Raw genomic sequence first — 50,075 nt, forward strand, 5'->3', positions numbered from 1 at the left:
TCCACAGGTAGGACTCGAACCTACGACCGATCGGTTAACAGCCGATAGCTCTACCACTGAGCTACTGTGGAATAATATTTATCAGACTTCTTACATTGTAATCGACATTATATGTAATGTCAATAAGTTTTTGTAATTTCTTTGCCGTTTATTTGAGACGGCTTTATTAATTTACCATAATGAATCTATTTTAGTCAAGCATCTTCTACATTTTTTTTAATTTACCTTTACACTTCCCACAAACATATTTAACTGTGTTCACTTTTCTTTTTCGAACATATTTTTGATCACACTGCATACATACATATATGTGCTCTTTTTTCTTTCCATCACTTTCTTTTTTCAATGCCTGACAAAATCGAGGTGCGTCTACTTCTTTCATTAACCTTTTAAAGTCTTGATCTCCATGCTTATACCCTTTCCCCTCAATATGCAAATGATAGTGACAGAGCTCATGTTTAATAATTTCTACTATTTCTTGTGTGCCATATTGTTCAAAGTATTTGTAGTTTACTTCTATATTAGATGTACGTAACAAATACCTTCCGCCTGTCGTACGTAACCGAGAATTAAAAGTGGCTTCATGACGAAATGGTTTGTGAAACAGCTTCAATGAAATTTCTTCTACAAGTATTTGTAAATCCTTATCATTCATCTTATATACTCCTCTACTGTATGAAATCACCTGACTAGCTCTTTGGGCATACACTTCATTACATACTCACTATTCACCTTATCATAAATGAAAAGGAGTGATTGCCCTTATGCCAATGTGGCTACAAAAACAAATGAGGCGCGCTTATTCTGAAAAAGACCGTGCACAAATAAAATTGCTCAACCAATGTTGGTTTTTTTATCAAAAAAATAATTCCGCTTCTTAAATCACTTCTTTTTACAAATAAAATTGCCTTTTCAGAAAATCTGAAAAGGCAATTTTATTATTGATGGGGCGGAATCATCGTCAGTGCAACTCTTCCTTTTTTCATATCTACGTCTTCTACCCACACATTCACCAAATCTCCTACTGAAACGACATCGAGGGGATGCTTAACGTACCGATTCGTTAATTTAGAAATATGGACTAGACCGTCTTGCTTAACTCCTATATCGATGAACGCTCCGAAGTCTACGACGTTTCGCACCGTTCCTTCAAGCTGAATACCTTTTGCTAGATCCTCTAGCTTCAAAATATCCTGACGGAGCAAAGGTTTTGGCAGTTCATCACGAGGATCTCTTTCCGGTCTTACGAGCGCTTCTATAATGTCTTTTAAAGTAAGCTCCCCTATACTTAGTTCTTCTGATATTTCGGGTAAAGAAATATGTTTTAATGCTTCTTTTACTTTCTCCGTTCCAAGTTCAGTCTCTTTCACTTCCGCTTTCTTTAAAAGCTTTTTAACGTCTCCATATGTTTCAGGATGGATACCCGTTCTGTCTAAAGGTTCTTCACCTTCTATAATACGTAAAAACCCAATACACTGCTCATATGTTTTAGCCCCTAGACGCGGAATTTTCTTCAACTGTTTTCGGTTAGAGAATTTTCCGTTTTCATCCCGATATTTTACAATGTTTTGAGCAACTGTCTTATTTAGACCAGCAACGTATTGTAGAAGCGAAGCAGAAGCCGTGTTTGCATTCACTCCTACTTGGTTTACTACTGTCTCTACAATAAAAGTCAGTGAATCATTTAATTGCTTTTGAGACACATCATGCTGATATTGCCCTACCCCTACCGACTTAGGATCGATTTTCACAAGCTCAGCCAGCGGATCTTGCAGCCTTCTGGCAATCGATACAGCGCTTCGCTCTTCTACTTGAAAATCAGGGAATTCTTCTCTAGCAACATCAGAAGCCGAATATACGCTTGCTCCCGCTTCATTCACAATCAAATAATAAACTGGGTTTTCAATTTCTTTAAGAACATCCGCTACAAATTGCTCCGTTTCGCGAGATGCCGTTCCATTTCCAATTGCCACTACTTCAATAGGGTATTCAGCGAACATTTTCTTTAATTTATTTTGTGCTTCAGCTGCTTTTCTCACAGGAGGATGTGGATAAATAACATCAATTTTTAATACCTTGCCTGTTTCATCTACTACAGCTAATTTGCAGCCTGTTCGAAAAGCTGGATCTACTCCTAATACCACTTTCCCTTTCAATGGAGGTTGGAGAAGAAGTTTTCGTAAGTTTTCAGAAAAGATGTGAATGGCTCTTTCTTCCGCTTTTTCTGATAGGTCTTTACGAATTTCGCGTTCAATAGATGGTTCTATTAAGCGTTTATAAGCATCTTCTATAGCTGAGATGATATAACCTTCAGCTGAAGAATCCCTTTTCTTGATTACTTCTTTATGTAAATATGAAAGAATACGATCTGTAGGCGCGTCAATACTCACTTTTAAAATACCGTCTTTTTCTCCTCTATTCATAGCTAAAATACGGTGAGGAACGATTCGCTTTACCGCTTCTGTATATTCATAGTACATTTCATAGATATTTTTTTCATCTTTTTCCGGATCTTTGACTGAAGTAACAATTATGCCATCTTTTACAGTGGTCGTACGAATCCATTGACGGTAAGATGCTTCGTCAGAAATTTGTTCCGCTACAATGTCTAGGGCTCCCTGAATAGCTTCGTCAGAAGATTGAACTCCTGCTTCTTCATTTATGTATGTTTGCGCTTCAATGTTTACGTCAGAATTCGGGAAACTTAGTAGCCACTGTGCTAATGGTTCAAGACCTTTTTCTTTTGCTACAGTTGCTTTTGTACGTCGTTTTTGCTTAAAAGGGCGGTATAAATCTTCTACTTGCTGCAATTTCTTCGCTTGATGAATTTGAGCAGCCAGTTCCTCAGTTAATTTCCCTTGCTCTTCAATTAATCGGTGAACTTCCTCTTTACGCTCCTCTAAATTCATTAAGTAGTTCCAGGAATCTAAAATATTCCGGATTTGGACTTCATCCAAAGCACCAGTTTGTTCTTTTCTATATCGAGCAATAAAGGGAACTGTATTACCATCTTCTACTAAAGCAATTACGTTTTGTACTTGCTTGTGTGAAATCTCTACCTCTTTACTTACACGTTGAACAATTTGATTATCTAATTTCGTTGCAACAGACACAGCTTATCCTCCTACCTAAATGAAACTTTGTCTCTATTGTAACAAAACTCACATGCAATAACACATGTGAGCTAAAAAGAAAGGCTATGCAGTTGGAAGATGACCAGCGATATACGTAATATCGTCATTATGAGATCGAATTGCTGCCTGTAGGCGTGTCGACAATTGATCGACATTCATCGAGTTAGCAAAAACAGATTTAATCTCTTTTAATTCTAAGCCATCTGTATGAATCAAAAATTTAGAACCGGAGTCATATGGGAAGGTTTGTGTGCGGAACTTTTGAATTTTCCCTGATAAAAAACCTTGAATTGGCAGAGGGTACGTTAATTTCCCCTCCGGAGAATACAGATAAAAGCGGATATTACCTACATTTGTGTAATGAAATTCGTTATGTTTTTTATCAATTTTCAAAATAGCTACTGCTGCGCCTCTTGTATGTCGAGTAGCCTTGTTGCACTTAGAAATGATCTCATCTACATCTAGATGATGATGAGCTTTCGCTACATCCGTAACAGCTACAGAAGCGGCTCTGGCTTGTTCACCGCTTCCTAATCCATCTGCCACTGCACATAGAAAATAATCATCCGTTTCTTTGACATAGTAACTATCTCCACAACACACGTTCCCTTGCTTTGGCTCTTGATATATATGAGTTTGAATCGACTTTGTATTCGGGTCTACTGTCATCACGACATATACTCCGAATCGTTAGAATCTGAGCGAGCTGCAGTCCTTAGCTTATCAAGAGCTCTTCTTTGCAGTCGAGATACATGCATTTGAGAAATCCCTAATTTCTCACCGGCATCTTTTTGACTCAGATTTTCAATAAATGTATAGCGAATTACTTCTTTTTCTCTATCGCTTAATACATGAAGAATCTTTTCTAACACTAAGCGCTGATCAGTTTTCTCATAACCCGACTCTTGTTCACCTACTAAATCAAGGATTGTAACAGTACTTCCATCAGAGTCTGCTTCAATAGAATGATCAACAGACAACGCTTGATAACTTTGCCCCATCTCCATCGTTTCTAAAATTTCTTCCTCTGTCACTCCGATATGATCAGCAATTTCTTTTACTTGAGGAGATCGCTGTAAACGGGTTGTTAGCTCTTCGACAGCTGCTTTAATTTTAGGACCTAATTCTTTGATGCGGCGCGGTACGTGAACACTCCACGTTTTATCGCGTAAAAATCGCTTAATCTCTCCAATGATTGTAGGAACAGCAAACGATTCAAAACTTCTTCCAAATGAAGCATCATACCTTCTAATAGCTCCCAACAGTCCTAGCATCCCTACCTGCACAATATCTTCATGTAAGCTTCTGCCTTTTGAATAACGACGTGCAATAGATTCAACAAGGTTCTTGTAATGTACTACTAGATCACTTTGTGCTTCTTCATCCTGCGTTTTTTGAAAGCGCTCAATTCGTTCCTGAACCTGTTCTTTAGTTAATTTCATAGGTTGAGACTGTGTTTTCATCACTCTCCACCTGCTCTCTTTGCACATACTTAGTCATCATTAGCGTTACACCTTTTGAATTGACCATTTTCACTTCGTCCATTAGTGTTTCAATTAAATATAAACCAAGTCCACCTTCAGGAAGAAATTCAACTTCTTTTGATGTTTCATAAGGTCCTATATGTTCCTTAAGCTCTTCAAAATTAAAGCTTTCACCTTTATCGACCACCATGATTTCTAAACGGTCATCAAATAAACCAAAACCTACTCTCACTTCACCATTTTCTTCATTCTTGTAAGCATGCTGTACGGCATTTGTACATGCCTCACTCACAGCAATTTTCATATCTTCAATTTCATCATAAGAAAAACCCATCCGATTCGCTACACCAGACAGCGTCAGTCGAATAATCGCTACGTAGTCTGGCTTAGCAGGAATCTTCATCTCAACAAAGTCATAAGGCTGTTTCATTTTACGCCACCTTCTACTTGTGAATTCACGTTTAAAATGTCTGTGAGGCCCGTAATATCAAATAAGCGCTTGATGCGCTCTGATACACCAACAAATTTCAAAGAGCCGTTATTTTTCTTATTGGCTTTTAACAATGCAATAAATACACCTAGTCCTGTACTATCCATGTATGATACATCGGTTAAATCGACTATAATTTCCGGTTCAGTATGTTCAGTAATTTCCATGAACTTTTCTTTTAGCTTAGGTGCTGTATATGCGTCAATCTCTCCAGCCAGCTTAATACGATATGCTTGACCGTCCTTTTGTATATCTATTTTTAAATTCATCGTATTAGTAGACCCCCTCTAATTTTGTGCTATCTTTTCTGTACCCTTATTTAGAATACTTAAACTAAACTCTTCAAAATAATCAATGTAAAGTCATCTCTCAATTGAAAATGCTGTAATTTTTCCAGCTCTTTATATACAGATTCTACAATTTCTTGAGGAGACAAATGCATGTATTTTCGAATTAATTTTATGATGTCCAATCTTTCGATAAATCCTTCTTCAGTTCTGCATTCTGTTACACCATCTGTTAACAGAACAATCATATCACCTTTTGAAAGCTGCTGCTCGTACTGAAGATATTTCACATGGCGATCGACTCCTAGCACGAGTCCTTTTGCTTCCAAATCTTCAAATGAATCAGCTTTGGCATCATAATAAAAGCCTGGCTCATGCCCTGCAGATGCATAATCAAATAAGTTTGTCTCGGGATTATAACTTCCGTAGAACATCGTAATAAACATACTTGGATCTACGTTTCTCTCTACAATATTATTCAAGTTCTCCAATACGTAACTTGGATTTTTTCTTGAGTCCGGTAAGCTGTCCATTGCATACTTGATCATAGACATACACATTGCAGCTGGAATTCCTTTTCCGATCACATCGGCAATGGCAATACTTAACCCACCGTGCTCTTCTTCTACAAAGTGAAAATAATCTCCGTTCATCTGTTTAGCAGGTACGCTAATCGCGCCAATTTCTAAAGTTGAACTAGCCGGAACCTTTGTCCCTAACAGCGTCTGCTGGACGTTAGCGGCAACTTCGATTTCAGAACGAAGTTCCCGCTGCTTATTTTTTAATGTTTGATGCTCACGAAGAGCAAGACCGTAGCTAATCATTACCTCAAGTAAAAAGTCCAGAGAATGCAGCACTTTTTCTGGAATATCAGAATAAATTTCTTCAATCACTTCTTTATGAATGCTCACAATATCTTCTGGCGATATTTCATTCTCTAAAGATTTTCTACTTAGTTTTTGTCCTTGATACAAAATTTGTTCATTTTGTGTTTGGATATAGTTCCCCAAAATATCTTTGTATAAATCTCTCATCTCTTTATCAAAAGACATTATCTATTTCCTCCTACCGGAGCCACTTAACTGCTTTAATCTCAGTACCTTCTCCGACATTTGTTTCGATGTCAAACTCATCCATCAATCGTTTTACCCCAGGAAGCCCAGCTCCTAGTCCACCCGATGTTGAGTATCCATCTTCCATTACTTTGCGAACGTCGGGGATACCTGGCCCTTCATCTGTTGCTACGACAAGAAGACCGTTTTTTCCTCCACGATTTAATTTCTCAATATAGATTTGACCCTTACCCGCATATAGGTAAATATTACGAGCTAATTCAGAAATGGCGGTTGTAATACGAGCTTGGTCAACTGTTCCAAACCCTAGCTCTTTCGACACATTTCTACCTAATTGGCGTGCCGCTACGATGTCCCATTCTGTTACGATTTTTACGCTGGATTGGAATTCCATATACTAATCCCCCAATTCCGATTGGAGTTTCTCAAGACCTTTTTCTAAATCGAGTGCAGTAAGAACATCGTTTAGGCCAATCCCTAACTCAACAAGTGTAATAGCTACTGCAGGCTGGATACCTGTTAATACTACTCTGGCCCCCATCAAATTAGACATGCTAACCACGTCACCTAACACTTTTGCGATGAATGAATCGATCATATCAATTGAAGTTAAATCGATTACCACTCCTTTTGCTCCAGTTTGATGAATTTTACTTAGCAAATCTTCTTGGAATTGAATAGCCGTTTGATCATCCAGCTCCCATTGAATGGATACCAATAAGTAGTCGTACAATTTCAAAATGGGTATTCTCACGTTTATTCCTCCGATTCTATATCAACTATTTTCCGCTCAGTCATTTCTAACGCAAACTCTACACCTTTTTTTAATGAGTTTTTCGTAATAATTTCATTTAAGTTAATACCTAAGTTCACAATAGTCTGAGCAATTTCCGGACGAATTCCTACTAACAAACACTTGGCTCCAACCAAACGTACGGCTTCAGCAGCTTGAATGATATGATGGGCAACCATCGTATCCACTACTGGTACTCCGGTAATATCTATTAATACGACCTCTGATCGGTGCTTTACGACACCTTGCAGTAAGTTTTCCATAATTTTCTTTGCACGATCGGTGTCAATTGTTCCCACAAGCGGCATTACCGTAATTTTATCAAATACCGGTATTAATGGAGCAGACAATTCTTGAAGTGCAACTTTTTGCAACATAACTGTATTTTCCCACGAGTTGGAGTATTGTTCTACTATTTTGTTATAAATAGGGCTTAACCACTTGTCAAACCGATAGAATAATTCAGAATGAGTTTGATCAGCCTTTACATGTTCACTGTTTACATACCCTTCAACCACTACATGACCCAAGTTACGTACACCCTGTGTCAAATAAGCAAGAGGCCATCCTAAACTCACAACTCGTCCTACTACTTCCTCTAGTTCCTCTGCAAAATTTTCCTGATCACGGAATGCTTTTGCCAAAAGTAAATTTACAAAATCAGAGCTTACATTTACGTACACTTGCTCGGATACAATGTTTTTAATCCGCTCTGTTTCCACATCATTCATTAACACTAGCCATCGATCAAAAATTTCTGATTTATGATTTTGTATATAATTGAATAAATCTTGATTCATGAGGTCCTCCTTGTGAGTCAATACACTCATTTATATCTATATATATATTATCATTTTTAAAACGTTTCTTATTACAATATACGTTTACTGATTATTCCTAGTCAAATTAAAAAAGTTGCTCATAAAGGAGCAACTTAGCATAAATGGAAGTATAATTCTAAAAGTCGATAAGTCCTACACTGATTTGCAAGGCTTCATCCACTCTGTCCATCATTTCATCATCTAAATGGGTAATCTTGTCTGTTAGCCTCTGTTTATCAATAGTACGAATTTGTTCTAGTAAAATAACTGAATCTCGCTCAAATCCATAGCGCTTTGCATCAATTTCAACATGCGTAGGTAACTTTGCCTTTTGAATTTGAGCAGTGATCGCAGCTACAATAACAGTTGGGCTAAAACGATTGCCTATATCATTTTGAATGACAAGTACAGGGCGAACGCCTCCTTGTTCTGAGCCAACAACAGGAGATAGGTCAGCAAAATAAACGTCGCCACGTTTGACTACCAAGTCATTACCCCCCGCTTACTAAACGATCCACAGTATGATCAGCTTCATACTCTGCTAGAAAAGCCTCGGAAGCAATATTTAAGTTTATCTTTGCCATCTCCATATATCCACGTCTCATTGATTCGCGAATATGGCGTTTTTTTCGCTCACGAAGGTACAATTTTGTTGCTTGGTGAATAAAATCACTTCGGTTGCCATTTTCTTGTTTAACCATAAGATCGAGCTCCGATACTAAATTTTTCGGTAATCTTACTAGGATTTCTGTAGTTGCGCTCGCTTCAGACACAAACATACACCTCCAACATCAATACACACACCAATAGTCTCATCTTTCCTTATCATAACATTGATTAGCTTTAATGGAAAGTTAATTCTGTCAATTTCTACACTATTATCGTCAATTGATACCCTCTTTTATGCATGGAAGTTATTATTTTATTGTCTTTTGTTCGCAGGCTTTTTATGTTGACTCAGGAAGATGTATATTCAGCGCAAGATATAATTATTAACATGAATGTGCTGAGAATCTCTTGTATAAACCCTCGGAACCCTTGCTGCAATCATGCAAGGGATTTCATAATTAATTGTTTCAAGATGCTTTGCTACTTCATCAATTGTAATTTCAGCACCTTGTTGTTTTCCAATAAATGTTACTTTTGTACCCATTTTATACATTTTAGGCAATTTAATCATCAATTGATCCATGCATATCCTACCAACAATTGGCACTTTAACTCCATCTACTAACACTTCAAAATTACTTAATTTGCGAATCCAGCCGTCTGCGTATCCTACTGGAATAGTAGCAATCCATTCATCTTCTTTAGCTTCATAAGTAGCTCCGTAACTGATATGACTCCCTTTTTTGACTTTTTTAACATGCACAATACGGCTGTGCAGCGAAAAAGCTTGTTTTAACGGAATTGGCAAGACTTCTTTTAATTCCTCTGAAGGACTCAAGCCATACATAGAGATACCTAAGCGTACGCCATTAAAGATATCGCTCGGACGACGAAGCAAAGCTGCGCTATTTGCACAGTGAATCATCGGAGGTGTAAAATTATGTTCTTTCACAATTCGAACCATTTCTTCAAAGAATGTGTATTGTTCTTCAAAATAAGACGAATTTAGCTCGTCTGCTGTTGCAAAGTGTGTAAACACTCCATCCAGCGCGAATCCTGAATGAGAAGTGATGATATTCATCGTTTCGTGTAATTCTTCTTTTGTTCTAATTCCTAAGCGACCCATGCCTGTATCTATTTTTAAATGCATATGCAACTGACTGTTTGCACCTAGAATGGACGCCGCTTCTTCAATCCAAGCTTTGCTATAAGCAGTGACCGTTACATCCCACTTCAATGCAGTTTGAATGTGTAAGGGAGGCACGGCTCCTAATACTAAAATGGATTCCTTTATTCCTTTTTTTCGAAGAGCAATAGCTTCATCCAAAAAAGCTACAGCTAGCATATCAGCGCCAGCTTGAAGCGCAATCTCTGCTACTTCTTTATCTCCATGCCCGTACGCATTCGCTTTTACTACGGCCATTAACGTTTTATGCCCCGGTATCAGTTCTCTTACATGATTCACATTTTGAAAAATGGCTTCTACATCAATTTCTGCCCATGTTTCTCTATAAAATGCATCCATTACTACGACACTTCCTTTTTTCAGAACCATTCTAAACGTACTTTCCTCTGTTAGTATAATACATCTATAGCCAAACTTCATCTCGATCTTTATTCAAATTAAGCAAGAACAAGCCTACATATATGCAGGCTTGTAAGCTTCTCTTATTTTCCCATCTGACTTTGCACAGATCTAGCAACTGTACTCAATTCATCTGGTGTCAGCTGATCAGAAGCCAGCATAAAGTCTACTCCATTATATGTCCAAGATAGACTTTTATCCGTTAAAGCTCCCACAGTAAAACCTAAATCAAATGGCTCTCCGGCAGTAACTGTAGATGTTGCTGTTTTAGCTACTTGCGCTTTTTCTTGTACAAGCGTAAACGGCTTTTCTCCTTTGTACATTAAAACGACTCTCTCACCATTTTCCGTCTCGATTTTCTTTTCCTTGGACAGCTTTGTACCTTTTGGAACGTCCTTAGGATAAAGAACGCTAAATGATTTGTGCTGAGCTAATGTCGGAATGTCAATCTTTGCACTTGTCATGTTTCTTTTTGTATCAAAAGCCCCTTTATCAAACTTAGAATCGAATTTCACCTTAGAGAAATCAACTTTTATTAACACTTTATTATCCGTATCCATAATTTTAACCGACACAGGCGCTAAGTCACTTTTGTTCAGCGTAATTTCTTGTTTAGGAAGCATTGTGCTATTTTGATAGTTCGTTTTTGTTTCAAAAATATAATGTTTATCCGTTGACTTAAAACTTGCCTTTTCATCCTTCACAATATCTTGGACAAGGGATTCATACAAATAAGCTTGACTGCTATTTTGCGGCCAGTCACTTTGAAAACGAAAGCTTTTATTTAAGGCAGGCGTTAAAACAAAAACCCCTTCATCATTACGCAAAATCATTTGGCTTTGATCTTTCTTTGTATTTTTCAAATTCACTCGATAGTACATAGGCTTACTATGCCAAATCTCTACATCGTATACTTGAGCATCTTTCCCTGTATTCAATGTCATCTTAGCATCTGATTTATACCCCGCCATTTCTTGTACCTTGGCTTCCAATGCATCTGTTACATCCTGCTGACTTTTTTCACCGCATGCTGATAAGGCTAAGAGAAAAAAGGCGCAAACAAATAAGCCAATCCATTTTTTATGCATTTCCCCAACTCCTTTGTTTCGTATATTCACAGCTAAACGGAGAAGCAAGAACATATCTTGTATCCCCTATCCACACTATGAATATATGAACAAGAAATAGTGAATATGCAGACTAGCTTGACAAGCGTTCAATAATTACTTGAGCAATCGCATAGTGCGCACTGTGGGAAATAGATACGTGTACAGACGCTTCCAGTGGTTGTTTTGTAACAATGTGGGGTTTCCCTCTTTCATCATTCACGATTTCGATATCTTGGAAGCTAAAATCTTTCCCTATTCCTGTTCCAAGAGCTTTCGAATATGCTTCCTTCACAGCAAATCTTCCTGCTAAAAATTCGACCTTACGTCGGCTTGATAGCTTTTCATAGCGTTCTCTTTCATTTTTTGTTAAAATCCGAGTAATAAAAGCGCTTTGACGCTGCACCATTTTTTCAATCCGCTCTAACTCTGTAATATCAATTCCAGTTCCTATAATCATTTTCATTTAATCCTCTCTTACAGAATAGTATATAAAAATGCCTTTATAAAAAGGAGTGACAAATATGTTCGTACGCACAGAAAATGCAGCTGAATTTAAACGTTTTTATCCTGTTACCTTCACACTTATCTGCATCCACATTGCGCTATGGTTACTTGCCGCTCTTCCCTCACACCTTGCAGAATCTTTTATACATCAGCTTATTGGTGTGAATAGTTTAATTTCCCAAGGAGACTACTGGCGGCTTTTCACACCTATCTTTTTACATCTAAGCTTTTCACATCTTCTTTTCAACTCATTTTCCTTGTTCTTGTTAGGACCAGGCGCTGAGCGTATTCTTTCTTCTTATAAGTTTCTTCTATTCTACCTTACGTGTGGATTGCTTGGAAATATCGTTACATTTCTAATCCAATCTTCTTTTTACAGCCATGTGGGTGCATCCGGTGCCATTTTCGGACTGCTGGGATTTTACCTCTATCTTGTCATAAAACAAAAGCATATGCTTTCTAAAAGCAACCAGCAAATCATTGTCGTCTTTTTAATTATTGGATTACTTTCAGGTCTGCTAACGCCAGGAACCAACAATACAGCTCATTTCGCTGGAGGTATTGCTGGATTTCTTCTCGCTTTTCTTACGTTCAAACAGAAAAACAAGCCACAGATATAAGGCCTGCTTTAGGATTTAATATAAAAAGTGGATGAGTTAATAAATTCCACATCTTCATAAGTCTTCAAATCTCTTACTAACTGAAAGAGCGCTTCATCTTTTTTCTTAGCTTCAATCATGCAATCAATTTGCGGTATCGTTCCATTTACTTCTTTTAAAAAGCTGTAAAACCCATTAACATCGATATAATCTGCATGGGCTCTAAATTCTTTATCACTTTTAGGACTAGATATATGCATTTTTAGAGGGAGTGTTTCATGTTCCCATGTTCTAATGATACGGTCCCAATGCTCTTGCCATGAAGTTTCATCGTTGTTCGCCTGATGATGATGAAGATCAAAAATGATTGGGACATTTAGTTTTTCACATAAATACAAGACGTCTTTTATATGAAAGGTTGTATCGTCGTTTTCCAACATAATCATTTGCTGAAGGGATTGAGGTACAAGCCCCCAATTATGAATAAACTGCTCCAGTGCTTTTTCTTTATCATTATAAGCTCCTCCAACATGTAAAACACAGCGATTTTGAAGCGGAATATCCATTCCTTTCAGCAACTTTTGATGCATGCGAAGAGTTTGGATAGAATGCTTAAAAACCTCTTTATCCGTTGAGTTTAAAACAACAAAATGATCCGGGTGAAAATCTACTCGCATTGGATGTTCCTTCAAAAATACAGAAATACGCTGAAGAGCATCTTTTAAAGGAGCTATGTAGTTCCACTCTTTTAGTGCCTCATGGTTAGCTAATGGAATTAACTTAGAACTGAATCGAAAAAACTCAATTTCACTCCACGCATTATGTTTTAATAACCGTAAGCAGTTTTCTAAGTTGGATATTGCAATACGTTCGAGCTTGCGAATGGCCGCTTCATGGTCTTTCACACGCTGAAATTGTGCAAAAGTCATTGTTTGAGAAGGAGAACTATTTTCCAAATGAACGCTCATCGCCACATAACCTAACCGAACAATGGTCGACATTAGTGAACACCCCATTTTATTTTACTCATAGTGTGCACCAATAAAATAGCAATTAACACATAAAAAAAACGAGCCTGTTAAGGCTCGTTTTTATTTTACGCTTTGCTGCGAGAATCTTTACGATTACTGCTGCTATTGCGATTTCTATTATCACTGCCGTTGCTTCCACCGCGACGCTTGTCACCAAAACGCTTTGAGTTTCCACGACGATTTTGCTGTGAGTAGTTTTTAGAGTTAGAACGTGAACGACCTCCGCCATTTCCACGTTTGTTTTTATCACCTTTTGCAATTACCGGTGGTTCAGCAGTTAATTGAATTGGTGATTCATTTGGTTCTTTTGTAAATAATTTGATTGCCGCTGCCACTAATGAAACTGAATCGTGCTCTTCAAGTAACTCTTCTGCCAACTGTTTGTAGTAAGATAAGTTGCCTTGTGTCACAGATTCCGTTAATTTGTCAGCTGCAATACGCTGTTGACCTTCCATTGCTTCATCAAGCGTTGGAGCAGTCATACGCTCCATTTTACGTTTTGTTGTACGCTCAATATTGTGTAACTGTCCAGTTTCTCTTGGCGTTACAAATGTCATAGCAGCACCCATTTTACCAGCACGTCCTGTACGTCCGATACGGTGTACATAGCTCTCCGGATCTTGAGGGATATCAAAGTTGTATACATGAGTAACACCAGAAATATCAAGTCCGCGTGCAGCTACGTCTGTCGCAACTAATACATCAATAGAACCTTCTTTAAATTGACGTAGTACAGATAGACGTTTCGATTGTGTCAAGTCACCATGGATACCTTGTGCAGAATAACCACGCATATTTAATGCTTCTGATAACTCATCAACACGGCGCTTTGTACGACCAAAGATGATAGCTAATTCAGGTGATTGCATATCTAAAAGACGAGTAAGGATATCAAATTTACGCTTTTCTTGTACTTCTAAATAATACTGCGTAATGTTTGGCATCGTTACTTCTTTTGCTTTTACTTTTACCACTTTTGGTTCGTTCATGAATTTTTCAGCAATGCGACGGATTGGAGTAGGCATTGTTGCTGAGAATAAAAGTGTTTGGTGGTTCTCAGGTACGTTTGATAAGATTTTTTCAATGTCTTCGATGAATCCCATGTTTAACATTTCATCTGCTTCATCTAAAATAACTGTATGAACGTCTTGTAGACGAAGTGTACGACGATTAATATGATCTAGCATACGTCCTGGTGTCCCTACGATGATATGAGGGTGCTTTTTCAATGCACGAATTTGACGACTGATATCTTGACCACCATAAATTGATAGCACGCGTACGCGCTTTGTTTGACCAATTTTGTAAAGTTCTTCAGATACCTGTACAGCAAGTTCACGAGTAGGAGCAATAATTAACCCTTGAATTGCATCTACGTTTACATCAACTTTTTCAATAAGAGGAATACCAAATGCCGCTGTTTTCCCTGTTCCTGTTTGTGCTTGTCCGATCAAATCGTGACCTTCTAGTGCTAATGGGATAGTTTCTGATTGAATTGGTGTTGCTTCTTCAAAACCCATTTTACTCACAGCTTTGTTAAGCTGTTGACTTAATCCTAAATCTTGAAATAATGCCAAGTTTTTCAAACTCCTTTTATATTTAGACTATCTATATTTTACAAAAAAAAGCATTCTCCGAGGAAACGGAAAATGCTCTAAACGACTACTTCAATAAATTCAACGTTTAGAGTATAAGCGCCTCAAGACACTCAGACTACATCATAACACTATGGCTTTCCGTTTGCAATAGAGCTTACTTATACTCTTTTTAATATCACGGTAATTTATGCATCATTTTTGAGATAACTTCCTCAAGCTTCATCCCTCGAGATGCTTTCACTAAAACCACATCTTCTCTTGTTGTAATCGCTGTTAATTTTTCAACAAGCTCATCTTTCTCCTCAAAGTGTATTACCTTATCTTCTGCAAAATTATTTTTTGCTCCTTGCTCAATTTCAACAGATAAAGGACCGTATGTTAGAACATAATCAATTTTTTCTGCTTGAATAAACTCTCCCACTTCTTTGTGGAACTCTTTTTCCTGATCGCCTAATTCAAGCATATCCCCGAGAACAAGAATTTTTTGCTTATAGCCTTCTAAATCATGCATCAACGTGATAGCAGCTTTAACGGACGTTGGACTTGCGTTATATGCGTCGTTAATGAAGGTCAGGCCATCTGTTCGTTTTACAAGCTCCATACGCATATTTGTTAGCTTTAATTCTTTTAATCCCTTAGCGATTGTTTCGTTGTCTAGTCCAAAATAATGACCTACCGCAATAGCAGAAAGCGCATTGTGAACATTATGTTTACCTAATACCGGGATAAAGAATGAATATGTTGTTTCACGTGAAACAGTGAATGTTGTTCCTAACTCTTCGGCTGAAATAGCACTTGGATACAAATCGTTTTGTTCTGAGCTGCCAAATGTCACCGTTTCAAATGCTGGATTAACTACGCGCGACGTTAAAAGTGGCTCATCACCATTATAGACAAGCTGACCTGTTGGTGCTAAGCCGCTTGTAATTTCTAATTTTGCCTCCGCAATTCCATCACGACTTCCTAAGTCTTGAAGGTGCGATTCTCCGATATTTGTAATAATGGCCACATCAGGCTCCGCTAAATTAGAAAGAAACTCAATCTCTCCTCGGCTGCTCATGCCCATTTCTAAAACGGCAATATCATGAGTTTCATCTAAACGCAAAATAGTAAGCGGCATGCCAATATGATTATTAAAGTTTCCATCTGTTTTCAGAACACGGTAAGTTGTATCAAGCACAGCTTTCACCATGTCTTTTGCCGTTGTTTTTCCGTTACTTCCTGTAATGCCCACTACTTTAATATCTAACTCGTGACGATAGGATTTCGCTAATTGCTGAAGAGCTTCTAGCGTATCATCGACTAAAATAACGCTAATGTCTGTCGGTGGGTTTTCTTCATCTTTGTTCCACAGAGTAGCGACCGCTCCGTTTTCAATTGCTTTATCGACAAATACATGCCCGTTAAAACGTTCCCCTCTAATTGGGATATATAAATTGCCTTGCTGAATAGTTCTCGTATCAATTGAGACTCCCTCAATTACAGTTGCTTCGTTCCCGCTATGAAATACACTTCCTGGAATCATTGCAGCTAGCTGTTTAAGCGTACGTTTAATCATTGTTGGTTTGCTCCTCTCGATATAAAGTAAACTATGGATACTATTTAATTGAAACTAAACACAGAAACACTATTCATGATGAATAGTGTTGTGTGAGTTACATTGTGTGTTTAATTTGCTGCTTTTCGGTATGACGTTCAATTGCTAGTGATACAAGTTTTTCAATTAAATCTGGATATTCAACACCTGCGTGTTTCCACAATAACGGGAACATACTGAAAGGTGTAAAACCAGGCATCGTGTTCACTTCATTAATAATGAATTTACCTTCTGATGTTAAGAAGAAATCTGCACGTACAAGACCAGATCCATCAATTGCTTTAAATGCTTTGATTGCTAGTGCTGACATTTCTTGATGCTGTTCTTCTGTAATTTCAGCTGGAATAATAAGACCTGTATCGCCGTCTTCATATTTTGCTTTGTAATCGTAAAACGCTTTTTTAGGTAAGATTTCTCCAACTACTGAACAAGCTGCTTCATCATTCCCCAACACACCAATTTCAACTTCACGACCAACTGCTGCTGCTTCTACAATGATTTTTCGATCGAATAAGAAGGCTTCAACAAATGCCGCTTCTAACTCTTCTCGGTTATCACATTTGCTAATCCCAACACTTGAACCTAAGTTTGCTGGTTTAACAAAGCAAGGGTATCCAAGTGTTTCTACTTTTTCATAAGCAGCCGTTCGATCTGCTTCCCACTCGCGGCGGATAAATGATACGTACTCCACTTGAGGCAGACCTGCCTGTGCAAACAGCTGCTTCATTACAACTTTATCCATACCAGCTGCTGAAGCTAATACGCCGTTTCCAACATAAGGAATATTCAATAATTCTAATAATCCTTGTACCGTACCATCTTCTCCATTTGGACCATGAAGAAGTGGGAAAATAACATCTAGTTGATCATCTGTTTTTGAATCTGTTAATGCAAACATTTCTGTATTCAATGAAACTGGTGAAATAGCTGTTCCGTTATCTTGAATTTCTAATTGAGCAACTGTTTCAAGCGGACCAGTCAGCTGTGTGCCGCGAATCCATTCTCCTGTTTCTGTAATGTAAATTGGATGCACTTCATATTTATCGTGATTAATTGCTTTTGAAACTGCTAGAGCTGTTTGTAAAGATACTTTATGTTCAGCGGATTTTCCTCCGTATAAAAGGCCAAGCTTAATTTTCACTGATGTTCCTCCTAACACATATTCATCTTTTCTATTTTATCATGCACGTTTAGATAGTAAACAGAAATATTAACTATTATTACGTATGTCAAAATAGCTAGGCTTGTGAAAGAAATTCCAGCTTCTCCTTTCATTATTTTAAATGACCTTTTCACTTGAATCATTTATTTTTGAAAAAACTTTTTTGATTTTAAATCTTTTTTAAAAGTTTATTTATAAAGTTTATTTATGCTAAAGATCACCATCAATAATCGAAACTATAGTTCTGGTATAAATCAGGAGGTTCAACAAATATGAGCAAAATGGGAAAAACGATGATTGCTGCATGCAGCGTAGCCATTGGAAGTATTTATGCAACTGGTTATATAAACACTCTATCTGACGCGCAAGCTGTTCAAGTCACACCGGCTCATCATCAGAAAAAAACGAGAGATCAGACAGACAATCAAACGATTGTTAATGATAACTGGGGAGAAGATATCGCTTCTTCTAATAAGCACCCTTCATCAGCGAGTACCGAAAGTTCTGCTCCTAAAACAAAATACAAAGATGGAACGTATTCTGGTCAAGGAAGCAACCGTATCGGAACTGTTTACGTATCTGTGACCATTAAAAACGACCGAATTGATACAGTTGAAATTACACAAGCGGATACTCACTATTCTGAGAGTTACATTGAGGATCTTCCGTCTCAAGTCGTACAAAGACAAAGCTCAGATGTCGACGTCGTGAGCGGAGCAACGCTTAGCACAGAAGATTTTCAAAATGCCGTGGATGACGCCCTTCAGCAAGCAATGAATGCATAAAGGAGAAACGAATGATGTCCATAAAAACGTATAGCCGCTCTGTCTTATGTATGGGAACAACCGTGTCCATTCAAGTAATTGCTCCCCAATCGGAGGAGGCAAATGTCCTTCAGCATATCTCAAAGGCATTTACTATTTTTAAGACCGTCGAAACGACATGCAGTCGATTTGATGCCAAAAGCGAAGTTATGAAGCTAATTAGACATATCAAAGAACCTGTTGCTGTTAGCCCCCTATTATTTGAAGCCCTTCATTTCGCTATCTTAGTAGCAGATGAAACGCATGGAATCTTTGACCCAACGGTAGGAAAACAATTAGAAAAACGTGGTTTTAACGAACATTATTTAGATGGAAAGCCCGTACAAGTGAACGAAGCAGTCGATTCTGGAAGTTATAAAGACATCGTATTGAATACACATAAAAAAACGGTTCTCTTACAAAAACCGATGATTATAGATCTTGGAGCGGTCGCCAAAGGATTAGCTATTGATTTGGCTGCCCACTCCCTTCCTTATCAGCATTTTATGATTAATGCCGGAGGAGACATCCTAGTTAAAGGACTCAATCAACACGGAGATTTGTGGAAAGTCGGGATTCAGCACCCTCAGATTCAAACGCAGTCATTACTGACCTTGCGTGTAACAGATACGGCTGTCTGCACATCAGGAAATTATGCTAGAAAAAATAAGACGCAGCCATTCATGCATCATTTGGTTAATCCCTTATCTCCATCTATTAGAAGCAGTCTAACGAGTTGTACAGCTATTGCTCCTTCTGCCATGCTGGCCGATGCATTATCTACATCAGCTTTTATTTTAGGAGCGGAAAAAGGAGTAAATTTATTGAATGATGCCGACGTACGCGGCGTACTCTTCGATTCTAGTTTCACTCCTTTTTTCACATCAGATATGGAGGAATTAATGAATGATGACCACACGTTCTGAACGAAGAAGCGGTGTTAAATATATTAGTACACCACAAGGTTATATTATTGTAGATGAAAACAAACCAAAAGAAATAAGTCGGTGGGGGCAGCTAGTTAAAACACCTAAAAGATACGTGATGGCTATGCTGCTGCTTTTAACCTTATTAGGTGAATTCAACTCTTCTGCCTTTCAAGGATTAGGACACCTACTACTCGCCGTATGCTCGGCGGCCGCCTTAGATTTAGGATTTTCTTTTGCTTATAAAAAGAAAATTCAGCTTCCTGACGGCGGAATTATTACTGGATTAATTATTGCCTTAGTGCTCAGCACCTCTACACCTGCTTGGGTCACATTTTGCACTGTAGCTGTTGCTATTTTATCGAAGCACTTAGTAAAAGTAAAAAAGAAGCCTATTTTTAACCCTGCTGCTTTTGGTCTTCTCTTTTCACTTATTGTCTTTTCAAGCGGCCAAAGCTGGTGGGGAAGCTTATCTTTACTACCCGTCTGGCTCATTGTATTCGTGTTTGTGACAGGGTACCTTGTGACGAGCAAAGTAAATAAATTCCCTCAAGTATTTGCGTTTTTAGGCGTGTATTTTGCTATTTTTACGATTATGTCATTAATAGGAGTAGGTGATGTAGCGGATGCTTTACGAGCTCCTTTTGTTAATTCCGCTTTATTTTTAGCCTTCTTTATGGTGACGGATCCGCCAACTTCTCCTGCGAAGTATAAAGACCAAATAAAATTTGGGATGCTTGCAGGGGCGATTAGCGCCGTAGATTACTTAGTTTTTGGCGGCCTTGCCTATTTATTAATCGGCCTGTTACTTGCTAATGCATGGAAAGCATGGAAGACTGCAAACAAAAAAGTGACAAAAAAAGCTGCCTAATGACAGGCAGCTTTTTTCATAGCGGAATTTTCACATAAAATTCCGTACCCACGTTTTTTTGACTAAAAACCTTAATTTCTCCGTCATGAGCTTGTACAATCCATTTGGCAATCGCGAGCCCTAAACCTGATCCTCCTTCGGCACGCGCCCGACTCTTATCACTTCGATAAAAGCGATCAAACACATACGGAAGATCTTTCGCTTCAATTCCAATGCCTGTGTCTTTGACAATTAGCGTCATAGAGTGATGATGTTTCTTTAGACTAATATGAATGCTTTCTCCAGGTGGGGTGTACTTAAAAGCGTTGTCTAACAAAATCATACATAGCTGATGAAGTCGTTCTTGATCTCCTCCGAACATTAACGATTCAATTTCCCTTGTGAAATGCAGCTCCTTTAATTCAAATATAGGCTCAAACTGATTAGCTACTTTATCAACTAGCTCACCCATATTAAAGACCGTTTTGTTTAGCAGCTGTGCACTTGAATCAGATCTAGCGAGTGTTAGTAAGTTGCCTACCAGCTTCGTCATCCGCTTTACTTCGTTTAAGCTTTGATAAATGTTTTCGCTTTCTTGCTCAATCGTATGATTTGGTCGTCTAAACAATAGCTCGAGATGCGTTTGCATCACGGAAAGAGGCGTCCTTAACTCATGGGAAGCATCTGCAATAAATTCGACTTGTTTGTTCCAAGATTTTTGAATAGGTACAAGCGCTCGATTGGCTAAAAACAAGCCAGCTACAAGGGAAAGAAGCAGTCCAATAAAAGCTGAAATGACAAGAAGAAAAGCAAGGTGCTCTAAGGTTTGAGTTTCTGGATCTACGTTTAAGACAAGTTGAATTGTTGAAACGTCTTGATCTTTTATATATCCTTCATTTTTCACATTCATCACTCGATAAGCATGACCGTTTACCTCTTGCGACGTTTTGATTTTCCCTTCTGAGAGCGCAGGCTTAAAGTCGTCAATATCGTTTGTATATAACCCTTTTTTAGGTGTAATTTTGATTAATTTTTTATCACTGCTCCAAAGTAAAAACGCAACGCGACGTTCTGTTTCTCTCTCATTGTTTTCCTGAATTTCATGTAAATTTCTTTTTTTAACCTGCTCGCTCATCTCACTTAGCCGATTGTCCGGGTTTAAAAAAATAAGATGCTGCATGTAAAAATATAAAACCACACTAAAAATGCTCAAGATAACCATCAGCACCATTGTGTTAAATAACACAAGCCTGATTCTCGTCTTTTTAAACATGCTCTTCCCCTTTTAACATAAAGCCTACGCCTCTGACTGTACGTACATAATTGTCACAATTAAAAGGCTGAAGCTTCTTTCTTAAATGGTGAACATAAACATCAACTACGCCCACTCCTACATCGGATGTAAAACCCCATACCCGATTAAAAATTTGATCTCGAATAAGGATTTGTTCTTTATTTCGAATAAAATATTCCAAAAGCTGAAATTCTTTAATCGTTAACGTGAGGACACTTCCATTAATCACTACTTCATGATTGGCTTCTCGTATAGAAATGGGACCATATGAAATCATACCTTCTTCTGCCTGCAAGTCCCTAAGCATTACCCTTAACCTCGCAAAAAGTTCAGCCATGGCAAAAGGCTTAACCAAATAATCATCGGCTCCATAGTCGAGTCCTTTCACTCGATCTTCTACACTATCTTTTGCAGTAAGAAAAATAACTTTGGTCAACACCTTTTGTTTTCTTAGTTTTTTTAGTATGTCAAGCCCTGTCATACCCGGCAGCATAATATCTAAAATTAAGGCATCATAAATATTCTGCTCTGCTAAAAACAAACCTTCATCTCCATCAGACGCACAATCAACTTCATATCCTTCTTCTTTTAAGCCTTCTACGATACCGTGTAATAATGAAGCATCATCTTCTACCACAAGTACACGCATATCAAATTCCCCCTTTTGTGATTACCTAAATAATCATTATCTTAGCATGTCACTTTTAAAAATATTTTAAAACTAGCGCGTTATCATCTCTTATACTTTATAAAAAAAGTTATGCCTGCAAGCAGGCATAACTTTTAACTAAACGCTATTTATGATCAGGACGTCGGTAAATGAACACCGCTTCTTTTGGCAGTTTACCAAACAAAAAGCTAGCAAACGGTAAAAGACGATGACATCCCCAAATAATGAGGTAACAGCCCGCTAATGTCAAAATATAACGTGCCAAGATTTCCACGTGAAACATATAGTTGCCTTGTATTGGTACTGCTTTTGCCACAAAGTTTAAAACCATTGGATGAATCAAGTAAAATCCAAACGAGTACATGGCAATATTTTTAACGACCGTCACGGACTTCACAGAAAGCTTTTCAGCTAATATCTCTGCAATTCGGAAGAAGAAATAACTTCCCACGACCAAATAAAGCGTATTAACAGCCTCATACGTAAAGCCTGAAATGTGAATTGTCTTCATTGTGTATAAGTGATAATTTAACAGTGAAATAGCTATTCCCGATCCGAGCGTCACCAGAAATAATACAATATTTGAACGACTGTACTTTTTATCCACTTGTTCGCGATAATAAATACCAATCCAACCGCCGAGTAAAAACGTAGCCATTGTATTTAAAAATAAATTAAATGAAGTGATATGATACGTATTGTTAAGCATTAAATAACCAAGCTGAATGATAATACCAAACAGCCACATGTATTTTTTAAAAATGGTTACTTTTTGTGCTAGCCATACAAAAACCGGCAGCACGAGATACACTTGTACAATTAAAAAGATAAAATGAAGCTGATAGTAGGACTCTCCGCGTAAAATACGTTTCACAATATCAGCTGCATTTAATTCTGTTGCTCCCACATAGTACGAATAAAATTCATAAATAAGTGCCCAAATAACATAGGGAACTAAAATATATGTCACTCTTCGAGCATAATACGTTTTCCATAAAGTCTTTGTTAACGGCTTGTTAATGTAACTATAAAAGAAAACTAAACCTGTGATCACAATGAAGATCCCTGCTTCAATTCGAACAATTCGGTTAAGGAAATGATATTTCTGATAAGCTTCACTTGCAAATGGCAGTACCGTTGCATACGCTGCTGTTACATGTACGAGCACAACCATCATCATAGCGAATAATCGTAAAAAATAAATGGATTGAATATGCTGCTTTTGTTTTTGCTTCACTTTTTCTCTCCTATATAATGTGAAATATACATTCTAGATGAATAATAGAACATTCAATTTTTTCTTATCTTTCCCGTTTTACAAATAAAAAAGCTAATAACATAAAATAAATGTTATTAGCTTTACTCGTTTGTATTTTATCTTTCCTCTTGCTATCACGCAACTGAATTTACAAAAACAATAAAGAACTTGAGTATAAAGGCCTAACTAAGTACCTTTTATTTACGGTGCATTTTGAATTCTAAAAATAATTCATTGTAATAAGCAAGCATTCGTTTGCCTAAGTTATTATATACTTCAAGCTTATTGGTTAGTTCTTCATCCGGATAAAAACGTTCATCTTTCGCTACTTCTTTCGGCAAATAATCTAACGCTTTTTTATTAGGCGTAGAATACCCTACATATTCTGCATTTTGAGCAGCGTGTTTAGGATCTAGCATAAAATTCATGAATTTATGTGCACCTTCTACGTTTTTAGCCGTTTTTGGAATAACCATGTTATCGAACCATAAATTCGAACCTTCTTCTGGAACAACGTAATTCAGCTTATCGTTTTCACTCATAATTTCAGAAGCATCACCTGACCAAACAACGCCAACTGCCGCTTCTTCATTTGCTAGGAGCATCTTAATCTCGTCTCCTACAATGGCTTTTACGTTTGGTGTTAATGTATCAAGCTTTCTTTTTGCTTCTTGAAGATGAGCTTTATTCGTATCATTTAATGAATAATTTAAGCTGTTTAGCCCCATTCCCATCACTTCTCTAGCGCCATCTGCAAGTAAAATTTGATTTTTTAGCTTAGGATCCCATAAATCATTCCAACTCTTTATCTTCTTACCATGAATCATATCAGAGTTATAAACAATACCCACAGTTCCCCAAAAATAAGGAATAGAGTACTTATTGCCAGGATCAAAAGATAGGTCTAAAAAACGCGGATTAATGTATTTTAAATTAGGCAGCTTCGAATGATCAATTGGCAATAGTAAATTTTCTTCACGCATCTTGCTAATCGCGTATTCAGAAGGAACAGCAATATCAAATGTCGTACCGCCTTGTTCAATTTTTGTCATCATTGCTTCATTCGAATCAAAGGTCTGATAAATGACTTTAATTCCGGTTTCTTTTTCAAACTGATTCACTAAATCAGGATCAATATAATCTCCCCAATTATAGACGGTCAGCGTATCTCCTCCAGAGTATCCTTCGGCATTGTTCAAATGATGAACCACATACATAAGAACGAAAGAAAGGATGACGATGAAGATAAACGGCTTTGCTAATTGCTTCATTTTCCAGTCGCCACCCCTTTCGCTTTATTGCTATATCGCTGACTGATAAAGTAATAACCAATTACAATCAGCACGGTAAACATGAAAATAAGAGTAGAAAGAGCATTGATTTTCAGCGAGACCCCTCTTCTTGCTAACGAGTAAATTTCTACTGAAAGCGTGGAAAAACCATTCCCGGTCACAAAGAACGTAACCGCAAAGTCATCCAAAGAGTAAGTTAAAGCCATAAAAAAGCCTGCAAAGATACCCGGACGAATAAATGGCAATACCACTTTCGAAAGTACTTCAAAGCGACTTGCTCCCAAATCACGGGCTGCATCGAGCAGTGTCGGACTCATTTCCTGCAGCTTAGGCAGAACCATGATGACCACAATCGGTACACTGAATGCAATATGCGCTAATAATACCGATATAAACCCGAGCTTTACACCGATAATGGTAAATAGAATTAAAAAAGATGCGCCAATAATAACATCTGGACTCACAATTAACACATTATTAAATGTTAACAGTGTATTTTGAACACGTCTGCGCTTCACGTATACGATAGCAAGTGCTCCTATCACGCCAATAATCGTTGAAATAACCGAAGACAATAGAGCAATAATTAAGGTATTCAAGACAATAATGAGCAAACGTGTGTCTTGAAACACTTCTTTGTACCAATCTAACGTAAACCCTTCAAACTCTCGCATGTTTCCTCCGCTGTTAAAAGAGTAATACATTAAATAAAAAATGGGCGCGTATAAAATGAAAAAGACAAAAAATAAATAAAGGTGGCTGAACTTCCACTTTCTCTTCATTTTACACACCTCTCTTTCCAGTGCCTGTTATGAGCATCATAACGGCCATCGCAATAATTAAAAAGACAGCAATTGTGGCTCCCATGCCCCAATCCTGCGTCACTAAAAAATGTTGTTCAATCGCCGTTCCCAGTGTAATGACGCGGTTTCCAGCAATTAAACGCGTAATCATAAAGAGGGACAGTGCTGGAATAAAAACAGCCTGACAACCTGATTTAACCCCTTCTAGCGTTAGCGGAAATACCACGCGCTTAAATGTCACCCATGAAGATGCCCCCAAGTCTCGCGAAGCGTAGATAAGCGAGGGATTAAGTTCTTCTAAAGAGTTAAAGATCGGCAAAATCATAAAGGGGATAAAAATATACACTGATACAAATACAAAACTAAAGTCAGTAAATAAAATTTGATGAGTACCAAATCCCAGAAATTCAGTAAATTTATTAACCGTACCGTACGTGCCGAATATGCCTAAAAAAGCATAAGCTTTTAATAATAGGTTAATCCACGTCGGTAAAATAATCAGTAGAAGCCAAAGCTGCTTATGCTTAAGCTTCGTTAGTAAATAAGCTGTTGGATAAGAAAAAACCAAGGAAAATAACGTAATTAAAAAGGCATACCAAAATGAGCTCAGCGTCATCTGTAAATAAACAGGGGTAAAAAATTTCTTATAGTTTTCAAGCGTCAGCTCATTATCAATGCTGAAAAAAGAATAATAGACAACTAATACAATGGGAGCAACTACAAAAAGCAAAATCCATAACACATAAGGGACTAAATAAATATTTCTTGATTTAGTTTGCATGGTAATCCTCTTCATAACCTTCGAGTCGCTTATCGAATTCTTCTTCCGTTTCATTAAATCGCATAACGTGAATAGCTTCAGGTTCAAAATATAAACCAATTTCTTCGCCAACCGTTGCCTTTTTTGTAGAGTGGACGAGCCACTCATTCCCTGCATGGTCATAGCCTAAAATTTCATAATGGACTCCTCTAAACAGCTGTGAATCTACACGAACCTGCAGTTTTCCTTGATCGGAGCTTGTAATGGCTAAATCTTCAGGGCGAATCACAATTTCAACCTGCTCATTTCGGTTTAACCCTTGATCGACACATTCAAATTGCTGGCCGCCAAACTCCACTAAAAAGTCAGCAATCATTTTACCTGGTACAATATTTGATTCACCAATAAAATCGGCAACAAAACGATTAATTGGCTCATCATAAATATCTGTAGGTTCCCCGCTCTGCTGAATTCTTCCTTTATTCAAAACAAAGATTTCATCGGACATCGCAAGCGCTTCTTCTTGATCGTGCGTAACAAAAATGAACGTAATACCTAGACGGCGCTGTAATTCCCTTAACTCGTATTGCATTTCCGTACGCAATTTTAGATCAAGAGCTGAAAGCGGCTCGTCCAGCAGAATAACTTCGGGCTGATTTACAATTGCTCGTGCAATGGCTACGCGCTGTCTTTGACCGCCCGACATTTCCTTTATTTCTCTCTTTTCATATCCTTCTAGGTTAACAAAGCGAAGGGCTTCTTTAACTTTTATCCCAATATCAGCATTTTTCATCTTCTTGATTCGAAGACCAAATGCTACATTTTCAAATACATTCAAATGCGGGAAAAGCGCGTAGTCTTGAAAAACCGTATTCACCTGACGTTTGTTAGCCGGGACATCATTAATTCTTTTTCCATTAAAATAAATCGTTCCGCTCGAGGCCTCCGTAAAGCCTGCAATTAATCGTAAAATCGTTGTCTTTCCACATCCCGATGGACCTAAAAGGGTATAAAACTTCCCTTTTTCAATTTCAAAGCTTACATGATCCAATACAACTGAATCATTATCATATTGCTTGGTCACATTTTCAAATTGAATAATTGTATTCGTAGATGTCATTTCACTTCACCTCTTTTGTTCTATAAATAAGACTCTGTCGCCACGATAATTAACTCTGTTATTCCGTCATGAGCATTTAAAATCTGATGTTCTTCAGAAGCTTGAAAATAGATGGTTTCCCCTTGTTTAGCCTCATATATTCTGCCTCCAAGCTTCACCTTCACACACCCGCGCAAAATGTAGCCAAACGTTTCTGAAAGAGAAGGTTCAAATCTCTTAAATGCACCTTTTTCATGAAGAATAAGACGAATTGGCTCCATTTCTTTTTCATTTGATTCATGTACAAGCCACTGAATATGGTAACCTTTTTCATCTTCGCAATAACTCGTGTAGTCTTCCTCTTTATATACAACCTTTTGAACATGCGTATCAATTTCGAAGAATTCTTTCGGTTCGCACCCCAGCACTTCCAAAATACTAAAAAATGTTTCTAAAGACGGCGAACTTAAATCGCGCTCTAGCTGCGAAATATAGCCTTTGCTTAAATCAGTACGTTCTCCTAGCTCTTCTTGTGTTAAGCCTTTTTTTAATCGTAAATTCTTAATTTTCTTTCCTATTTCCATACTCTCGATCCTCAACTGTATTTAAAATTAGCAAACAGCATGAATGATTGTTCATGCTGTTCCAAACTCAAGTTTTGTTTTACTTAACTTAAAGTTTACTTTTAACCTTAAAATATTATACATGAATTATTTTTTAGTACAACCTTAAACACTTAAAAAATAAAAACTCCTTTTATTTAAAAGGAGTTTTTATTTTTATTTATACAACTTATGCGTTTCGTACTGTTTCCCGGATAATGTATCAAACTCAACTTCATGGTAATCTTGAAGGTCTTTTGCAGCTTTATTAGAGAGCGCTGCCGGCTCATCCACTAGCTTTCCTTTTGAGTTTATATACATATTTGAACGAAAAGCCGGCACTTCTGTTTTCATTTGATTCAGCTGATCGTAGAACAGATTACTTTTGTAACCAAGAGATTGAACAAGTGTCGGAGCAATATAAATAGGACTCATCGTACCAAGATTTTTATCTATTTTTGTATCGTAATTAGATAAAAATAAGAGCGGCGTCTCATAAAATTTTTGAGATGTTTGCTGCGTTTTCTCGTTTCCAAAACCCGTTTCTTTGTAAGCTTGAAGGTTTTGTCCAAGTGCTGGCAAATGATCTCCCCAAAATACTACAATGGTCGGCTCATCTAACTTTTGAATTTCATCGTTCAACCGTTTTAAAGCAGCATCTGAACGTTTGATTCCTTCAGCATAAATTTCAATTTCCTTTTGCATTTCTGGTGATAACCCTTTACCGGTTACTTTAATGTTTTCCTGACCATTATACTTATCCGCAGAATAAGGAAGATGATTTGCAATCGTTACAGCATGCACAAATGCAGGCTTTTTCGACTGACGAAGCGTATCGAGTACTTCATCAACTACAGCTTCATCAGAAACAAATTCTTTGTTATCTTTTTGCGTATGCTTCATTTGATCAATAAACTTCACTTGATCAAATCCCAAATTTGGATACACATTTTGTCTCATATAAAGCATGCCGCTGTTTGGATGCATAGCTGTTGTAGCATAGCCTTGTTTTTCTAAATAAGAAACAAAAGACGGATATTCTTTTTTACTCAATACATGCTGATAAGGAAGACCTCCAGGGTTAAAGAAAGACAAAGAGTAGCTCGTCAATGCTTCAAACTCTACATTAGCTGTCTCCCCGCCAAATGAAGGACTTAAAGACCACCCAGAAGGATATTTCTTTTGAAGCTCCCTTGTATTTTTCATTGGATCTTCAGAGAACGTCACGTTAAGCTTTGTTGGATCCCAAAACGTTTCATTCATTACAAACACGACGTTTGGCTTGACTTCAGTCCTGCTTTCTTGTGTTTTCTCTTCCTTTGACTGAATGCGTTTTGCCACTTTGGCCATTACTTCCTGTGAGTAGTCATCCGGCTCTTGCAGCACATCTGTTTTAACATTTGAAATCATGCCAATAACAGGTCCATTATAGTAATAATTATTTTGCTGATTCCAAGGCATCAGCGCAGCATATTGATCATAATATTTTTGAGCAAACGAGTGTTCAAAGAATAAAAATGATTTCATTAAAAAGATAAGCGGCAGAATCATAATAATTCGAAGAAACCATCGAATTTTAATTTTCGGCAAGAAAAACCAAAGAGCGATCAGTACGACAATAGATCCAATAACTCCTATGACAATAGGAATTGAAATCGAATCTTTAATCATCGGAATAACTTCTTTTAACTGACTTGCCTGAATAAAATCGTTCGGGAACAATGGTTCATTTCGAAAGATTTTTTTATAATAGTTTACAAGAGCTAAAATAAAATACAGAACAAAGGTAATTCCAGCCCCTAAATAAGCTTCCCCTACTAGCATAATGATCGCTAGTGTTAACAGCGAAAGTAAAAAGACCGTAAAAAGATAGCGTTCAGGGTATGCTTGCACCCACTCTATTGTTTTGCCTGGATTATGTATATCAATATGATAGATAACAAAAACCATAGCAGAAACGGCTGCTACCGCAATTGAAAACACAATTGCCGTAAAAATGGCGTACCACTGCGAACCTTGTATTCTCTCTATCTGATTAAATCGAAGCAGCAAATAGAAAGTGAGCGCCCATAAGACAAGTGAGCATCCCCCTATTAATACGACGAACCCAGCTGTATGGATTTGGGCCCAGTCAAACAATATCTTTGTGTCATTTGATATATTAAGCATAACAACACTGTATAAAAAAACGCTAAGCAGCCCATACGCCACCAGCATTGGCAAAGAACGATACAAATGTTTAAACATAACCTTAAGCCTCCTATTTACAATATCTTAACACTTTTAATATGATTTTAACATTCCTATCTCTCTCGCTTTCACGCCTAATTTTCCCATGATCATACCACTAACATTTCCCGAGAAATTTCACACAAAAAAAGCCCGCTTTTCTTATGAAAAGACGGGCCTCTTAGCCGTTTTATACATATGTAAAAATTGCTGTTATGAACGCTCTTTCACTGCTTCTGCTTTTAGCAGATCACGAATTTCTGTTAAGATCTCTTCTTCTTTTGACAGAACAGCCACTTCTTCCTCTACTTTCTCTTCTTCTTTTCTCTTAAAACGATTAAAGAAACGAATAAATAAGAAAATCGAGAATGCAACAATTAAGAAATCAACAATTGTTTGAATAAAAGATCCATATAATACCGTAGCATCTCCAACCGTAAAGGATAAATCTTTAAAGTCTATCCCTGCTAACAACAAACCAATCAGCGGCATAATAATATCATTTACAAGAGACGTGACAATTTTTCCAAATGCAGCTCCAATAATAACACCGACAGCTAAATCTAATACATTTCCTCGCAAAGCAAACTCTTTAAATTCTTTAAGCATCTGTTTATTCCACCTCCTGCCCTTCATTTCAAACTTTCATGATAATACATCCTAAATTAAACAGACAAGGTGCATTTTCATTTTTCTCTTTTTCATGAGATATGTACCAGACCTTTAGTTGTATTTCTGCCCAGATTTTCACTTTATATTCGCATGTAAAAACGCACTTTCAGTTTTCATTCAGGTAAGGTTCATGTTCAGTCCATTTTTCTTTTATACACTAATAGCATGTAATTCATCAAATATGTAATCGAACAATAGAGGAGATGGCTAGAACGTGAGAAAAATTCTAATGCGAGCAGCGGCTTTGTGTCTCGCAGCTATTATCAGTATTTCTTATACAGCAAGCACGGCGGACGCAAGTGAAAACACAGCAAGTGAAGATTTAATTATTATTAATAAAAAAACAAATCAGCTTGCTTATTTTCATAACGGAAAGTTAGAAAAGACGTATTCAGTAGCTACGGGAAAAACATGGAGCGATACGCCGGTAGGCTTTTTCAAGATTGTTAACAAAATTAAAAATCGCCCTTACTATACAGGGCACATTGCAGGAGGCGCTCCTAATAATCCTCTTGGCTCTCGCTGGCTAGGGCTTAATGCAAACGGAACAACCGGCGACACATACGGTATTCATGGGAATAACTCAGAAGCTAGCATTGGCAAATATGTAAGCCACGGCTGCGTACGGATGCACAATGCGGATGTGGAAGAACTATTCGATAAAGTAGCAGTAGGAACATCTGTAACTATTACGTATTCATCAAAAACCTTCGAAGAGCTGGCAAAGGTATATGGCTACGGACAGCTGTGAAAAATAAAAGCTTATCCAAAAAATGTGGATAAGCTTTTATTCTTCTTTATTCCCATACATGAGCTCCGTACTATGTGAATATAGCTCAATAATATTCCCAAACGGATCTTCGCAATAAATTAAGTAATAAGGTTTTCCAGGTCTTGTATTCCATACTTGGCTACGCTTTTTACCGCCTGATTGTTCGATTTTATCCGCTAATTTTTCCACGTCATCGACTATTAAACACATGTGAAAATAACTTTGATACTGCTCATCGCTGTCTTTTAATACAAGAGGCATTTGCGGCTTATTAAATTCAAACAGTTCAATGCCTACCTGGTTATCAGCTGTCATGTGAGCATTTTTCATTTTTTTAATATGAGACCCTAGTAAATCTTGAGTCATATTTTCAGCTTTTTCTTCCTCCGCATTAAACGTATAAGGACCGGCAATCAGCTTAAAACCTAAAACTTTCCCATACCACTGGACGGCTTCTTCTACATCAGGTACAGCTAATCCAACGTGAGTAATAGCTACCATTTTATCATCCTCCTATACACAAACATTCCCTTTCTACAAAAAGAAAAACAGCCCATTTAAAATGGACTGTTTACACGTATTAGAGTCATTTACGATTTTAAAGCATTATATTGAGCAATGATTTCTTTTGTTAAATTATTACTTGCCTCTAACCCACTGACCTCTTTTAACACATACTCAATACCATACTCATGAATATTCGCTTGAAGCTTCATAGCCTCTTTATCTTCTTGCGGGTCAAATAGAAGCGCAGCAGCGATGGCCTTCGCTAAGTGGGTATAAGAAAGGCCCGCTTTTTTTGCTTCTAGCGCTGGACGAATCAAACGATCCTGAGGTCCAAGTTTGCGAATTGGCGCTCTTCCTACCCGTTTAACTGAATCATTTAAATGAGGATTCTTAAAACGCTCAATAATTTTTACGATGTAGGCTTCGTGTTCCTCTCTATCTAAGTCATATCTTTTAATTAGATAGTCTCCTGTTTCTCGTAGCGTTTGCTGTACTTGTTGGTAAATATCTGAATCTCTTAACGTTTGATCAATCGTTTCTTTTCCTTTTAAATAACCAAAATATGCAATCACCGCATGTCCTGTATTTACTGTAAATAGCTTTCTTTCAATAAAAGGAGCAAGGTCAGGCACAATCGTCATTCCTTCTACAAAAGGAATATTTTCAGGTGCCTCTACTACCCATTCATAATAGGATTCTACTAAAACATCAAGCGAACCTTGGTTGTGTTGAAGAGGTACGATACGATCTACAGCTGAATTGAAGAAAAAGACCTTATTTACCATATGAGCTTTTGTCTCTTCATCCAGCGCATCAAAAATATAGCCTTTTAATAAATCTGTCGCAGAGATTTGATTTTCACATGCAATAATATATACCTTTTCGTCGCTTGTTTTCACACGCTCAGCCAAACCTTTAGCAATTAAAGGAGCAATGCGAGGCAGAACGTTCGGTCCGATGGCTGTCGTAATGTACGTTGCTTCTTTAATCGCTTTAATGACTGCTTGTTCTTGCGTCAGATTATTTAAACCAGATACGTTTTGAACAGCTAATGTCTCTGGGTGCTCTGCGGCTGTTATTACGTTATACCCTTCATCTGTGTTTAACTGATTAATAATCTTTTCAGCAATATCTACGAATGTAACGTGATAGTTGCTTTGAGAAAATAATGCCCCAATAAATCCTCGCCCAATATTACCTGCTCCAAAATGAACTGCTTGTTTCACAAAAATCATTCCTTTATCAAATTATTTCGAAGGTACTCATGAAACGTATCCTCTAGCCTTTTGCGAATTATCTCTTCGTTCGAAGACGAAAAAACCATCATTGCTTCATGATCTTCAATTAAACTTGTACTAATTAAACTTAAGATTTCTTGCTGTACTTCACTTAACTCCTCAGGTGCTAGCATTAATAGAAGGTTACGCGCCTGCATGTTTGTTCCGTCCATACCTTTAACTGTGCAAGGCTGTTCTAAATGTGAAACTTGAAAAATCAGCTCTTTCACGTGATGTTCACGGCAATGGAACAGTGCCATACTCGTTTGCGGAATACCTAAACCGCCTTTGTTTTCTCGTTCCTTAAGCTGATCAATAACGCAGCTGGCATTGGTTATTAAACGTTCTTTTTCAGCTGCTTTTACTACGTGCGAAATCACTTGATCATGACTCACTGCATCCGAAAATCGATACATTCTAAGGTTTTGAAGAATTGATTCGATACTTCCATGCACATCTTTAATTTGCTTCATCGTTTCCTCAAAAGACGGTTTTTGTGTAGAGACGGTCTTATTTTTATATTGGAACGAACGATAGCCCTTATCTTTGGTTAACTTTTGAATGTTTTTCTGTAAAAAATTCTGAACGGACTGAATATCCTCTTCGGTTAAGAGTGGATTGACTAAAATGTAATCGACATTTAAAAAAGGAAGTCTTACTGTTGAAATCACTACGTCATACCCTTCAAGCGCCGCTTCTTTGATTTCTTTTACCGATTTAATGACAACTGAATTAATCTCCGGAATCTCTTTACGAATACGGCTAGCTAACATTTTCGAAGTGCCGATTCCAGTTGGACAGACAATCAGTGCCTGAATTTCCATGACTTCTTCTTTTAGCACTAGCGTTGAACCGAAATGCAAAACAAGATATGCCACTTCATCATCTGGAAAAACTAAATCCGGCAGCTCTTGATCGATACTGTTTCTCACAGCCATAAATAAAACAGGGTACTTTTTCTTAATCTCTTCCGTTAATGGATTAAAAAGCTCCATTTTTTGCTTAAGACGAAAAATTGCCGGTTCCATATGAGCAAGCAGCCCTTGGTAAAGGGAAAAATCACCGGTCAAGTCGGTGTTAAGCTGAACAGAAACATGAGAAATCATATTCTTAATAATCTGCCCAACCACTACGCTGTCGTAATATACGTCTCTAGTAGTTTGGAACTTAGCTGCACGTAGCCGTACTGCTAAGAAATGAATATCTTTTTCCGTGAAAGAAAGAGAAAATACCCGTTCAATTTCGCGGCAAATATCCTTCATTAAGAACAGTTCACTCGCCAGCTCTTCCGTTTGGCCGCCGTCGTCTTCTAGATACATTTGCTTTTTCGTTCGCTGTATCATAATGCAAATATGAACAATGAGCCCTATATAATCGCTGTCAGCCAGCTTAGAATGATGCTGATTAATCGCTTGATGTACAATTCGGTCTACTTCTGCTAAATAATTCGGATAAAAATAATGCAAAATCGTTTCATCCGTATGCTGGTGATTTTCTACTAGAAACAAACATTCAATTAACTCTTCATTAAAGTGGACAAGAAAATAATTGGCTAATGCGTTCCGTTTATTGGCTTCAGTAGCTTGAACCTCTACTCCGACCCCTCTCTTTCGATGAAGGAAAACGTCAAATGTGGTTAACCACTCTGTTAATTCATCTAGATAAGCAGTTAGTGTAGTAATACTTACTTCTAAGTCTTTAGCCAGCGTTTGTAATTTAAATGAATCTCCTTCTTCTAGAAGAAGAATTAAAAGAATTAATTTTCTTTCCTGTGGAGACTGATCCGTCGTTTTAATCTTCATCAGCTCTTGGATAAGACGAAAAATTTGTTCATTTTTACCTTCAATCATTAGTCCTTCATCTTGTGTACGAATCAGCTTTAAATCAAATTTTTCAAGTATTGATTCAATTGCCTTCAAATCTCGGTGAACGGTTCTTACACTTACATTCAAAAAAGTAGCAAGTGTAAGTGCTGTATGCTTTCCTGCCGTTTTAATAATTAACTCAATGATTGATTTTTCTCTTGAAGTAATAAACAAGAACATCAACTCTTTTCTTATTTATAAACAAAGGATAAAAAGGCATCTTCATGCCTTTCTATCCCGTTAGTTACTTTGAATAATAGCCATTAATTCTTTAGCTGATTTGGCATGAACCATCTTTTCAATATTGTTCATATCAGAACATGTAATCGCGATACCAGATAAAATTTCTAAATGGGTGCCGTCTTTTCCGGCAATTCCGAAAATCAAACGAACTTTCTCACCATCAAAATCAACGCCTTCTGGAACTTGAATTACTGTAAAACCTGATCTTAAAACGTTCTTTTTCGCTTCTTCCGTACCGTGCGGAATCGCTACGTCATTTCCCATATAAGTAGAAGTCATATTGTCTCGCTCAATCATCGCTTCAACATAGTTTTCTTCTACATATCCGCCTTTTACTAACACACTTCCTGCAAATCGAATTGCTTCTTCCTTAGAAGAAAAGTGCTGATTCAAGAAAACGTTTTCTTCTTTTAATAAACCATCATTACTATCTGTATAGTTTTCTGCAGATACGTTCTTTTCTTCTTCCGCCTTAGAAGTAGTATGATCATTTTTTAGTTGATCAATTAGTTTGTCATATTCCGGGCTAGATAGAAAGTTATCCACCGAGATATGATACGCATCTGGAACTTTGTTTTGAGCTCTTGGCGTTAGCTCTTCCTGTGTAATAACGATTTGAGCATCACTTGGAATATTACTGATAGCTGTATTTGTTACCGAAATATTTAAATCTGCTTGTTTAACTTTCTTGCGAAGAAGAGAGGCGCCCATTGCACTCGATCCCATACCTGCGTCACAGGCAAAAACAATTTTTTGAACGCTTGCTGGTACGTCGCCTTGCTGTTTTGTAAAGCTTCCTGCTACAGAGCTCTTCTTGCCCTTCATCTCTTGCATTTTGCGAGCTGCTTCGTCCAAATCTTCTGTTTGCTTGCCCGTTTTTAAAATTAACGAACCTACAATAAACGATACGACGGCTGCAACAAGAACACCTGAGATATTTGCAACATAGCTGCCTGCATTACCTGGTGTAGCAGCTAAAATAGCCAAAATACTTCCTGGTGAAGCAACGGCTTGTAAGCCTCCTCCTAAAAGAACAAATGTAAATACTCCGCTCATTCCTCCTAAAATAGCCGCAATGATTAGAAGAGGACGCATTAAAACGTAAGGGAAGTAAATTTCGTGAATTCCGCCAATAAAATGAATGATGGCCGCTCCCGGTGCTGACTGTTTTGCTGTTCCTTTTCCAAAGAAGCAATACGCTAACAGAATTCCTAATCCCGGACCAGGATTTGTTTCTAATAACAATAGAATGGACTGTCCGTTTGTTCGAATTTGTTCTGCTCCAATCGGAGATAAAATGCCGTGATTAATGGCATTGTTTAAGAATAAAATTTTAGCTGGTTCAATTAAAATACTTGTAAGAGGAAGAAGGCCATGTGCAACCATCCAATCTACACCCACTACAAGTGCACCTGTAAATCCGTCCACAGCTGGGCTAACTCCTAAAAAGGCTAGAATCGCTAGAATTCCTCCAAGAATACCTGCTGAGAAATTATTAATTAACATCTCAAATCCTGTTTTGACTTTACCTTCAATAAACTGGTCAAACTTCTTGATGATATAACCGCCCAGCGGCCCCATAATCATAGCGCCTAGAAACATCGGAATATCAGATCCAACAATGACGCCCATGGTCGCGATAGCACCTACAACGCCTCCGCGCTGATCGTGTACAAGCTTTCCTCCTGTGTAGCCGATTAGCAGCGGAAGCAAATACTTGACCATTGGATCCACTAGTTTGGCAAGGCTTTCATTTGGAAAAAAGCCTGTTGGAATAAATAAAGCAGTAATAAGTCCCCATGCAATAAATGCTCCGATATTTGGCATAACCATTGAACTTAGAAAGTTCCCAAATTTTTGTACAGCTACTTTTATATTAGATTGAGCCATTTGCTCTCTTCCTTTCTCTACGTGATGATACTTTAATCGTAAGAGATTAAACGCTTTCATTCAATGAATAGGAAAACTAACTTTGTCGTACCACAGACGGACAAAGCTTTTAATTACATAAAAAAGCAGCTGAATTACACGAATTCAGCTGCTTTCTAACTTAATATTTATCTAATTCACTTACAGGAGATTGAATAATAACTGGATTTTTCTCTGGATTTAACCATTTTAAAATAGAGACAACTTGTTCTTTAGAAGTGGCCGTACATCCTGCTGTATAATTTGTTCCTACATGAAAGAAGATTGCACTTCCCTTTCCTGGGGTTCTAGATTCATTATAATTAATGACAAACCCATAATCATAAGCCGGGATATCCATGTTCTCAGCGCTCGTCCAGCGGCCATTCGCTGGCTTTTGCTGCCACGTATTATACAGAGAGCTTTTTGAATCGTCTACCCACACATCATTTGATGTAATCTTTCGATATGGAAGCTTAGTTCCAGGATTTGCATAGCGTCCGAATGCTGTGCCAATTGTATATTTCCCTGTCGGAGACTCCATATCTCCTTCTTTTTTCGCTAAAGCGAATCCTTTTTGTCCAAGTACACCGTTCGCAGTTAAAACTTGCTTCCATTTTCCATCAACTTTTTCAAATGTTTGAATTTTAGCAGACTTCGTATCGTAGTTATCTGCTGTAACCAAGATGAATTGCTGAGCGTTGCCTAACGTTTTAAAAGAATCGACTACGAGCTTTGGAGACGCTGTAGCTGAAGCCTGTACATAGTCACTTCTTACATAGCCTGTGCGGCCGTTATAGTTAATTTTGTACCAGCTTCCGCTTTTGCTCACCACAGACAGCTTCTGGCCTTTTGTCACACTTCCTATAGATGCGTAGTTGGTGCCTGCTCCGCTTCTTACGTTCAGCGTGCTCGCCGTTACTGTGTACGTTGTGCTTTCTGCTGGTGGCGTTGTTGGGGCCGTTGTTGTTCCCGATGCTTGTACATAATCGCTGCTTACGTAGCCCGTGCGGCCGTTGTAGTTAATTTTGTACCAGCTTCCGCTTTTGCTCATCACAGACAGCTTCTGGCCTTTTGTCACACTTCCTATAGATGCGTAGTTGGTGCCCGCTCCGCTTCTTACATTCAGCGTGCTTGCCGTTACTGTATACGTTGTGCTTTCTGCTGGTGGCGCTGTTGTTCCTGATGACTGTACATAATCGCTGCTTACATAGCCTGTGCGGCCGTTATAGTTAATTTTGTACCAGCTTCCGCTTTTGCTCACCACAGATAGTGTTTGATCTTTTACTACGCTGCCGATAATCCCGTAATTCGTTCCCGCTCCGCTTCTCACATTTAGCTTGCTTGCCGTTACTTTATATGTAACTGTTGCTGCATATGCCTTTTCTTGATTTCCCCCAATTGAGCCAAAGCCAGGCGTTACAGCCGTTGCAAGCGTAGCTGTTAACGCCATCCCCACCATTAATTTTTTCAACTGCTTTCCCTCCATTTATTCCTTATAAAATTCTACTATTTTCTATTCTTAATTCATTATCTTACCATATTCCAAACGAAGGGAAAGGGTCAATAGATGCTTTTCACACGGCCTATAAAAAAAGACAGACCTCTTTGATAGGTCTGCCTCTTTCACTATTATCCTAAATCAACGTTGTGATATACTTGCTGCACATCTTCTAAGTCCTCTAATGCATCAATCATTTTTTCAAACTGAGCTTGTGCATCTTCAGGAAGAGTTACATCATTTTGAGCAAGCATCGTTTGCTCAGCTACTGTAAATTCCGTAATACCAGCATCGTTGAACGCTTTTTGTACCGCATGGAATTGATCCGGATCAGCATAAACAATTACAGAATCTTCTTCTTCTAAAATGTCACGCACGTCTACATCTGCTTCCATTAACAGTTCTAGCGTCTCTTCTTCATCTTTACCTTCTACACCAATAACAGCTGTTGGATCAAACATATACGCTACTGATCCGCTTACTCCCATATTACCGCCGTTTTTACCAAAGGCAGCACGCACGTCTGAAGCTGTTCTGTTTACGTTATTCGTAAGAGCATCTACGATAACCATTGAGCCATTTGGTCCAAAACCTTCGTAACGAAGATTATCGTAATTTTCTTCTGAACCGCCCTTTGCTTTTTCAATAGCACGGTCAATAATTGCTTTTGGCACATTGTATGTTTTCGCGCGTTCTAATACAACTTTTAACGCTTGGTTTGATTCTGGATCTGGCTCACCTTGTTTTGCAGCCACATAAATCTCACGGCCAAACTTGGCATATATACGACTTGTATTAGCATCTTTTGACGCTTTCTTTTCTTTAATATTGTTCCACTTACGGCCCATATTGTTTCACTCTCTTTCAAAATTGAATCTAATAAAATAAATAGGCAATGATATATCCGTTTTTATTATACATCAATTCCCTCTTATCTTTCGAGTTTAATACCTAAAAAAGACAAGCAATCTTTTGGTATATTTCGTTAACTAAATAAATGAGAAAACCATTTGATAACAGGCTGAATGATTTTTGTATATAATTTTTTCAGCGGTTTGTATATACATCTCACCCAAATCCACCGTAGGGGATAGTAGATCATATGAATTATGATCCACTTAACTCCTTTCCAAAAACAGAAGAATATACGCTGACAAAATGAAACCACGGGAATAACAATTCCATTGTAAAATGGCAGCACAACATATTTCCATAGAAGATAACAAGGGTAACAAACCATGTATAAAACAGGGTATAAAACATACTTCCATATAAATCTAGTTATAGGCAAAAAACATCGTTTCCAAACGAAGAGAATAAAAGGATAGATGAGGACACTCCATAGCCAAGAAATAGGATAAACGAATAAAAAACGTATAATGTATCTCCAAATGAAATCAATGACAGGTTGAATAATTCTTGTTCCTATCCATATGAGGGGCTTAGCGATAAAATATATCCATATCTTACACAAAATTTGAAATACAAAATAAAAGGGAAAATACAAGACAAAAAAGATGCCTCGCAACACGTACTTTATACTTTGAGCTACTCCACTAATACTTTTCACTTCCTTTTTTATAAATGAGTTTCATTCATTTACCTACTCTATTATATAAAATAAATGAAGCAAGCAAATATATTTTTTAGCTCAATGAGAATTATATACAAAAACACCCTTCTATAATAGAAGGGTGTCTAGAAACTTATTATTCTACAGTAACTGATTTTGCTAGGTTACGTGGTTTATCTACATCGCAATCGCGGTGCAATGCAGCGTAGTAAGAGATTAATTGTAAAGGAATAACCGCTGCTAGTGGTGAAAGTGTTTCGTGAACTTTCGGAATCACGTAGCGATCTTCTTCTGTTTCTAATCCTTTCATTGAAATGATACAAGGATTAGCTCCACGTGCTACTACTTCTTTTACGTTACCACGGATGCTTAAGTTTACATGTTCTTGTGTTGCTAATGCAATAATTGGCGTATTGTTTTCAATTAAAGCGATTGTTCCGTGCTTAAGCTCTCCTCCAGCAAATCCTTCTGCTTGAATGTAAGAGATTTCTTTTAGTTTTAACGCGCCTTCTAAACCTACATAATAATCAACAGAACGTCCAATAAAGAATGCGTTGCGAGTTGTTGCTAAGAATTGAAGAGCAATGCTTTCCATTTCTTCTTTGTCGTCGCAAAGTACTTCCATTGTGTTTGCTACGATTGCTAACTCTTGAACTAAATCAAATTCTAATTCAATGCCGCGTGTTTTTGCTGTTACAGCCGCTAGAATTGATAGGACTGCTAATTGAGCTGTATAAGCCTTTGTTGATGCTACAGCAATTTCCGGACCTGCATGAAGTAATAACGTATAATCAGATTCACGAGATAATGTTGATCCCGGAACGTTTGTGATTGTTAACGCTTTGTAACCTAGTTCTTTAATTTGAACTAATACTGCACGGCTGTCAGCTGTTTCTCCACTTTGAGAAATAAAGATAAACAGTGGCTTTTCAGATAAAAGCGGCATGTTGTAAGAGAATTCACTTGCTACGTGCACTTCTACCGGAACCTTCGCCCACGTTTCAATGAATTGTTTACCTACTAGGCCTGCATGATAGCTTGTTCCACATGCTACGATATAGATGCGGTCTGCTTCATCCATTGCTCCTAAAATGTCTGCATCAATGTGCAGTTCATTGTTTTCATTTTGATACTCTTGAATGATTTTACGAACAACTAAAGGCTGCTCATCAATTTCTTTTAACATATAGTGAGGGTACGTACCTTTTTCAATATCACTTGCATCAAGCTCTGCTGTGTAAGGTGCTCTTTCTACCACTTCACCATCAAGCGTTTTAATTGTTACGCCTTCTTTTGTAACAATTACTGTTTCTTTATCCATTAATTCTACGTACTGATCTGTTACTTGAAGCATTGCCATAGCATCGCTTGCTACAACGTTAAATCCTTCGCCAACACCTACAAGAAGCGGGCTTTTGTTTTTAGCTACGTAGATTGTATTTTTATCTTCGTTATCAACAAGAGCTAGTGCATAAGAACCGTGAAGCAAACTTACTGTCTTGCGGAACGCTTCTTCTACATCTAAGCCTTCTGCTGCGATTTTTTCAATTAACTGAACGATTACTTCTGTATCCGTTTCGCTTTTGAACGTTACATCTTGTAAATATTCACGTTTTAAAATAGCGTAGTTTTCAATTACACCATTATGCACAAGCGTGAAGCGTCCAGATGTACTTTGATGCGGGTGAGCATTTTCTTGGCTTGGTACACCATGAGTTGCCCAACGCGTATGACCGATACCTGCTGGTGCTACAACACTGTTATCTACTGCCTGACGCAATTCTGCAATACGGCCTTTTTCTTTGAATACGTGTACGCCTTCATTGTTAACAACTGCAATACCTGCTGAGTCATAGCCACGATATTCTAACTTTTCAAGACCACGTAATAAAATTTCTTTCGAATCTTCTGTTCCAATATATCCTACAATTCCGCACATAGATAAAATCCTCCTTCATGTATGAAAAGAGAGTCTCTTTTCATCATCAATGATTATCATCTCAATGCTTTTGTCCAATAAGTCACCTCATTGTTTTTCACATCAAGTTTTCGGCCGTGATAATCAACAACCGGGAGGCATCCGCCGATACTTCGATAAACCTCCTCCTCGTCAACTAAGTCGTTTCCGTCCCTTTACTTAGTTCAGGCGCTTTGTATTCACTTTTAAAATAGATTGTTCACTCCTTTACATAAATTAAGAGACGAACAGATTTAATATTACAATAAGAAGTGAGAAAACGTCAATTATCTTCTTTACTATCTGTAAAAACAGCCTTTAGCATCAGATAATTTCCAAGAATTTTTCTCAACAATATAAAAATATGCATAAGCAGCTCGAAACGTCACCGCTTATGCATATAATTAATGAATTACTCTAAGCCCATTTCTTCTTTTACTACTTCTACGATACGCGTTACATAAGTTTCACATTCTTCTTGTGTTTGTGCTTCAACCATAACACGTACTAACGGCTCTGTTCCTGAAGGGCGTACAAGTACTCGGCCATTACCGTTCATTTCTTTTTCCACTTCTTCAATAACCACTTTTACCTTCTCGTTATCTGTAACATGATGCTTATCCGTTACTTTTACATTTACAAGAAGCTGAGGATACTTCTTCATTTCAGCTGCTAATTCTGATAAAGGCTTTTTCGTTGCTTGCATAATGTTTACAAGCTGAATAGCTGAAAGCATACCGTCACCTGTTGTGTTGTAATCTAAGAAAATAATATGACCTGACTGTTCTCCACCTAGGTTATATTGATTAGCTTTCATTTCTTCTACTACATAACGGTCGCCTACACCAGTTTGTGCACTTTCAATTCCGCTAGCTTCTAGTGCTTTATAGAAGCCTAAGTTACTCATAACGGTAGAAACAAGCGTATTTTTCTTTAAACGTCCTTGTTCATATAAGTACTTTGCACAAATGAACATGATTTGATCACCGTCTACAATCTCGCCTTTTTCATCGATTGCGATTAAACGATCTCCGTCTCCATCAAATGCTAACCCAACATCCGCTCCTTTTTCTTTTAAGAAGGCACTTAATGCTTCCGGATGTGTAGATCCTACACCGTCATTGATGTTTAATCCGTTTGGTGATGCCCCCATTGTAGAGATATCCGCATCTAAATCTGCAAATAAATGTGCTGCTAACGACGACGTTGCTCCGTGCGCACAGTCTAATGCAACATGAATACCTGAGAAGTCTTCATCAACCGTTTGTTTTAAGTATTGAAGATATTTTTGTCCACCTTCGAAGTAGTCATTTACCTGACCTAAATCTCCCCCAACAGGTCTTGGTAATTGATCTGTTTCACTATCCATTAACGCTTCAATTTCATTCTCTTGTGCATCTGACAGTTTAAATCCATCTGGACCAAAGAATTTAATTCCGTTATCTTGAACTGGGTTATGTGAAGCAGAGATCATGACTCCTGCTTGTGCGCCAAGTGCTTTTGTTAAATACGCTACCCCTGGAGTTGAAATAACGCCTAATCGCATAACTTCTGCACCAATTGAAAGCAAGCCTGCAACAAGCGCTCCTTCTAACATATGACCAGAAACGCGTGTATCGCGTCCGATTAATACCTTTGGTCGCTCTGCATCTTTTGTTAGAACGTAACCACCTAAGCGTCCAATTTTAAAAGCAAGCTCAGGAGTTAATTCACTATTGGCAACTCCTCGTACTCCGTCTGTTCCAAAATACTTACCCATTAATTTTCTCTCCTTCATGTCAAAACATTTAGTTTCCTGATGTATTATCTGTCTGTCCATCTACGGGTGTAGAATTTTCATCACTTTGATTACTACTATCGTCACCAGTTTCTGTATTATCTGTTGGTGTATCTGTATTGTCTTCAGGTGTATCAGTCTCTTCGCTTGGTTTATCAGTTGAATCACCTGAATTTCCCGTCCCAGGATTTGTTCCTGATCCTGATCCAGTTCCCGTGTCTGGCTTTGTTTCTTTATCGCTCGTGCTTCCACTTGTTTCTTTATCCGTTTGCTCATCATTTGTCCCTGATTGTTTTTTCGCTGTTACACGAACTTTTGCCTGTTTAGTCGATAGTGTTGATGTAACAGAGTCAGGACTATTTATTATAATAGGAACCGTGTGCTCCCCAGCAGATAAATTCCCTACATTCGCTGACAAGCTAATGCCGCTTTTCGTTAACTTATCTAAATCAGATTTTGGTCCTTTTACATCCGCATCTACTGAAGTAGGAGAAAGCAGTTCATACGTGTACTTTGAGGATTGACCAGTTAAAGAAACCGGCAAATTCTTAAATGACTTAGTCTCAGCTGCACTTGCGTCCGTTTCTTCTGCGTCTTTCTCATCACCTTGTTTGTCTACTTCCACATGAACGGTAATTTGTTTAGGACTTACACTATCTATTCCGTCTGGAACAGGGACATTCACCTTAATATCTTTAGATTTCGTAATACCGGTAACATCGACTGGAATATTATCAATTTTATCGATTTTTTCTAAAGAATCAGATGGACCGATAATTTTCACGGTATCTGTTTTAGGCTCTAGCTTCGTAATGTTGACACCGTCGCCTGGCGTGCCTTCTTGAATCACATCGATCGGCACTTTTTTACTAATATTTTTCACCGGGATTGTTACATTGACCGTTTCTGGTTGAACTGTTACATTCAATTTATTTAAATTCTTGTCTAATGCGACAACAGTTGCTTGTTTCGTCACTGTTTTTGAAGCATTATCTAAATCAATAATAGCTTTTACATAAGCAACTTGGTCTAATTGACTTGATGCGCCCGTTACCGTGACGGCTCTTGGGCTAACGGTTGCTTCCCCTGCTTCATACCCATTTTTGACCTTATTTTTATCATAGCTTGCCTCTACTGAAAACTGTTTTGAATCGCGTTCTTCAATTGTTACATTTACAATATCAGGCTTAACCACTACGTTTAAATTATCAGAGATATTTCGATACTGAACCTTGACTCTATGCTGCCCTAAGCTTAAATTATCAAGGTCAATATAAGCTTGATAATCTTTTTGTAGCTTTGTTTGAGCCAAAATATTTTTAGGACCTTCCAGTGTCATAATGACCGTATCCGGAACACCTCTTACAATTCTGTTCTTCTCATTGTAGGATACTTGAACCGGAACATCTGTTAATGTTTCTACTCCAGTGTTGGCAGAACTGCTTCGGTTCAGAATTTTATTTGATGAACTGGCACCATCATCTAAATTAACAGATAAATATAACATGAAGGCTAACAGCAACGCGATAATTTTCATAACCCACGATCGATTCATCAATTTATCCATTCTTCTTCAACCTCCATTGCCAACGAGTGGAAGAAGTTGCTTTAGAAGTTGTGACTAATTCTTTTTCTAGCATTTCTCTTAATGTATCAATGGTCAATTCACGATACAATTCACCGTTTTTGGTAACGGAAATGCCTCCAGTTTCTTCAGATACAATGACAGTCACACTATCTGTTACTTCACTTATTCCTACAGCAGCACGATGGCGAGTACCTAATTCTTTTGAAATAAAAGGACTTTCAGATAAAGGTAAGTAACATGCTGCAGCGGCTACTTGATCCCGCTGTAAAATAACCGCTCCATCATGAAGTGGTGTATTCGGTATAAATAAGTTGATTAATAATTCAGAAGAAATATTAGAGTTGAGCGGTATACCTGTTTCAATATAATCACCCATACCCGTCTCTCTTTCAATTGAGATCAATGCACCTATGCGTCTTTTAGCCATATAATGCGTTGCTTTTATAATCGCCTCAATCGTAACGGTACGTTCATCTTCTTCAGGCAAATTACTGCGTGAAAACAAACGTCCTCTCCCAAGCTGTTCAAGCGCTCGGCGCAGCTCTGGCTGGAAGATAATAATAATAGCTAAAAATCCATACGTTAACGCTTGGTCCATTAACCATTGCAACGTATTTAGTCCAAGGAAGTTACTTATAAAGCGGACAACTAAAATTACCGTGATTCCTTTTAAAAGCTGTACTGCTTTTGTACCTCTTATGACCATAATTAATTTATATATGACGAACCATACCAGGAGAACATCAACAATTTTTCCTAAATATGAGAGGATTGGCAGGTCTCCAATAGGCATCTTCTCACTTCCTCTATATATGTAATAAAGATAACATAACCGTTTTATTATACCATAAAACAAAATTACACTGTAAATTACATCTTATTTTTAAATCCTTGTTCCTATATAATGTAGCCTTCTTTTTATATAAATAAAACCGTCCACTGTTCCTCTCTAACAAGATAAGCGGACGGTTTTATGTTTAACTATTAAAAGTCAACAGCTTGCTTGGCATGAGTTTTGACGTTATACCATACCCAGTCAAAAATCTTGTCTAACTCTTCAATATTGCCTGTCACTTCTCCTGCAGAAGCTAGATACTTATCACCATGTATAACAGTAACGTTTCCATCTACTTTTCCTTCAATTTTAATATCGCCATTTCTCACAGTAATATCACCTTTGACGGTCTCACCTTTTGGTACAACGACTGTTTTATCGTGAATGACCAGGTTCGGCTGCTTTGAAACAGAAAAGTCTTCATCCGTTTCCCAAGCTGAAAACACCGTGCCGGACATTAACAGCACAAATACAGCAGCTGCACTAAGAATCGGATGGTTTGTAAACCATCTATTCATTCGAATTCGATTCTTCTCACGTGGTAACCCGGCCATAACACCTGCTGTAAAGTTCATAGGTAATTCTATATGAGAAGTGCTTTGCACAAATGCAATCGTTCTTTTTAACTGATGCATATGCTGCTGACAACCTTTGCATTGGTGCAAATGCTCTTTTAATAACAGTTCATTTTCTTTTGTAATATCTCCATCTAAATGCTCATGAATGAGGTTTACATACATTTTTGGACATTTCATTCTTAGTTCACTCCTTACAAGTGGCGAAGTCGATTTCTTAAAGCTTCACGTCCTCTGTGAATTCTAGTCTTTACCGTACCAAGAGGCAGGTCTAAAATATCGCTGATTTCTTTTAACGACAGCTCATCTATATATTTTAGGACAATGACAGTTCGATATTTCTCAGGTAGCTTTAATATTTCCGACTGAATGAATTCTTGCAATTCTACTTGCTCTAGCTCTTCCTCTGGTAAGGCCTGATCGGCAGCTATTTGAGAGTACATATTTAACCCGTCGGTCCCGGCTACTTCTGCATCTAAATAATAGTCTGGCTTTTTCTTACGAATTCGATCAATACAAAGATTTGTAGCAATTCGATATAGCCAGGTGGAAAACTTTTTACTCGTGTCATAGCTATGAATATTTACATAGGCTCGAATAAACGCTTCTTGTGCAGCGTCTTGCGCTTCTTCCCGGTTTCCTAGCATTCGATAACATAGATGAAAAAGTTTATCCTTGTGATATTCTACTATGTCAGCAAACGCATCCTGGTCACCTTTTTTTACTTTTTTTATTTTTCTTTTTAATAATAAATCCATGTAACGGTTACCTCCGCCCATTGCGGGATAGTATATATACGTGTACTTTATCATAAAGTTTCACTTATGCTTAATTATTTTAACAAAAATTTGTCAAATACGTTTAAAAAGATCGTACGTAGGTTATGTAATTAGTATAGATGAAAAGAAGAGGAGTGGAAAGCTTGACTCATACAAAAGAAAACCTTTTGAATCAAATTGAAGAATGTAGAAATAACATGGTCACTCTTGCAGCAGAAAATCCTTTATCATCACTAACAGTGGTGAGAGTAAGCTCAGAGCTAGATGGTCTATTAAATGAATATGAAAAGTTTTTCTCTATATAAAGAAGCTCTAGAATCTGAACTAAGAGCTTCTTTTTTTTATCTTCACATATGTTTCATGTACCTTTTGGTAGGCAATAATGTTTTATACTAATTTTTCTCCTAAAAGTGAGCCCATTAATGCAACAGCTACGGTAGCTGTTTTATTCCGCTCATCTAAAATAGGATTCACTTCCACAAACTCGGCAGAAGTGATTAGCTGAGATTCTGCCAACATCTCCATAGCTAAATGACTTTCTCTGTAGCTTATTCCACCGATAACTGGCGTTCCTACTCCGGGTGCATCATGTGGATCCAGTCCATCTAAATCGAGTGATAGATGAACGCCATCTGTTTTATCACGCAAATATAAAATTGTTTCTTCCATTACTTTTGTCATACCCATTCGATCTATCTCATGCATCGTATACACTTTAATTCCTTTTTCCTTTATTAGCTCTTTTTCTCCTTCATCTAAAGAACGGGCTCCGATAATCACAATATTCTCGGGCTTGACTTTAGGGGCATAGCCACCAATTCGAGTCAATGCTTCGTCTCCTATACCTATACTTGCCGCCAATGGCATACCGTGAATATTTCCGGAAGGAGACGTATCTGCTGTATTTAAATCTCCGTGTGCATCATACCAAATTACGCCTAAATTTTTATAATGACGACTTACTCCTGCTAGTGTTCCGATAGCGATGCTGTGATCTCCCCCTAGCACTAAAGGAAACCTTTTATTTGTAATAACATCACTTACGGTCTGAGCAAGTCTTTCGCTAGCATCCGCTACAGCTTTTAAATTCTTTAAGTTTGTATTTTCATCACTATGTACTCGTTCAGCTAAGGCAATTTCAATATTCCCTTTATCTTCTACACTATATCCAATATTCTCGATGCGTTCCATAACACCTGCATATCGTATCGCACTTGGCCCCATATCGACCCCTCGGCGAGTTTGACCTAAATCCATTGGTACTCCAATAATTGAAAGCTTATTCATAATATGTCCCCCCATCACAAATGTTGCTACTCTCTTATTGTAACGGCTAAATGAGCGATGGCTCAACTCGACACTTTTTTGAATATATATACAATTCTAATTTGTAGAAACTACACAAAAAAACCTTTAAGCAAATTGCTTAAAGGTTGTACGTTTATATGTATGGTGGAGCCTAGCGGGATCGAACCGCTGACCTCCTGCGTGCAAGGCAGGCGCTCTCCCAGCTGAGCTAAGGCCCCAATATGTTTTTTTATATAGAAATGGAGCGGAAGACGAGGTTCGAACTCGCGACCCCCACCTTGGCAAGGTGGTGTTCTACCACTGAACTACTTCCGCTTATTAAAATGAGCCATGAAGGACTCGAACCTTCGACCCTCTGATTAAAAGTCAGATGCTCTACCAACTGAGCTAATGGCTCTCTATGGCTGGGCTAGCTGGATTCGAACCAACGCATGACGGAATCAAAATCCGTTGCCTTACCGCTTGGCGATAGCCCA

At 37.8% G+C, this 50,075-nt stretch carries 49 protein-coding genes and 5 tRNA genes; 7 read left to right on the plus strand and 47 right to left on the minus strand.

Annotated features, from left to right (window positions below; translation table 11 throughout):
* Positions 1-71 (minus strand) — tRNA-Asn (locus tag ACMX9J_RS26015).
* 134 nt (positions 72-205) lie between these two features.
* Complete coding sequence (locus ACMX9J_RS26020; protein ID WP_028411875.1) at positions 206-655, minus strand: SprT family protein; 450 nt, start codon at positions 653-655, stop codon at positions 206-208.
* Between the two features lie 109 nt (positions 656-764).
* Here ACMX9J_RS26020 and cmpA point away from each other — a divergent pair, with 109 nt between their 5' ends.
* Positions 765-881, plus strand: coding sequence for a cortex morphogenetic protein CmpA (gene cmpA / locus ACMX9J_RS26025; protein WP_013055014.1), 117 nt, complete (start codon positions 765-767; stop codon positions 879-881).
* A 57-nt stretch (positions 882-938) separates the two neighbouring features.
* On the opposite strand, the gene ACMX9J_RS26030 is transcribed toward cmpA, so the two are convergent.
* The 14 genes from ACMX9J_RS26030 to acpS form a co-directional block, all read right to left on the minus strand.
* Positions 939-3,113 (minus strand): Tex family protein, encoded by a 2,175-nt coding sequence (locus ACMX9J_RS26030; RefSeq protein WP_048022347.1) that lies wholly within the window; start codon positions 3,111-3,113, stop codon positions 939-941.
* Between the two features lie 84 nt (positions 3,114-3,197).
* Complete coding sequence (locus ACMX9J_RS26035; protein ID WP_033580804.1) at positions 3,198-3,803, minus strand: PP2C family serine/threonine-protein phosphatase; 606 nt, start codon at positions 3,801-3,803, stop codon at positions 3,198-3,200.
* Positions 3,803-4,597, minus strand: coding sequence for an RNA polymerase sigma factor SigB (sigB, locus tag ACMX9J_RS26040; protein ID WP_013055011.1), 795 nt, complete (start codon positions 4,595-4,597; stop codon positions 3,803-3,805). The genes ACMX9J_RS26035 and sigB overlap by 1 nt, the downstream gene beginning before the upstream one ends.
* Positions 4,563-5,048 carry an anti-sigma B factor RsbW gene (gene rsbW, locus ACMX9J_RS26045; protein WP_013055010.1) on the minus strand — a complete coding sequence of 162 codons (486 nt, stop codon included), beginning with the start codon at positions 5,046-5,048 and terminating at the stop codon, positions 4,563-4,565. The genes sigB and rsbW overlap by 35 nt, the downstream gene beginning before the upstream one ends.
* The gene (locus ACMX9J_RS26050; protein ID WP_013055009.1) at positions 5,045-5,377 is read right to left on the minus strand and encodes an anti-sigma factor antagonist; all 333 of its coding nucleotides are present in this window, start codon (positions 5,375-5,377) and stop codon (positions 5,045-5,047) included. Before ACMX9J_RS26050 ends, rsbW begins: the two co-directional genes overlap by 4 nt.
* Before the next feature lie 59 nt (positions 5,378-5,436).
* Entirely contained in the window at positions 5,437-6,447 is a 1,011-nt protein-coding gene (locus tag ACMX9J_RS26055; protein ID WP_013055008.1) for a PP2C family protein-serine/threonine phosphatase, read from the minus strand.
* 13 nt (positions 6,448-6,460) lie between these two features.
* Positions 6,461-6,862, minus strand: a complete 402-nt coding sequence (locus ACMX9J_RS26060) for an anti-sigma regulatory factor (RefSeq protein WP_013055007.1) — start codon at positions 6,860-6,862, stop codon at positions 6,461-6,463.
* Positions 6,863-6,865: 3 nt separating this feature from the next.
* Positions 6,866-7,222, minus strand: a complete 357-nt coding sequence (locus ACMX9J_RS26065) for an STAS domain-containing protein (RefSeq protein ID WP_013055006.1) — start codon at positions 7,220-7,222, stop codon at positions 6,866-6,868.
* Between the two features lie 2 nt (positions 7,223-7,224).
* On the minus strand, positions 7,225-8,061 hold the full coding sequence (locus ACMX9J_RS26070) for an RsbT co-antagonist protein RsbRA (RefSeq protein ID WP_013055005.1): 837 nt from the start codon (positions 8,059-8,061) through the stop codon (positions 7,225-7,227).
* Positions 8,062-8,218: 157 nt separating this feature from the next.
* Complete coding sequence (gene ndoA / locus ACMX9J_RS26075) at positions 8,219-8,569, minus strand: type II toxin-antitoxin system endoribonuclease NdoA (RefSeq protein WP_013055004.1); 351 nt, start codon at positions 8,567-8,569, stop codon at positions 8,219-8,221.
* A gap of 4 nt (positions 8,570-8,573) precedes the next feature.
* The gene (locus ACMX9J_RS26080) at positions 8,574-8,855 is read right to left on the minus strand and encodes a CopG family ribbon-helix-helix protein (RefSeq protein ID WP_013055003.1); all 282 of its coding nucleotides are present in this window, start codon (positions 8,853-8,855) and stop codon (positions 8,574-8,576) included.
* A gap of 200 nt (positions 8,856-9,055) precedes the next feature.
* Complete coding sequence (gene alr / locus ACMX9J_RS26085; protein WP_176345086.1) at positions 9,056-10,246, minus strand: alanine racemase; 1,191 nt, start codon at positions 10,244-10,246, stop codon at positions 9,056-9,058.
* Positions 10,247-10,359: 113 nt separating this feature from the next.
* Positions 10,360-11,418, minus strand: coding sequence for a LolA family protein (locus ACMX9J_RS26090; RefSeq protein WP_176345087.1), 1,059 nt, complete (start codon positions 11,416-11,418; stop codon positions 10,360-10,362).
* A gap of 58 nt (positions 11,419-11,476) precedes the next feature.
* Positions 11,477-11,842: a holo-ACP synthase gene (acpS, locus tag ACMX9J_RS26095; protein ID WP_028411881.1), complete on the minus strand. Its 366-nt coding sequence runs from the start codon at positions 11,840-11,842 to the stop codon at positions 11,477-11,479.
* A 64-nt stretch (positions 11,843-11,906) separates the two neighbouring features.
* On the opposite strand from acpS, the gene ACMX9J_RS26100 reads away from it, so the two are divergent.
* Positions 11,907-12,509: a rhomboid family intramembrane serine protease gene (locus tag ACMX9J_RS26100; RefSeq protein WP_028411882.1), complete on the plus strand. Its 603-nt coding sequence runs from the start codon at positions 11,907-11,909 to the stop codon at positions 12,507-12,509.
* Between the two features lie 8 nt (positions 12,510-12,517).
* Here the strand turns inward: ACMX9J_RS26100 and uvsE are convergent, their stop codons facing one another.
* From uvsE to ACMX9J_RS26120, 4 genes are all read right to left on the minus strand, one after another.
* On the minus strand, positions 12,518-13,489 hold the full coding sequence (gene uvsE, locus ACMX9J_RS26105) for a UV DNA damage repair endonuclease UvsE (protein WP_033580801.1): 972 nt from the start codon (positions 13,487-13,489) through the stop codon (positions 12,518-12,520).
* Positions 13,490-13,584: 95 nt separating this feature from the next.
* Complete coding sequence (locus tag ACMX9J_RS26110) at positions 13,585-15,096, minus strand: DEAD/DEAH box helicase (protein WP_028411884.1); 1,512 nt, start codon at positions 15,094-15,096, stop codon at positions 13,585-13,587.
* Between the two features lie 196 nt (positions 15,097-15,292).
* Positions 15,293-16,675 carry a UDP-N-acetylmuramoyl-tripeptide--D-alanyl-D-alanine ligase gene (locus tag ACMX9J_RS26115; protein ID WP_176345089.1) on the minus strand — a complete coding sequence of 461 codons (1,383 nt, stop codon included), beginning with the start codon at positions 16,673-16,675 and terminating at the stop codon, positions 15,293-15,295.
* 97 nt (positions 16,676-16,772) lie between these two features.
* Positions 16,773-17,855 (minus strand): D-alanine--D-alanine ligase, encoded by a 1,083-nt coding sequence (locus ACMX9J_RS26120; protein ID WP_098113855.1) that lies wholly within the window; start codon positions 17,853-17,855, stop codon positions 16,773-16,775.
* 293 nt (positions 17,856-18,148) lie between these two features.
* Here ACMX9J_RS26120 and ACMX9J_RS26125 point away from each other — a divergent pair, with 293 nt between their 5' ends.
* From ACMX9J_RS26125 to ACMX9J_RS26135, 3 genes are read left to right on the plus strand one after another with little or no spacing between them, the layout of a single operon-like run.
* On the plus strand, positions 18,149-18,661 hold the full coding sequence (locus ACMX9J_RS26125; protein WP_098113856.1) for an FMN-binding protein: 513 nt from the start codon (positions 18,149-18,151) through the stop codon (positions 18,659-18,661).
* Between the two features lie 11 nt (positions 18,662-18,672).
* On the plus strand, positions 18,673-19,605 hold the full coding sequence (locus ACMX9J_RS26130) for an FAD:protein FMN transferase (protein WP_176345091.1): 933 nt from the start codon (positions 18,673-18,675) through the stop codon (positions 19,603-19,605).
* A complete protein-coding gene (locus ACMX9J_RS26135; RefSeq protein WP_224980826.1) occupies positions 19,586-20,476 on the plus strand; it encodes an RnfABCDGE type electron transport complex subunit D in 891 nt (296 codons plus the stop codon). Before ACMX9J_RS26130 ends, ACMX9J_RS26135 begins: the two co-directional genes overlap by 20 nt.
* Before the next feature lie 16 nt (positions 20,477-20,492).
* Here ACMX9J_RS26135 and ACMX9J_RS26140 read toward each other — a convergent pair whose 3' ends face one another.
* From ACMX9J_RS26140 to mscL, 10 genes are all read right to left on the minus strand, one after another.
* Positions 20,493-21,728 carry a sensor histidine kinase gene (locus ACMX9J_RS26140; protein WP_033580797.1) on the minus strand — a complete coding sequence of 412 codons (1,236 nt, stop codon included), beginning with the start codon at positions 21,726-21,728 and terminating at the stop codon, positions 20,493-20,495.
* Positions 21,721-22,398: a response regulator transcription factor gene (locus ACMX9J_RS26145; protein WP_028411890.1), complete on the minus strand. Its 678-nt coding sequence runs from the start codon at positions 22,396-22,398 to the stop codon at positions 21,721-21,723. The genes ACMX9J_RS26140 and ACMX9J_RS26145 overlap by 8 nt, the downstream gene beginning before the upstream one ends.
* A gap of 145 nt (positions 22,399-22,543) precedes the next feature.
* Complete coding sequence (locus tag ACMX9J_RS26150) at positions 22,544-23,656, minus strand: acyltransferase (RefSeq protein ID WP_028411891.1); 1,113 nt, start codon at positions 23,654-23,656, stop codon at positions 22,544-22,546.
* Between the two features lie 218 nt (positions 23,657-23,874).
* On the minus strand, positions 23,875-24,948 hold the full coding sequence (locus ACMX9J_RS26155) for an ABC transporter substrate-binding protein (protein WP_028411892.1): 1,074 nt from the start codon (positions 24,946-24,948) through the stop codon (positions 23,875-23,877).
* The gene (locus ACMX9J_RS26160) at positions 24,945-25,751 is read right to left on the minus strand and encodes an ABC transporter permease (RefSeq protein ID WP_028411893.1); all 807 of its coding nucleotides are present in this window, start codon (positions 25,749-25,751) and stop codon (positions 24,945-24,947) included. Before ACMX9J_RS26160 ends, ACMX9J_RS26155 begins: the two co-directional genes overlap by 4 nt.
* Before the next feature lies 1 nt (position 25,752).
* Positions 25,753-26,553: an ABC transporter permease gene (locus tag ACMX9J_RS26165; RefSeq protein ID WP_028411894.1), complete on the minus strand. Its 801-nt coding sequence runs from the start codon at positions 26,551-26,553 to the stop codon at positions 25,753-25,755.
* Entirely contained in the window at positions 26,543-27,652 is a 1,110-nt protein-coding gene (locus ACMX9J_RS26170) for an ABC transporter ATP-binding protein (protein ID WP_028411895.1), read from the minus strand. The genes ACMX9J_RS26165 and ACMX9J_RS26170 overlap by 11 nt, the downstream gene beginning before the upstream one ends.
* A gap of 20 nt (positions 27,653-27,672) precedes the next feature.
* Positions 27,673-28,215 carry a helix-turn-helix domain-containing protein gene (locus tag ACMX9J_RS26175; RefSeq protein ID WP_028411896.1) on the minus strand — a complete coding sequence of 181 codons (543 nt, stop codon included), beginning with the start codon at positions 28,213-28,215 and terminating at the stop codon, positions 27,673-27,675.
* Between the two features lie 195 nt (positions 28,216-28,410).
* Positions 28,411-30,480, minus strand: a complete 2,070-nt coding sequence (locus tag ACMX9J_RS26180; protein WP_416226399.1) for an LTA synthase family protein — start codon at positions 30,478-30,480, stop codon at positions 28,411-28,413.
* 195 nt (positions 30,481-30,675) lie between these two features.
* Entirely contained in the window at positions 30,676-31,071 is a 396-nt protein-coding gene (gene mscL, locus ACMX9J_RS26185; protein ID WP_028411898.1) for a large conductance mechanosensitive channel protein MscL, read from the minus strand.
* A 277-nt stretch (positions 31,072-31,348) separates the two neighbouring features.
* Here mscL and ACMX9J_RS26190 point away from each other — a divergent pair, with 277 nt between their 5' ends.
* A complete protein-coding gene (locus tag ACMX9J_RS26190) occupies positions 31,349-31,885 on the plus strand; it encodes a L,D-transpeptidase (protein ID WP_416226400.1) in 537 nt (178 codons plus the stop codon).
* Positions 31,886-31,921: 36 nt separating this feature from the next.
* Here ACMX9J_RS26190 and ACMX9J_RS26195 read toward each other — a convergent pair whose 3' ends face one another.
* From ACMX9J_RS26195 to sigW, 12 genes are all read right to left on the minus strand, one after another.
* The gene (locus tag ACMX9J_RS26195; RefSeq protein ID WP_034271333.1) at positions 31,922-32,407 is read right to left on the minus strand and encodes a VOC family protein; all 486 of its coding nucleotides are present in this window, start codon (positions 32,405-32,407) and stop codon (positions 31,922-31,924) included.
* 89 nt (positions 32,408-32,496) lie between these two features.
* A complete protein-coding gene (locus ACMX9J_RS26200) occupies positions 32,497-33,639 on the minus strand; it encodes a mannitol-1-phosphate 5-dehydrogenase (RefSeq protein WP_028411901.1) in 1,143 nt (380 codons plus the stop codon).
* 5 nt (positions 33,640-33,644) lie between these two features.
* A complete protein-coding gene (locus tag ACMX9J_RS26205) occupies positions 33,645-35,735 on the minus strand; it encodes a BglG family transcription antiterminator (protein WP_033580794.1) in 2,091 nt (696 codons plus the stop codon).
* 60 nt (positions 35,736-35,795) lie between these two features.
* Positions 35,796-37,688 (minus strand): PTS mannitol transporter subunit IICBA, encoded by a 1,893-nt coding sequence (locus tag ACMX9J_RS26210; protein WP_028411903.1) that lies wholly within the window; start codon positions 37,686-37,688, stop codon positions 35,796-35,798.
* 160 nt (positions 37,689-37,848) lie between these two features.
* Positions 37,849-39,180 carry an SH3 domain-containing protein gene (locus ACMX9J_RS26215; RefSeq protein ID WP_416226401.1) on the minus strand — a complete coding sequence of 444 codons (1,332 nt, stop codon included), beginning with the start codon at positions 39,178-39,180 and terminating at the stop codon, positions 37,849-37,851.
* A 158-nt stretch (positions 39,181-39,338) separates the two neighbouring features.
* The gene (locus tag ACMX9J_RS26220; protein WP_013054976.1) at positions 39,339-40,055 is read right to left on the minus strand and encodes a YebC/PmpR family DNA-binding transcriptional regulator; all 717 of its coding nucleotides are present in this window, start codon (positions 40,053-40,055) and stop codon (positions 39,339-39,341) included.
* An 861-nt stretch (positions 40,056-40,916) separates the two neighbouring features.
* Positions 40,917-42,719 (minus strand): glutamine--fructose-6-phosphate transaminase (isomerizing), encoded by a 1,803-nt coding sequence (gene glmS / locus ACMX9J_RS26225; protein WP_014461996.1) that lies wholly within the window; start codon positions 42,717-42,719, stop codon positions 40,917-40,919.
* Between the two features lie 430 nt (positions 42,720-43,149).
* Positions 43,150-44,496, minus strand: a complete 1,347-nt coding sequence (gene glmM / locus ACMX9J_RS26230) for a phosphoglucosamine mutase (protein ID WP_028411905.1) — start codon at positions 44,494-44,496, stop codon at positions 43,150-43,152.
* 28 nt (positions 44,497-44,524) lie between these two features.
* Complete coding sequence (locus tag ACMX9J_RS26235; protein WP_028411906.1) at positions 44,525-46,081, minus strand: CdaR family protein; 1,557 nt, start codon at positions 46,079-46,081, stop codon at positions 44,525-44,527.
* A complete protein-coding gene (gene cdaA, locus ACMX9J_RS26240; RefSeq protein ID WP_013054971.1) occupies positions 46,074-46,895 on the minus strand; it encodes a diadenylate cyclase CdaA in 822 nt (273 codons plus the stop codon). Before cdaA ends, ACMX9J_RS26235 begins: the two co-directional genes overlap by 8 nt.
* Positions 46,896-47,086: 191 nt before the next feature.
* Positions 47,087-47,692: an anti-sigma factor family protein gene (locus tag ACMX9J_RS26245; RefSeq protein ID WP_013081391.1), complete on the minus strand. Its 606-nt coding sequence runs from the start codon at positions 47,690-47,692 to the stop codon at positions 47,087-47,089.
* A 14-nt stretch (positions 47,693-47,706) separates the two neighbouring features.
* Positions 47,707-48,270: an RNA polymerase sigma factor SigW gene (gene sigW / locus ACMX9J_RS26250; RefSeq protein WP_013054969.1), complete on the minus strand. Its 564-nt coding sequence runs from the start codon at positions 48,268-48,270 to the stop codon at positions 47,707-47,709.
* 155 nt (positions 48,271-48,425) lie between these two features.
* Here sigW and ACMX9J_RS26255 point away from each other — a divergent pair, with 155 nt between their 5' ends.
* Positions 48,426-48,596 carry an aspartyl-phosphate phosphatase Spo0E family protein gene (locus ACMX9J_RS26255; RefSeq protein ID WP_223260213.1) on the plus strand — a complete coding sequence of 57 codons (171 nt, stop codon included), beginning with the start codon at positions 48,426-48,428 and terminating at the stop codon, positions 48,594-48,596.
* Positions 48,597-48,678: 82 nt separating this feature from the next.
* Here ACMX9J_RS26255 and rocF read toward each other — a convergent pair whose 3' ends face one another.
* The 5 genes from rocF to ACMX9J_RS26280 form a co-directional block, all read right to left on the minus strand.
* Complete coding sequence (gene rocF / locus ACMX9J_RS26260; protein WP_028411907.1) at positions 48,679-49,578, minus strand: arginase; 900 nt, start codon at positions 49,576-49,578, stop codon at positions 48,679-48,681.
* 163 nt (positions 49,579-49,741) lie between these two features.
* Positions 49,742-49,817 (minus strand) — tRNA-Ala (locus ACMX9J_RS26265).
* A gap of 22 nt (positions 49,818-49,839) precedes the next feature.
* Positions 49,840-49,914 (minus strand) — tRNA-Gly (locus ACMX9J_RS26270).
* 9 nt (positions 49,915-49,923) lie between these two features.
* Positions 49,924-49,996, minus strand: a tRNA-Lys gene (locus ACMX9J_RS26275).
* Between the two features lie 4 nt (positions 49,997-50,000).
* Positions 50,001-50,075 (minus strand) — tRNA-Gln (locus ACMX9J_RS26280).

Source organism: Priestia sp. RMT2NF4, from assembly GCF_047872835.1.
GTDB classification, from domain to species: Bacteria; Bacillota; Bacilli; order Bacillales; family Bacillaceae_H; genus Priestia; species Priestia zanthoxyli.

Coding starts and splice junctions, on each gene's coding strand:
- ACMX9J_RS26165 (WP_028411894.1), bottom strand. CDS start 26,553: ATGCAAACTAAATCAAGAAATATTTATTTAGTCCCTTATGTGTTATGG.
- sigB (WP_013055011.1), bottom strand. CDS start 4,597: ATGAAAACACAGTCTCAACCTATGAAATTAACTAAAGAACAGGTTCAG.
- ACMX9J_RS26135 (WP_224980826.1), top strand. CDS start 19,586: ATGATGACCACACGTTCTGAACGAAGAAGCGGTGTTAAATATATTAGT.
- acpS (WP_028411881.1), bottom strand. CDS start 11,842: ATGATTATAGGAACTGGAATTGATATTACAGAGTTAGAGCGGATTGAA.
- ACMX9J_RS26055 (WP_013055008.1), bottom strand. CDS start 6,447: ATGTCTTTTGATAAAGAGATGAGAGATTTATACAAAGATATTTTGGGG.
- ACMX9J_RS26050 (WP_013055009.1), bottom strand. CDS start 5,377: ATGAATTTAAAAATAGATATACAAAAGGACGGTCAAGCATATCGTATT.
- ACMX9J_RS26115 (WP_176345089.1), bottom strand. CDS start 16,675: ATGATTAAACGTACGCTTAAACAGCTAGCTGCAATGATTCCAGGAAGT.
- ACMX9J_RS26195 (WP_034271333.1), bottom strand. CDS start 32,407: ATGGTAGCTATTACTCACGTTGGATTAGCTGTACCTGATGTAGAAGAA.
- ACMX9J_RS26035 (WP_033580804.1), bottom strand. CDS start 3,803: ATGACAGTAGACCCGAATACAAAGTCGATTCAAACTCATATATATCAA.
- uvsE (WP_033580801.1), bottom strand. CDS start 13,489: ATGTCGACCATTGTTCGGTTAGGTTATGTGGCGATGAGCGTTCATTTG.
- alr (WP_176345086.1), bottom strand. CDS start 10,246: ATGGTTCTGAAAAAAGGAAGTGTCGTAGTAATGGATGCATTTTATAGA.
- mscL (WP_028411898.1), bottom strand. CDS start 31,071: ATGCTTAAAGAATTTAAAGAGTTTGCTTTGCGAGGAAATGTATTAGAT.
- ACMX9J_RS26130 (WP_176345091.1), top strand. CDS start 18,673: ATGATGTCCATAAAAACGTATAGCCGCTCTGTCTTATGTATGGGAACA.
- ACMX9J_RS26205 (WP_033580794.1), bottom strand. CDS start 35,735: ATGTTCTTGTTTATTACTTCAAGAGAAAAATCAATCATTGAGTTAATT.
- sigW (WP_013054969.1), bottom strand. CDS start 48,270: ATGGATTTATTATTAAAAAGAAAAATAAAAAAAGTAAAAAAAGGTGAC.
- ACMX9J_RS26160 (WP_028411893.1), bottom strand. CDS start 25,751: ATGAAGAGAAAGTGGAAGTTCAGCCACCTTTATTTATTTTTTGTCTTT.
- ACMX9J_RS26020 (WP_028411875.1), bottom strand. CDS start 655: ATGAATGATAAGGATTTACAAATACTTGTAGAAGAAATTTCATTGAAG.
- ACMX9J_RS26235 (WP_028411906.1), bottom strand. CDS start 46,081: ATGGATAAATTGATGAATCGATCGTGGGTTATGAAAATTATCGCGTTG.
- ACMX9J_RS26180 (WP_416226399.1), bottom strand. CDS start 30,480: ATGTTTAAACATTTGTATCGTTCTTTGCCAATGCTGGTGGCGTATGGG.
- ACMX9J_RS26140 (WP_033580797.1), bottom strand. CDS start 21,728: ATGTTTAAAAAGACGAGAATCAGGCTTGTGTTATTTAACACAATGGTG.
- ACMX9J_RS26100 (WP_028411882.1), top strand. CDS start 11,907: ATGTTCGTACGCACAGAAAATGCAGCTGAATTTAAACGTTTTTATCCT.
- ACMX9J_RS26220 (WP_013054976.1), bottom strand. CDS start 40,055: ATGGGCCGTAAGTGGAACAATATTAAAGAAAAGAAAGCGTCAAAAGAT.
- ACMX9J_RS26175 (WP_028411896.1), bottom strand. CDS start 28,215: ATGGAAATAGGAAAGAAAATTAAGAATTTACGATTAAAAAAAGGCTTA.
- ACMX9J_RS26070 (WP_013055005.1), bottom strand. CDS start 8,061: ATGAATCAAGATTTATTCAATTATATACAAAATCATAAATCAGAAATT.
- cmpA (WP_013055014.1), top strand. CDS start 765: ATGCCAATGTGGCTACAAAAACAAATGAGGCGCGCTTATTCTGAAAAA.
- ACMX9J_RS26145 (WP_028411890.1), bottom strand. CDS start 22,398: ATGCGTGTACTTGTGGTAGAAGATGATGCTTCATTATTACACGGTATC.
- ACMX9J_RS26210 (WP_028411903.1), bottom strand. CDS start 37,688: ATGGCTCAATCTAATATAAAAGTAGCTGTACAAAAATTTGGGAACTTT.
- ACMX9J_RS26125 (WP_098113856.1), top strand. CDS start 18,149: ATGAGCAAAATGGGAAAAACGATGATTGCTGCATGCAGCGTAGCCATT.
- cdaA (WP_013054971.1), bottom strand. CDS start 46,895: ATGCCTATTGGAGACCTGCCAATCCTCTCATATTTAGGAAAAATTGTT.
- ACMX9J_RS26090 (WP_176345087.1), bottom strand. CDS start 11,418: ATGTTCTTGCTTCTCCGTTTAGCTGTGAATATACGAAACAAAGGAGTT.
- ACMX9J_RS26245 (WP_013081391.1), bottom strand. CDS start 47,692: ATGAAATGTCCAAAAATGTATGTAAACCTCATTCATGAGCATTTAGAT.
- rsbW (WP_013055010.1), bottom strand. CDS start 5,048: ATGAAACAGCCTTATGACTTTGTTGAGATGAAGATTCCTGCTAAGCCA.
- ACMX9J_RS26060 (WP_013055007.1), bottom strand. CDS start 6,862: ATGGAATTCCAATCCAGCGTAAAAATCGTAACAGAATGGGACATCGTA.
- ACMX9J_RS26170 (WP_028411895.1), bottom strand. CDS start 27,652: ATGACATCTACGAATACAATTATTCAATTTGAAAATGTGACCAAGCAA.
- rocF (WP_028411907.1), bottom strand. CDS start 49,578: ATGAATAAGCTTTCAATTATTGGAGTACCAATGGATTTAGGTCAAACT.
- glmS (WP_014461996.1), bottom strand. CDS start 42,719: ATGTGCGGAATTGTAGGATATATTGGAACAGAAGATTCGAAAGAAATT.
- ACMX9J_RS26155 (WP_028411892.1), bottom strand. CDS start 24,948: ATGAAGCAATTAGCAAAGCCGTTTATCTTCATCGTCATCCTTTCTTTC.
- glmM (WP_028411905.1), bottom strand. CDS start 44,496: ATGGGTAAGTATTTTGGAACAGACGGAGTACGAGGAGTTGCCAATAGT.